This window comes from Bacillus sp. RCC_6_1, assembly GCF_041360755.1.
Taxonomy (GTDB): domain Bacteria; phylum Bacillota; class Bacilli; order Bacillales; family Bacillaceae_G; genus Bacillus_A; species Bacillus_A cereus.
In genome coordinates, this window is the sequence record NZ_JBFUPV010000013.1 from 1 (window position 1) to 57,671 (window position 57,671).

Below are 57,671 nucleotides of genomic sequence, written 5' to 3' on the forward strand. Positions count from 1 at the left end.
GTCCCCTGTGCAATACAGAGTTCAATCCTTAGTAGCTGCTTAATATATTTGTCTAATTTTTTGGGTTCAGTTCATTTATCAGTGGTCTTTTATTGAGAAAAAATATATATGCATAAAAGCATATTTTATCCTACCCATTATCGTATACAATATTAACTGTAACAAAACTGATTACAACTAATAAGGAGGCTTTTTCTATTATGAAAAAAATGATTTTAGCAGGTGCATTAACTTTAGCAGGAATTACTGGAGCTACTGCGTTTATTCCTGAAACAAAAGTCGCTGCTGCCGCTCAAGAACAAAGCTTTACAAAATTTTATTCTTTGCAAACTGGAGGTAGTTCTGAACAAGAACCTATTTTCCTTCAAAAAGGACAAGAACTAACAATTCATCCTAACAGCAAAACTCCTAGTTACAGTGTTTATGACTCAAATCATAACCTAATTGGACGTTATTCTGATGGTTACGGCCGAATTTTCACTGCAAAAACAGATGGAAATATGTATGTTCAATTTCATGCACCTTACGTTTACTATAGTCCTGTTAGTTTTTCTGTTACTTATACTATTCAATAAAAAAGAGGTCCTTTATAGGGCCCCTTTTATTTCTCTTGCCAATTCACTTTTACGAATCCATCTTTCACTTTTAATCCGCTTATATTCAATGCATACTCTTCATTTGCTTTTAAAGTAACTGTAAAACTACCTTTTTTCGATTCACAAATTTCCTTTAACTCTTTTATACCTTCTCCTCGTCTTTCATACACGCTAAAGCATAAGTTCCCTCGTTTTGCATCTGTCTCATAAGAAAATGTCACTTCTGTGTCCTTCTCATACTGAAGTTCAATATCTTTACCGGCAATATCCCATGATGAGAATTTCGCCTCGTAACTTGTCTCCCCTTGCTTCTCATTTTCTAAATATATATCCCCTGCTTTCCACGCGTCATCTAACGTTTGTGCAAAAGCAAAACCACTAAGTAATACAAACATTGTACTTGCCAATATCGCAACTAATGTTACTTTCTGTTTTTTAACAAAGTTCATCTTATATTCTCCTTCAACTTTCTTTTTACTTCTTCTTACCATATATAACAAAAAACCGATAAAAAATGGAAATATAACCGCTAAGACACTCCATCCTTTACTCATTTGATGTGCTTTAGCATCTGTATATACCCATGATGCAACACATATTAAAAGTGCTATAAAAGCTAAAAACATCGTCACTCCAGCTACTTCAAATAGTACAAACGAATTAGCGAGCTCTTTCATGTAATTTATACTCCTTCTTTAAAAATGACTGTATTACAACATATATCGGAATGTATACATGCATCATAATCACAATGGCTATCAACATAGGAATTTTATAATCCAAATGTGTGACAAATTGTTCTATAACAATTGTTAACAAAACAATCCAAATGGTGTGAATACAAATCATCCATTTCCTCTCTAACTTCTGAGCCTTTCGCACGCCCTGCTTCGTGTTATTTATTAGCTCTTCGCTTGGAGTTATCTCTTCTGCTAAGCTACTCTTTACCTTCTGTTCAAATTTATCTTCTGTCATAAACGAACCCCTCCAAATGTTCTCGCATTTGCTTCTTCGCATAATTAAGGCGATATTTCACTGTACCAATCGGTATATTTAATATTTCGCTCATTTCTTTATAAGAGTATTGTTCATAATAGTAGAGTACGAGCACGGTTTTATATTTTTCATTCAATAGCTGTATAACTTCCCGTATCATTTCCGCTTCCACTTTTTGAATAAATTCTTCTGATATATTCACATCATCTGCGAAATCTATTTCTCCACCATCTTCTTTATGAAATAAATCTAAGACGCGATCTTTCCATCTTTTCTTCTTGCGGTAAAAGTCATAAAATGTACGAACGCAAATTGTAGTAATCCACTTTTTATAATTATCCACATAAAAAAGTTGGTGCCTTGATGAAAAAACCTTTATCCACGTCTCTTGAAAAATATCTTCCGCATCTTCTTTCGTTTTCGCTAACTTATAGCATAAAGAATATATTTGCTGCTTATATATATCAATTAATTCTTCTATCTTTTCTTCCATCATAAGCCTCCTGTCATTTATATAAGACGACGCAAATTCCCCTTTTGTTTGATAAATTTTTTTATTATCTCCACATAAAAAGGCAATCACAACATCGTGTGATTGCCTTTTATTTAAAAACGAAAGTCCTATTCTAAACGAGCCGCTTCCGCTTTTCTTCATTACATTTTTTCTGGTGCAGATACTCCTACGATTGCTAATGCATTTTGAAGTGTAGTGCGTACTGCTTTCATTAACTCGTAACGAGCTTTACTTAATTCTAAGTTATCTTGGTTTAATACTTTTTCTGCATTGTAGAAGCTGTGTAATGTTGCTGCTAATTCAAATGCATAGTTTGTAATACGGTGTGGCAGACGTTTTTGTGCTGCATCCGCAACTACAGCTGGGAATTCACCAAGTTTTTTCAGTAACTCTACTTCTTTCTCAGAAGTAACAAGTTTATAGTTCACATCTCCATCTACAGCTAATCCTAATTCTTCGCCTTGACGAAGGATACTACATACGCGAGCATGAGCATATTGTGCATAGTATACTGGGTTTTCATTAGATTTTGATACAGCTAAGTCCATATCGAAGTCTAAATGAGAATCACCGCTACGCATTGCGAAGAAGTAACGCATTGCGTCCACGCCTACTTCTTCCATAAGCTCACGAAGTGTAACTGCTTTACCCGTACGCTTACTCATCTTCATTTTTTCACCATTTTGGTATAGTTGTACCATTTGGATGATTTCTACTTCAAGCGTGTCTTTATCGTAACCAAGTGCTTGAATAGCAGCCTTCATACGAGGAATGTAACCGTGGTGGTCAGCACCCCAAATGTTGATTAACTTATCAAAACCACGCTCTAATTTATCACGGTGATACGCGATATCTGGCGTTAAGTATGTGTAAGAACCGTCGTTTTTAATTAATACACGATTTTTGTCATCGCCGTAAGTCATTGAACGGAACCAAGTTGCGCCGTCTTCTTCAAAGATCTCTTCACGCTCTTTTAATACAGCAAGAGCTTGATCGATTTTTCCGTTTTTGTATAGTGATGTTTCTGAGAACCATACATCAAATTTAACACGGAAGCTTTCTAAGTCTTTTTGAAGTTTTGCTAATTCATATTTTAAACCGTATTCACGATAGAATTCATAACTTTCTTTTTCATCAGCTTTCGCATAACGATCGCCGAATTCTTCAGCTAAACGTTTACCGATTCCAATGATATCCGCACCATGATAACCGTCTTCTGGCATTTCTTTATCTAAGCCTAAAGCTTGCATGTAACGAGCTTCAACAGAAAGAGCTAAGTTATGAATTTGGTTACCAGCATCATTAATGTAGTACTCACGAGATACATCGTAGCCTGCTTTTGCTAATAAGTTACATAAAGTGTCACCTACTGCCGCACCACGTGCATGTCCTAAGTGAAGGTCACCTGTTGGATTCGCAGATACGAACTCAACTTGTACTTTTTCACCTTTACCAGTATTCGTTTCACCGTAAGCTTCACCAGCGTTTACGATTGTTGGAATTAAATCTGTTAAGTAGCTATTATCCATATAGAAGTTAATAAAACCAGGACCAGCGATTTCGATTTTTTCAATAGAAGCTTTTGCTTTATCGAAGTTTGCAACTAGTTCTTCTGCAATCATACGAGGTGCTTTTTTCGCAACGCGTGCAAGTTGCATTGCCATATTTGTAGAGAAGTCACCATTTGTTTTATCTTTTGGAGATTCTAATACAACGTTTGGAATCTGTTCTTCTGTCGCTAATTCTGCCTTTAATACAGCAGCCTGAATTTCTTCTTTAATCAATCCTTTTACTTGTTCTAAGGAATTCATTATTTTGCCTCCTTCAAATTAATTGTAATAGTATATCTGCCAGCTTCTTGTTCACTTAGAAGCAATGCGTAAGTTAAGAAGAGTTGTCCTTTTTTCTTTTCATCCGACCATTTAAAAAGAACGTTATCAGTCTTTGTTTGCAATGCAAACGTACCAAGTTCACTCGTATACGTACCAGTTGTCCATTCACCTTTCACATGCGTCTGACGCATAGAAACAGCACCTGAACGCATAATGAGAACTTGTTCATCTTGAATTTTAATAATTGTTTTCACTTCGCCTTGTTCGTTCGGCTCCTGGAATGTTACATATGTACCTTGACCTTTTACATAGTATTGACCATTTGCTTCAAAAGCAACGGTTTCCTTCCTCGCCCCTTCACGGATTTCTGTTACGAAATGAACGTGTACCGGCAAGCCTGCAAGTTGTTTCTCCACGTCTTGCACACCTTTCAAATGTTATAGATATTAAATACTACTTATAATAAATCACTTTTCCTATCATATCAAAAAAAGACTCTGTCTGTCTGCTGAAAAATCAGGAAAACTCCATTTCAAAAAATAATTCACTTCTACTTTATTTTATATGATAAAATATTTTTTAAATCTAAATATTCTTTCAATTAAAGAGGTGAATATAGTGCTACCAACAAAGTTAAAAAAGGGTGATGAAATACGAGTGATTTCACCATCGTGTAGTTTAAGTATTGTTTCAAATGAAAATAGAAAACTTGCTATAAAAAGATTAACTGACATGGGCTTTCAAGTTACATTCTCAAAATATGCTGATGAGATAGATCGATTTGCTTCCTCCTCTATTTCTTCCCGCATTCAAGACCTCCATGAAGCATTTGGAGACCCTAATGTAAAAGCTATTTTGACTACACTTGGCGGATACAACTCAAATGGTTTATTGAAACATCTCGATTATGATTTAATTCGTGAAAACCCGAAATTTTTCTGTGGTTATTCTGATATTACTGCCTTAAATAATGCAATTTACGCAAAAACAGGGCTTGTTACATATTCAGGACCCCATTTCTCTTCGTTTGGAATGGAGAAAGGGCTCGGGTATACAACCGATTACTTTTTAAAGTGCTTAACTTCTAATGAGCCTATTGAAGTCCTGCCATCTGAAACATGGAGCGATGATTCTTGGTATATAGATCAGGAAAATCGAGAATTTATTAAAAATGAAGGATACGTTTCAATTCAGGAAGGAGAAGCTACGGGAGATATTATCGGTGGCAATATGAGCACATTTAACTTACTGCAAGGCACACCATATATGCCAAATTTAAAGCACAAAATTTTATTTATTGAAGAAGATAGTTTAACTGGAACATCTACTCTTAAAACTTTTGATCGTTATTTACATTCCCTTATGCAGCAGCAAGATTTTGAATACATAAAGGGAATCATTATAGGAAAGATGCAAAAAGGTGCAGAATGTACGATAGAAGACATTCAAGAAATGATTGCTTCAAAACCTGAACTTGCACATATTCCTATCATTGCAAACGCAAGTTTCGGGCATACAACCCCGATTTTCACTTTCCCAATTGGTGGACGTGCAAAAATTATTTCTAACAAGGAAAAAACATCTATCACTATTTTAACCCACTAAAAAGGAGCGAATGAGTCGCTCCTTTTATGGTTTTTCTATTTTTTCCAACGCTTTTTGTGGAATAGATTCTTTCGGGATTTCAGCCCATCCTTTTCCTTGCATACCTTTTGCATAAATTTTTATAAACGCCCCCGTATGCAATTCACGGTTCATCATTCTTTTAATGATCTGTAACTTTCCGTCTTCTGTATACCCTTTAAAAGTATACAAGTATTCTCCGTCTTTTTTCTCACCTTTATCTATAACCGCATAATAATCTTGTATTTCTTTATTTGAAAAGAAGTTGTCTACAAAAGCATGTACACCTTCTGTTTTTGTGTTCAAATAATACGCTGTTCCACCTAGAATAATGGCGAATATAGCTAAAACTTTAATTACCAATTTCATACATGAACCTCCTGTTTGCACTTCTTTCTCACTAGTATTATATCTATACTTGTATTATACGGAAAAGAGCATACTATACTCTATCTAAAAGTCTTACACTTTCCTTACATTATTGTAAGGGATTTTTTCTTACAGCAAGTTCCCAAGAAAAAATTTTTCCGTTTCATACACTTTTATATTATTATTGAATGATACGAATTTTTATTACAAAAATCAAAGGAGACAGTTTTCAAATGGCTATCTTGCAAGGTTTAGCACTATTACTTGTTGTACTTTGTCTATTTACACTTTTTAGTTACCGTGCGCCTTATGGAATGAAGGCGATGGGTGCTTTAGCTAATGCAGCAATCGCAAGTTTTCTTATTGAAGCATTTCACCGTTATATAGGTGGAGAAATGTTTCATAATGACTTTTTACAATCAGTAGGAGAAGCTTCCGGTAGTATGAGCGGTGTCGCAGCAGCGATTTTAGTCGCATTAGCAATCGGTGTTTCCCCCGTATACGCTGTTTTAATTGGTATCGCTACTAGTGGATTCGGTATTTTACCAGGATTTTTCGCTGGATACGTTTGTGCTTTCGTCGTGAAATTTCTCGAAAAGAAATTACCAGCTGGCGTGGAATTTTTAGCAATCCTATTTATCGCTGCACCAATCTCACGCGGAATGGCAATGCTTATGGATCCGCTTGTTAACGCAACACTCGGTAAAATCGGTTCTATGATTTCAGTTGCAACTACAGAAAGCCCTATCATTATGGGTATTATGCTTGGTGGATTAATAACAGTTATTTCTACCTCTCCACTAAGTTCTATGGCACTAACTGCAATGCTTGGATTAACAGGTTTACCTATGGCAATTGGTAGTCTTGCCGTTGCGGCCTCAGCCCCGATGAACTTTATTTTCTTTAAACGATTAAAAATTTGTTCAAAGAAAGATACAATTGCTGTAGCAATCGAACCTTTAACACAAGCCGATGTTGTCTCAGCAAATCCAATTCCAATCTATATGACAAATTTCGTTGGCGGTGCACTTGCCGGTATTATTACATCGCTATTCCAGCTTGTTAATAATGCACCAGGAACAGCATCACCAATTCCAGGTCTTCTTGTCCTATTCGGATTTAATGACGTTATAAAAGTAACGATCGCTGCCGTACTATGTGGAATCGTTACCACTATTGTCGGATACATTGGATCTATTGTGTTCCGTAAATATCCAATCCGCTCTGCTGATGAAATTCGCGGAGTTACTTCGGAAGAGAAGGTTGCATAAGAAAAAGAGCTATTCCCATCGTTTGAGAATAGCTTTTTTTGTGTTGCGTAACGGTAAATGAAATTATATCGGCGATTTTTTTAATATATCGGCGCAACTCGAATTATATCAGCGATTTTTTTAATATATCGACTTACCGACACATAACGACAAAATAAGAGCCCTCTAATCATATAGAGGGCTCTTATTTTATCTAGCTGCAGCGGCTAGAATCTCCAGCCATTTCACACTCTCGGTCGAGCGTTCCAATGACCTGCGATTCTGAGCGAGCTGCCTCCGCTTTTATTACTATCCAGTTACGCCTCCTAGACCCTTGCGTCTAAGAACCTTCCCTGCCAAAAGGTAAAAAGCACCTTTTGCAGGAAAGAACCTTAGTCACCGGGTCTAAACAGTCGGCTTCACTTTTACTTTATCTAGCTGCAGTGGCTAGAATGATCGGTGGCTTCGCTTCTTCCTTCGAGGCAAAAAGCGCCTCTACGTCTGAAACTCCATCCCCCTCACATTCTGAGCGAGCCGCTTCCGCTTTTATTTCACCCAACCGAGCAGCATTTCCCGCACGAATTTGCTTGCTGCGACTGGTGTTTGATCACTATGGTCGTAGACTGGAGCTACTTCTACTAAGTCTGCTCCAACTACATTTATATTTGAATTTGCAATTGCTACGATGGAATCTAATAATTCTTTAGATGTGATACCGCCAGCTTCTAATGTTCCTGTTCCTGGAGCGTGAGCTGGGTCTAATACATCAATGTCGATTGTGACATAGACTGGGCGGCCAGCAAGTTTCGGTAATACTTCTTTTAACGGTTCTAATACGTCAAATTTGTATAAGTTCATACCTACTTCTTTCGCCCATTCAAATTCTTCCTTCATTCCAGAACGAATTCCGAAAGAATATACGTTTTCCGGACCAATTAAATCACACACTTTACGAATTGGTGTAGAGTGGGATAAAGGCTCCCCTTCATACGATTCACGTAAATCAGTATGAGCATCCATATGGATGATTGCTAAATCCGGATATTTTTTTGCCATTGCCTTAAAAATTGGCCAAGACACTAGGTGCTCACCGCCGAGACCTAGTGGAAACTTATCGGCATCTAAAAGTTTTGATACATACTCTTCAATCATGTCTAAGCTGCGTTGTGCGTTTCCGAATGGTAATGGGATATCACCCGCATCAAAATATTTTACCTCTTCTAGTTCACGATCTAAATACGGGCTATATTCTTCAAGACCGATTGATACTTCACGAATACGTGCAGGGCCAAAACGAGATCCCGGACGGTAACTTACTGTCCAATCCATAGGCATCCCATAAATAACTACCTTTGACTCTTCAAAACTTGGATGACTTTTAATAAATACTTTACCTGAATAAGCTTCATCAAAACGCATATTCTTTTCCTCCTTATGTGGAACTTAAGGTATCCCAACCTTTCACTATTTCTCAAATTTGGAGCGAATTGCTCCTCTTTCTCGATTTACCGGGTCTTCTTTTTAACAACAAGAAGACGATTTTCTCTACAGAAGTGTAAGTAGCTAGCATGTTCAAGTCTTCTGGACAAACACCTTAAATGAGCTACTTACACTTTATTTGTTTGATACAATTCTCTTACTTAATTAAATCCCCAACAAATTTCGGTAATGCGAATGCTGCATTGTGTAATTCTTTTGTGTAGTATTTCGTTTCGATTTCGTGGAAACGCTCTTCACTTACTTCTAATGGATCATGTTTTTTAGATCCAATTGTGAACGTCCAAAGACCACTTGGGTAAGTTGGAATGTTTGCTGTGTATAAACGAGTAATTGGGAAGATCTCTTTTACGTCTTTAAACACAGTTGTAATTAGTTCTGGTGTAAACCAAGGGTTGTCCGTTTGTGCAACGAAAATACCATCTTCTTTTAACGCTTTTGAAATTCCAGCGTAGAAGCCTTTTGTAAATAGGTTTACTGCTGGTCCTACTGGCTCAGTAGAATCTACCATAATTACATCGTATTCATTTTCGCTTTCTGCGATATGTAGGAAACCGTCTCCTACTTTTACTTCTACACGCTCATTATCTAATGCGCCTGCAATTGATGGTAAGTATTGTTTAGAGTACTCAATTACTTTTCCATCGATTTCAACAAGAGTTGCTTTCTTTACACTTGGGTGTTTTAACACTTCACGAATAACACCACCATCACCGCCACCAACAACTAATACGTTTTCAGGGTTTGGATGTGTAAATAAGGGTACGTGTGCTACCATTTCGTGATAAACGAACTCATCTTTTTCTGTTGTCATAACCATGCCATCTAAAATAAGCATGTTTCCGAACTCTTCCGTTTCGACCATATCAAGTTTTTGGAATTCTGTTTGCTCCGTATGTAATGTGCGGTTAATACGCGCCGTAATCCCAAAATGTTTTGTTTGTTTTTCAGTGAACCATAGTTCCATCGTACAATCACGCCTTTCAATGCAAATTTATAATAGGGACATCATTAATGTCCCCTAACAAAAATAAAACAAAACATCCAAAATGTATAGTTAAAAGTACAAAAATACCGAAAATATATTTTAGTCAGAGGGTTCTAACATATGTGCGGAAAGGGTTTGCACCGCAAAAGGAAAGAAAACCCTTTCTTAAGAAAGGGCTTTTGTCTCTATTTCTACTGGTTTACGAATTGGAATTAGGATCATAATACAACCAACTAACACAACAATTCCACCTACTAAAAACGGACTTTGTGGTGAAACAGTATGACCGATAATTCCTGATAAAATTGGAGCAATCGCACCACCTAACCAACGAACAAAGTTATAAACACCTGACGTAACAGATCTTTCATAAGGTGAAATATCCATTACATAACTTGTATATAATGCATTGTTTAAGCCAGATGCCAATCCTGATAAAACGATAAGAGTAATTTGTAACCACATAATTTTCACAAAGAATAGTGCAATTAAGAAAATCGCAAATACGAGTAAACTACCCTTTAATAATGTTTTTGGTTCATATTTCCCTTCTAGCTTATGTGCTAAAATTGCAGAACCGTAAGCTAACGCGAGCCCCCATCCGCAAAATACAAAGCCTAATTGAATAGCTGATAAATGCATAATAAGTGGTGAATATGCTAACACAACGAAAAATCCGTAGTAGTATAACATTCCTGAAATCGCACCTTGCATAAACGGTTTATACTTCACCAGGTTAAGTAATTCTCCTACCCCAGCAGCCTTACGCTTCACTTTTCGCTCCGGTTCTTTTACAAAAAAGAATACTAAAATAAATGCTAAGAAAATTAAAATACTTGTCGCGAAAAACGGATAACGCCAAGAATGACCACCTAATATCCCGCCTAATAATGGTCCGCCAGCCATGCCTAAACCGATAGCTGCTTCGTATAATCCTACTGCTTCATGAACTTCTTTACTTAATGCTATTAATAGCGTCATTGCTGTAGCAAAAAACATCGCATTTCCTAATCCCCATCCAGCGCGGAAAAGAGATAATTGAGCAATCGTTTGCGATATACCGCATATAAACGCAAATACAGTCACAATCGCAAGACCGATTGTCATCATCCGTTTATCACCAAATCTCGATGCAAATATACCAGCTGGTAACATCATGATTGCCATCGTTAAAATATAAGCGGTAAATAACATTTCAACTTGCCAATGCGTTGCACCAATTTTCTCAGCAATAATTGGCAAAATTGGGTCAACTACCCCTATACCCGAAAAGGCAAGGAAGGTAGCCACCACTGTAATCAATCTCCCTAGTTTTTGTTTGCTCTCCATTTTGATTACTCTCCTTTTGTGTTCTCTAAAAATGTTACTGCACGATGTAAACTATCTTCTAGTTCTGCCTTTACACGTTGCATTTGCTCCATTTTTTCGTCTAGCGTTTCCACTTGTTTTTCAAGCATATCTTTAATTTCTTGAATCACTTCACGATCACGAGGGTTTTCGCTATTTCTTCTTTGCTCCATTCTTTCTTTTAACGATAAAAAATGCTGCATCTCTTGAAGCGTAATTCCTAACACTTCTTTCGCTTCCACAATTTTTTTAATTCTGGCGATATCCCCGTCTGTATACAGGCGAATGTTCCCCTCACTACGTTCAGGGGGATGAATTAAACCAATTTCCTCATAATAACGAAGTGTACGTTTTGTCAAACCAACTTGCTTTGTTACTTCATCAATTTTATACATGTTTATTCCTCCCTTCACTCGATTATTACATTTTACGTTAACGTTAACTTTTGTGCAACTGTTAGACTTTTGTAAATGTTTGTCATATTCAATTGTATTTTCCCTAAAGCAGTTTCATAATGAAAGAAAAGAGATAATAAGGAGAATTTCACATGAGTAAACCACTTATTTTCGCTCACCGCGGAGTAAAAGGAACACATCCCGAAAATACGATGATTGCCTTCCAAGAAGCAGAACGCATTGGCGCTCACGGAATTGAACTCGATGTCCACTTATCAAAAGATGGTGAACTTGTCGTAATTCACGATGAAACCGTCGATCGTACAACAAATGGCGTTGGACTTGTTTCGGAAAAAACGGTAGAGGAACTACAATCATTGGACGCTGGTAGCTATAAAGACCCTTCTTTCCATGAAGCAAAAATCCCAACGTTGCGTGAGGTTTTCATTTGGCTTTCCACAACGAACTTACAACTAAATATTGAATTAAAGACAGATGTTATTCATTACCCAAATATTGAGGAAAAAGCTGTTGCACTTGTGCGTGAATATCATCTTTCTAATCAAATTGTATTTTCATCATTTAACCATGACTCTGTTTCATTATTAGCAGAAATTGCTCCTGAAATCCCAAGAGCAATTTTATATGATACACCACTTTCTGATCCAATTGCCGAAGCAAAACATAGAGAAGCAAATGGATTACATCCAAACTTCCAGTTATTAACGAAAGAATTTGTGCAGTTAGCACAAGAGCAAGGGTATGTTTTCCGTCCATATACAATTAATGAATACAAAGATTTACAAACTATGATTGATTATGGTGTAGATGTCATCATTACTGATTGGCCAGCACGTGCCTTTGAGCTCCTTTCTTAATGGAAGGGGCTTTTTTATTTTCGAAATTTCATTGTTTAAAATAAATGAAAACCCTCAATACTAATACAATAACGCTTGTATTAATGAGGGGCTGAAAAAAGATGGATCAAACTATGAATCCAAAACTTAAAAAATATAAACGTCTTTTCTTCACCGCAATGTTTTCTTGCGTCCTTTTCTTCGTTTTTTCTTTTTTTGTTATTATTATAGTTGCAAAAATTATGGGACCTCCTCCTGTTGCGGTCCCGCAAACAAGCGTCTTTTACGCAAATGATGACACTGTTATAGGACAAAGTAATGAAATGCAAAAACGTTACAATGTATCTCTTAATGAAATTTCACCTTATGTAAAAGAGGCGACACTATCTATTGAAGATCAACGATTCTACAAACATCATGGCTTTGATATGAAACGTATTGCTGGTGCCATTGTTGCCGATTTAAAAGCGATGGCAAAAGTCCAAGGTGCTAGTACGATTACACAACAGTATGCTCGTAACCTTTACTTAGATCATGATAAAACGTGGAAACGTAAACTATTAGAAGCAATGTACACAATTCGCCTTGAGGTGAATTATAATAAAAATCATATTTTAGAAGGATATTTAAATACAATTTATTACGGACATGGCGCTTATGGCATCGAAGCTGCATCCCGTCTATATTTCGATAAAACGGCAAAAGAGTTAACATTAGCAGAAGCTAGTATGCTCGCAGGTATCCCGAAAGGGCCAAGTGTCTATTCTCCCTTTTTGAAAGAGGATCGTGCGAAAGGACGACAAGCTCTCATATTAGATGAAATGGTAGAACAAGGATATATTACGAAGCAACAAGCAGCCTTAGCGAAGAAAGAGCCACTAACTTTTGCCTCATTAGATACGAAAAAAGTAGCAGAGGTCGCACCATATTTCCAAGATGCTGTACAAGCTTCGCTCCTTCGTGATGTTGGATTAGACGAACAAGCTTTACAACGGGGTGGCTTGCGAATTTATACAACGCTAGACCCTAAACTACAAGCTGTAGCAGAACAAGCTGTAAAAGATCACATACCTGACACAACAAACATACAAACTGCTCTCGTCTCTATGAATCCAAAGACAGGTGAAGTGGCTGCTCTTGTTGGTGGAACTGATTATACTACGAGTCAATTTAACAGGGCTACACAAGCCATTCGTCAGCCTGGTTCTACATTTAAGCCATTTCTATATTATGCGGCATTAGAACGAGGATTCACGCCTGCTACGCGCTTAAAAAGCGAATATACTGTATTCACCTTAGGTGACGGCGTTTCAAAGTATAAACCGAAGAACTATAAAGATTATTATGCAGATGATTTCGTAACGATGGCACAAGCTCTCGCAGTCTCTGATAACATATATGCTGTGAAAACGAATTTGTTTTTAGGCGATGACGCGCTTGCAAAAACAGCGAAACAATTTGGAATTAAAAGTGCATTAAAAGATGTGCCTTCTCTAGCTCTCGGTACGTCACCAGTAAAACCAATTGAAATGGTTAACGCTTATAGCATGTTCGCAAACGGTGGAAAAGAAGTAAAACCTACTTTCATTCGCCGCATTATGGATCATGAAGGAAATATATTATACGATGCTCATTTAGAGAGTAAACAAGTTCTCGACAAGAGCAAAGCGTTTGTAATGGAAGAAATGATGACTGGTATGTTTAATAAGAAACTAAGCAGCTATGCTGCTGTAACTGGTCAATCGATGTTATCCAAACTATCAAGAACATATGCCGGCAAATCTGGTTCTACTGAAACGGATAGTTGGATGATCGGATTTACTCCGCAAATCGTAACTGGTGTGTGGGTCGGATATGATCAACCTAAATCTATTTCAAACGTAGCAGAACAAGGATATGCGAAGAAAATATGGACTGATACGATGGAGAAAGGGTTAGAGGGACAACCAAAAAAAGAATTTAAACAACCAAGTGACGTCGTAGCGGTTAATATCAATCCAGAGAACGGTAAAATTGCTACAAAAAATTGTCCTATTTCTGTGAAAATGTATTTCGCTAAAGGTACCGAACCGACTGAATATTGTATGGATCACGTCGATGATAAAGAAGAATTTGAAAAAACGACTGAAGAAAAGAAAAAAACAAGTTGGTGGAAAAAATATCTTCCTTGGTAAAAAAAATAGCTGACGGGCATCCGTCAGCTATTTTTTATTCACTTAATAATGCACGGCGCAATTCTTCACTAGATTCGTTCCAAATCGCTTCATTATGTTCTTTCAAGAACGTACCAAGTACCTTTTTAGATGATTCATCCATATGGTCAACCATAATGTGACGCTTCAATGATTTATCCATTTTATTTACGTGCTCTGGAAGTGATTTATATCCGCGGCGAATTTCACGGTCTACTGTCATTTCACAAGCTGTTACACCTGCATAATACGCACCTGTCGCAGTTCTTTCAATCGTTACCCAAACAAGCCAAAATGGTTTTCCGTTTGGAACTTCATCTTTATTTGTTAAAAACTTAATACCTTTTTCTACTGTACTACGCGCGTGCATCGCACCAATATCAACGAATGCAGTTTTCTCTAGTACATCAACAAATACAGGTGAAATGTTTTCTAAGCTTAATGCCCCAACACCAAATCCACCATGTCCATCTGTTGAATCATTTTTCACGATATTAAAACCGATTTTTTTCTTTTTCTCTGTCATATGTAAAATCCTCCTCACTTAAAAATTATAAAAGGCCAAAAATAGGCGCAATGATGCTATCTAAAAATACAAATACATGCGGAATAACTACCTGGAAAATAGGTTGAATTGTGTAATTACTAAGCGGTGTAATAACGAGAATTAATAACGCAATTGCCCCGTATTTTTCATACTGTGTCATTTTCGCGCGAATATTTGCTGGCGCTAAATCTTCCACAACTCGATACCCATCAAGTGGCGGGATCGGTAATAAGTTAAATACAAGTAAAACGATATTCAGCATAATAAAAATCTGGAAAAATTGAGCTAACGTATCTGCTACTGCAGATGGAATTGAGTATAATACACCAAATTTTACTAAGCTATACCAAATAATTAAACCAATTGCGCTTAAAATTAAGTTACTAATCGGCCCTGCAATTGAAACTAATATACCTGCAAGACGCGGTCTTTTAAAGTTATATGGGTTAACAGGAACCGGTCTTGCCCAACCGAATCCAAGAATTAATACTGCAATCAAACCTATAGGATCTAAGTGTGCCATCGGTGATAACGTTAAACGGCCTTGTCTCTTTGCTGTATCGTCTCCAAATTTATATGCTACATATGCATGTGCAAATTCATGAACTGATAATGCGATAATAATGGCCATTGCTACCAAAGGAATTTGGTGCAACGGGTATCTAAATAACTGATCCATGCTTCATCTCCTCTTCCATATGTCAAAAAAAGAAATTATTTGTTTTTTCGATTGTTCTTCCCCATAATCCGCTATAATAAGAGTGTAACTTACATAAAAGGAGCGATTGTACATGCCATACGTAACAGTGAAAATGCTAGAAGGACGCACAGAAGAACAAAAGAAAGCTCTTGCTGAGAAAGTAACAGCAGCAGTAAGCGAAACAACTGGTGCTCCTGAAGAAAACATCGTTGTTTTCATCGAAGAAATGTCTAAAAACCATTATGCAGTTGGCGGAAAACGCTTAAGTGACAAATAATTTCAAGTTTTTTCATAAGAAGCAGCCATTAGCTGCTTCTTATTTCTTTCCTTCTAACAACTCAATAATTCTCTCTTTATATTTTCCTTTTCTTCCATCTTCATAGATTAAATCATGTGGATAGAATAGCTTTTGATCCGTTCTTTTCTTACCTGTAATCGCCTCAACAATGTCCGACTCACGTGAAAGCTCTCTAAGCTCTCCGTTTGGCATAAGAAGTAGGATTGGTAGACGCTCTTCTTCTTCTCCTGCACGATAAAAGTCATACGGTAAGTCTGATGTTGAATCAACTACTAAATAATACTCCGGATCAAGTCCAATCTTTTTAAATAAACTACTTAATTCCATCCAATTATCTAAACCGTGTTTATCTGTAAACTCTACATATTTAAATAGATTTCGATTCATAAAACGGCGGCATAAATCGCTTAAAATTGAATCTTCTTCTTCCTGCCATACTTGGAAGTAGTAATACATAACGTTCTCGTCTAACTTTAAATAATCCTCTACTGTTACTTCTTCTTCAAATAAAGAATAGAAATGAACAGGATGATTTTTAAATGTATAATACTTCTCGTGCAGTGATTTCGCACGGTGTAAAATCTTCGTTAAAATAACTTCTGCACTTCGCGTTACCGGGTGGAAATATACTTGCCAATACATTTGATAACGACTCATAATGTAATGCTCAACAGCATGCATACCACTATTTTTAATGACTACTTGATTCCCATACGGACGCATTACACGCAGTATACGTTCCATATCGAAGTTTCCGTACTTTACGCCTGTAAAATAAGCATCTCTTAATAAATAATCCATACGATCCGCATCAATTTGGCTGGAAATCATACTAATCGCTAATTTATTAGTAGATGTTTTTGCAATTACATCTGCTACCTTTTGTGGAAACTCCTTATCAACACGACTTAATACATCATTAATCTCCGTATCGCCTACGATAATCTTTTGCGTAAATTTCTCATGATCTAATGAAAATACTTTTTCAAACGAGTGAGAAAATGGGCCGTGACCGACATCATGAAGTAATGCCGCACATAAACATAACAATCTATCTTCAGCATTCCAATTTGGTCTGCCATCAAACACATCATCAATCATACGACGAATAATTTCGTATACACCTAACGAATGAGTAAAGCGACTATGCTCTGCACCGTGAAATGTAAAAAATGTCGTTCCAAGCTGCTTAATACGGCGCAAGCGTTGAAATTCTTTCGTTCCGATTAAATCCCAAATAACACGATCACGCACGTGCACATATTTATGTACTGGGTCTTTAAACACTTTTGTTTCGCTGAGTTTGTCGTTTAAATATACCACTTTCCGACATCCCCCTTTCTTTACTACATTCTTACTTTATATTATAAACGAAATGAGAAACAGAAAGAAATGAAAGACTGTATTAATTCCCTTTATAAAAAGAAAAAATCACCTTTACCGAAGTAAAAGTGATTTCCTTTATACATTATTTACCTAAAACGAATTCAGCAACTTCGTCTAAGATCATATCTTTCCCTAGTGGGAAGTAACCTTTGTTTAAGTCTTCATTTTTAATTGTAAATACGTGGTTATTTTTAACAGCGTTCATGTTTTTCCAAATTGATTCTTCTTGGAATTCTTTTAAGCGCTGAGAACCGTCACCAGTTGTAAATACGAATAAGTAATCTGGGTTGTAATCGATTAAAGCTTCTTTTTGTACTTGTACTAACGGTTTATCAGTTGGTGTACCTTTAACTGCTGGTAGTTTTAAATCATTAAAGATTACGCTACCGTAACCGTAATCACCATATACGCGGAAAGCATTTGGATATGCAGCCATTTTCATAAATGTTGCTTCACCAGTTTTAGCGACGATTTTGTCATGTAATTTGCTTGCTTTTTCATCATACTTTTTGAACCATTCTTTTGTTTCTTTTTCTTTACCGAAGATTTGACCTACTTCTTCGAATTTTGGACGCCATTGATCTAATGGAGTGTTTAACATAACTGTTGGTGCAATTTTAGATAATTGATCATAAATCTTTTCTTGACGATTATTTACAAGAATTAAATCTGGTTTTGCAGCAGCTACTGCTTCAATGTTAATTTTATCGCCCCAAGCAGAACCAACTGGTTTAACGTCTTTTAGTTTCTTTTCAATATGTGCATCAATTTTTTCTTGAGATGTATTAGCAGTAATAACCGGTTTCATACCGAAAATTAATAATTCTTCTGTTGAACCACTAAGGTCAGCAATTTTCTTTGGGTTTGCAGGAATTTTAATTTCCCCTTTTGCATGTTTTACAGTGCGCTCTTCAGTCTTTGCATCTGCTTTCTTTTCTTCTTCTTTGTTAGAACAAGCTGCAAATAGTACAGAAGTCACAACTAGTACCATTGCTAATAGTGCCATTTTAAAATTCTTCATGTTCCCACTCCTTCTAGCTGTATTTATCTTATAAGTTACAATGAACTATAAGAAACAAATATAACAATTAATTAATATATATTTATTAATTGTTGTTAACAACCCATTCTAACGGGCGTTCAACTTCCCATTCTTATATAAGAAGCTCAACGTCCATTAGAATTCCCCCTCTTTACGAGGGGGTTCTACTTATGCTTTTTTACGCAATTGATTACTAATCATCGCTAAATCATATGTTAAACAAATTGGCTTACAGTTTACTGGACATGGAACGATTTGAGCTTCAATCTCAAATACGTTACGAAGTGTTTCACTTGTCATAACTTCATCTGGCGTTCCTTGTTTCATTAACTTACCTGCTTTTAATGCAATCATATGATCAGAGAAACGAGAAGCGTGGTTTAAGTCATGGATAACCATAACAATCGTTCTACCTTCTTCTTCATTTAACTTTTTCAATAAGTTTAATACTTCTAATTGATGAGCCATATCTAAGTACGTTGTTGGTTCATCCAATACAAGTAATTCTGTTCCTTGTGCAAGAGCCATTGCGATCCAAACACGTTGACGTTGGCCACCTGATAGCGCTTCTGCTGGACGATTCGCAAATTCTTTCATTCCTGTCACTTCAAGTGCCCAGTTAATGTAGCGATAATCCTCTTCTTTCAACGTGCCAAACCCTTTTTGATGAGGGAATCTTCCATATGACACAAGCTCAAATACAGTAAGACCCGTTGGCACTTCTGCAGTTTGTGGTAAAATCGCCATTTTCTTTGCAATTTCTTTCGTTGGCTGTTTCTCAATTGCTTTTCCGTCGAGATAAACAGTACCTTGCTTTGCCTTCAAAATACGAGACGCCGTTTTTAATAATGTGGACTTCCCACAACCATTTGGTCCAATAATTGTTGTAATTTTCCCTTCCGGAATTTCAACTGTTAACCCGTCAATAATTAAACCTTCATTATAGCCAACAGATACCGCATCCACCGCTAAAGTTGCCATACGAAAAGCCTCCCTTTATTTTGTCCTCATAAGTAAATAAATGAAATATGGTGCACCAATTACAGAAATAACAAGACCGACTGGTATTTCTGAAGTTGTTAATACACTTCTTGAAATTACGTCTGCGAATAAAAGTAAAAACGTTCCTATTAGCGCAGCGGTGGGCAACATAATTTGATGTTTACCACCAACAAGGCGCCTTGCTAAATGCGGGGCCATTAAACCGATAAAGCCAATTCCGCCCGCAACAGCAACAGATGCACCTGCTAAACAAACTGCAATAAATAATAATTTACGTCTTTCTTTTTCTACGTTTACACCAAGGCCAACTGCTGTAGAATCGCCTAGGTTCATTACATTTAATATGTGTGCTTTACTTATAGCAAGCGGTAAGAAAATAACCATCCATGGAAGTACACTTAATACGAATTTCCAATCTGTACCCCATAGACTTCCCGCCAGCCAAATCGTAGCAAAACGAAAATCGTTAGATGTCATCTTCATAGAGAAAATTAAACTAACAGCTCCAAATCCAGCTGCAACGGCAATACCGACAAGTATTAATCGAGTCGATGAAACGCCGTCTTTCCATGCTAGTAAATAAATAATTACCGCTGCTAATATCGCTCCAACTAGTGCAAAGAATGGAAGAATGAATACAGATAAAAATGTACCAGTCCCTACTTTCCCGAAGAAGAAGTAGACGAATATAACAACTGTTAATCCCGCTCCAGCATTAATACCTATAATACCTGGATCAGCAAGCGGATTTCGTGATAAACCTTGCAAAATCGCACCTGACATAGCTAAAGCAGATCCGACTAGTATAGCAATTACCATACGCGGCATACGGAATTCAAATAAAATAACAGACTGATCTTCAGCCCCTAGTCCAACCAATGACTTTAATACGTCCATTGGCGGGATTTTAAAAGTTCCTGTATTTAAACTAATAAGAAATATAGAAACGATTAGTCCTACTAAAATCGTTAATATAGAAATGTTCTTTTTTGTTAAGACACTCGTCCTCACATCTTTCCTCTCCCTTCATTACGTGCTAAGTAGAGGAAGAATGGAACCCCAATTAGCGCTGTAATTGCTCCAATTGGCGTTTCAAATGGCGGGTTAATAACGCGAGATAACATATCTGCACATTCAATTAACAGCCCGCCTAAGACCGCAGAACATGGAATAACCCATCTATAGTCCGAGCCTACAAGAAAACGAGTCATATGCGGAATTACAAGACCAACAAATCCAACTGATCCTGCCATGGAAACTGCGGAACCCGTTAAAACAAGAACAAGTACTGTTCCGATAAATTTAATTAATGTCGTATTTTGACCAAGTCCAATTGCAATTTCTTCACCGAAGCTCAAAATTGTAATATATCTCGACATCATAATTGCGATAAAAAGACAAACAAGGCCAATTGGCACTAACATATTAATACTTTGCCATTTCACTCCAGCAACTCCGCCTGCATTCCACATGCTTACCTCTTGGGCAAGATTGAAATACAATGCGATTCCAGATGAAATCGCCCCTAATAAAGCACTAATAGCTGCACCTGCTAAAGCTAATTTCACAGGTGTTAATCCACCTGGTGAAGAAGACCCAATTCCATATACAATGCTTGCACCAAACGCAGCTCCAATAAAAGATGCGATAACAAACATTAAATAAGGTGAATTAGGAAAAAATGCATACATAATTGCAATTCCAAATACAGCCCCATCTGTAATCCCCATTAACGATGGCGAAGCAAGTGGATTTCGCGTCATACCTTGCATAATTGCTCCTGATACCGCTAAAAAGGCACCTGCAACTACGCCCCCTATTGCTCTAGGCATGCGAAGCTCTTGAATTACATTATGATGTGTAATAGATCCATCAAACTGAAATACAGCTTGCCATACAGTCTTTAAACTAATATCTGCAGCCCCAAAAGAAATAGAAACTGCCATGCTTAAAGCTAACAAAACTGTACCCGCTACTAAAATAATAGAAGCGATAAGCGGTCTGCTCTTAATCTCTTTAACATTCTCTTCTTGCTGTTCTATACTGCTTGCGCTCGCTTCCATCCCTCAACCATCCTAACTAACAACATATATTTATTGAAATGAAATTTATTCTCAAATAGTAATAAAAAAATTAGGTGAATTGTTATTTTCCTGATAATGATTCTCAGAATCAGACACTTCTATTCTACCTATCGCTTTAAAAGACTGTCAACCATTATTTTGAAATATAAATTTATACAAATTGGAATTTTAATACAAAAGTTGTGTCTATCCTTTAGAAAACGTTCGTCCATACAAGAGTACTTTCGCAGAATAAATTATTCCTCTTATGGGCATAAAAAAGAAGAGTAATCTTTTCACTCTTCTTTTTCTTACTTATTTAACTTTGCTTCAATTTTTGCGATTAACTCATCTTCTGTTGGAGCCGCAACTGGACGGTTATTTACAAATGCGAATGATTTTTTACGACCAGGACCACAGTAAGACTGACATCCAACTTCAATCGTTGCACATGAATCTACTTTTTTTAACTTCGGAACTAACGTTTTAACGTTCGTTGCCTGACAGTCATCGCACACGCGAAACTCGTTTCCCATTATATAACACTTCCTCTATTTTAAACTTTTCTCAAGTACGTTTAAAAATAAACACTAAATGGTATTTTACCGCTCTTTGAAGCTCGTTGCAAGTTTCCCTACAAAGCCTATTCTCTACATAATGCTACATATTTTATATGCTCTCCTACAGAAGCGCTCACCATTCATGGGAAAATTTTTACCTTTCATCGAAATCTACCATATTTTTAAAAGCTTTGTATAAAAGTTTATTTTTTTGCCCATTATAAAAATAGGAAGTTCATAAAAAGAAAGGGAGTTGAATCTATGAAAGTAAGACAAGATGCTTGGACAGATGAGGATGATTTATTACTTGCTGAAACGGTACTTCGTCATGTTAGAGAAGGAAGTACGCAATTAAATGCATTTGAGGAAGTAGGGGATCAGTTAAATCGTACATCTGCTGCTTGTGGTTTCCGCTGGAATGCTGTTGTTCGCTATAGCTATGAACAAGCTCTTCAACTAGCAAAAAAACATCGTAAAGATAAAATGCGTGCTGCAAGCGGTGAACAAGCGAAAAAACGTTTACTTTATACACCACCAGCTTCAGATTCGATAACTGATTATGAAGAATTAGTACAAGAAGAATCAATCGTACAATATAAAGAAGCTATTCCATATCAAGAATCTACTGCTCCTGCTGCAAGAAGCTCTATGACAATGCAAGATGTTATTTATTTTTTACAAACAGTCGGATCTTCAAATATAAAAGTGACAGCTCTTGAAAACGAGAATACGAGATTGAAACAAGAAATTAAAGCACAAATCCTTCGGAATGAGGAACTAGAAAAGAAACTAGAAAAATTAGAAAAGCAATCTCATACTGTACAAGAAGATTACGAAACACTTATGAACATTATGAACCGAGCTCGTAAATTGGCAGTCATGGATGACGAAGAACGTTCTCAAACATCTTTCCGAATGGACCGAAACGGTAATTTAGAAAAAATTGCAGAATAAAAAGGATGCATGTAATGCATCCTTTTTATTATTTCACCTATAAGCTCCCCCTTTATATGTGAGAAAACTCCATTCTTCATTTTTTGCTATAATAGAGATTGTCATTTTAAAGATAAGGGGTTAGTTATATGAGCAATTCCCGTTCCATTTTATCTCAGCCAGAGTGGCGCATTGTAGATCAATCTAGTTTAGGACCAACATTCCATGCACTTCAGTCATTCGCAATGGATGACACATTATGCACAAGCATTGGAAATGGCAAGTCAGCGGCAACAATGCGTTCATGGGTTCATCACAATACAATTGTCCTTGGCATTCAAGATTCACGCCTTCCGCATTTAGAAGAAGGTATTTCTTTTTTAAAACAAAACAACTTCAATGTTATTGTCCGTAATTCTGGCGGGCTTGCGGTCGTGCTTGATGAAGGTGTTTTAAACGTATCACTTTTATTCCAAGAAACAGAAAAAGGTATCGATATTGACCTTGGATACGATACAATGTGGCATTTGATTAAGGAGATGTTAAAGGATTACGACGTTACTATCGAGGCAAAAGAAATTGTCGGCTCTTACTGTCCTGGTAGTTATGACTTAAGTATTCGCGATCAAAAATTCGCTGGTATTTCACAACGTCGTATTCGCGGAGGTGTCGCTGTCCAAATCTATCTCTGCGCTACCGGAAGTGGCTCTGAGCGTGCCGCACTCGTTCGTGATTTCTACAACCTAGCAATTCAAGGGGAAGAAACACGCTTTACGTACCCTGAAATTGTACCAAGTACGATGGCCTCACTCTCAGAATTACTTGGTGAAACCATTACAGTACAAGATTTAATGATGCGTCTTTTAAAAACATTGCAGCAATTCGCTCCAAAGTTAACACCATCTCAATTAACAATAGATGAGATTCCTTTATATGAGACGAATTTACAACGTATTATTGATCGTAATAATAAAGCACTTGGTTTAGAAAAATAAAGACCGTCGCTATAATAGCGACGGTCTTTATTTCAATTCATTATAGAATTAAAGTGCTTGAGCTGCTGTAATTAAAGCTAACTTGTACACTTCTTCCTCGTTACATCCACGAGATAGGTCATTTACAGGCATGTTTAAGCCTTGTAAGATTGGTCCTACTGCTTCGAAGTTACCTAAACGTTGAGCGATTTTGTAGCCGATATTACCAGCTTCTAAGCTTGGGAATACGAATACGTTAGCATCACCTTTAATTGTAGAACCTGGAGCTTTTTTCTCAGCTACAGATGGTACGAATGCAGCATCGAATTGGAATTCTCCATCTAAAGTTAACTCAGGAGCCATTTCTTTTGCAATGCGAGTTGCTTCTACAACTTTTTCTGTTTCTGGAGATTTCGCAGAACCTTTTGTAGAGAAGCTTAACATAGCAACGCGTGGATCAATGCCGAATAACTCAGCAGTTTTCGCACTTTCGATACCGATTTCAGCTAAATCTTGGCTGTTTGGTGCAATGTTAATTGCGCAATCAGCGAATACATATTTCTCTTCTTCACGTACCATGATGAATACGCCAGAAGTTTTTGTAACGCCTGGTTTTGTTTTAATAATTTGAAGTGCTGGACGAACTGTATCAGCTGTAGAGTGAGCTGCACCACTTACTAGACCGTGTGCTTTGCCCATGTATACAAGCATTGTACCGAAGTAGTTTTCGTCTTTAAGGATTTTGCGAGCGTCTTCTTCAGTTGCTTTACCTTTACGGCGTTCAACGAAAGATGCTACCATTGCATCCATTTCTTCGTATGTAGCTGGGTCGTAAATATCAACGCCTGCTAATGTTAAATTCATGCTAGCAGCTTTTGCGCTAATTTCTTCTCTATTACCAACTAAGATTGGTTTTACTAACTCTTCTTTTGCTAAACGCTCTGCAGCGCCTAAAATTCTTTCATCAGTTCCTTCAGGAAGTACGATAGAAATGCCTTTTCCTTGAACTTTTTCTTTTACTGTTGTAAATAAGTTGCTCACGAATAAACCCTCCTACATATGTTAAAAAAACTCTATCTTTAAGAATACTGCTTTTCTTCTATATTTTAAACTTATAGCTCCCAAAAAATAGATAAAATAAAAATGATTATATTTTCATAAAATTCAGCCGTTAAATTCACCTTGCTTAAACACTTAAATGTGACAATTTTATGCGCCAAGGTTTTACATAGATGATTTTAAAACTATATATGCTATAGTTAACGTGTAAAACTATCATTAACTGAGGTGAATAGAATGAGTGAAGCAACAACAACGTTAGATGGCTGGTATTGTTTACATGATTTACGTTCTATTGATTGGGCTGCATGGAAAACATTATCTAGCGACGAACGCGGACAAGCAGTGTCTGAATTTTTAAATGTCGTTGAAAAATGGAACGAAGTAGCTACTGCGAAAAAAGGTAGTCACGCAATGTATACAGTTGTTGGCCAAAAAGCTGATATTATGCTTATGATTTTACGTCCAACAATGGAAGAGTTAAATGAAATTGAGACAGAATTGAATAAAACAACTTTAGCTGAATATATGGTTCCTGCATATTCTTACGTATCTGTTGTTGAATTAAGCAACTATCTTCCAGCTGATGAGGATCCATACCAAAACCCGCAAATTTTAGCTCGCTTATATCCTGAATTGCCGAAAGCAAATCATATTTGCTTCTATCCAATGGATAAGCGTCGCCAAGGTGATGACAACTGGTACATGCTTCCTATGGAAGAGCGTAAAAAAATGATGTACAGTCATAGTAAAATTGGCCGTCAATACGCAGGTAAAGTACGCCAAGTGATTTCAGGATCTGTTGGATTCGACGATTTCGAATGGGGCGTAACATTATTCGCTGACGATGTTCTTCAATTTAAAAAACTTATATATGAAATGCGCTTCGATGAAGTAAGTGCTCGTTATGGTGAATTTGGAACATTCTTCGTTGGAAACATTTTACCAGACGAAAAAGTAGAGAAATTTTTACACATATAAATGGTGAAAAGGAACGAAATTCGTTCCTTTTTTTATTCTTCTCTATATTTATCCTCAAAAATCCCCTTTTTTCTGCACTTTTGAAGAAAAACCGACATTTTTTCAAATTTATTGTAAAATTGTAACCTTTTTATATGTAAAGATATGCTAAAATGATACGAGCTATATGCTAAATAACGATGCGAAGGTGATAATCTATATGAAAAAAATTTTGTCTATTTTACTATTGCTTGTATTGTCAATTTCTTCCTTAGGAGTAACAACATCCCATGCGGAAGAAAAAATACATATTGAGGCAGCCGCTGCACTTTTATTTGATGCAGATACAGGAAAAATACTTCACGAGCAAAATCCAGATGAATTGCTAGCTATTGCTAGTATGTCGAAATTAATTGTTGTTTACGCTGTTTTAGAAGCAATTAAAGAAGGAAAAATCACATGGGATACGAAAGTAAATATTTCTGATTACGCTTATGAAGTCTCTCGTAATAATGAATTCTCTAATGTACCGTTCGAAAAAGGACGTCAATATACTGTAAAAGAATTATATCATTCTATTGTTATATTCTCTGCAAATGGATCTAGTATCGCTTTAGCAGAACTTCTTGCAGGAAGTGAGAAAAACTTCTTAAATCTTGCAAATGAACATGCTAAAAAGCTAGGATTAAAGAAATATAAATTTGTAAACGCTACGGGCTTAAATAACGCTGACTTAAAAGGAAAACATCCTGAGGGTACTGATCCAAATGCAGAAAACTCTATGTCAGCTCGTGATATGGGTATGCTTTCAAAAGCAATGATTACAAAGTATCCAGAAATGCTAGAGGATACAAAACAAAGATTTAGAAACTTCCCAGACAATCACCCAAAACCAATTCGTATGGAAAACTGGAATTGGATGTTACCAGGAGCTGCTTTCGCTTATGAAGGTACTGATGGTTTAAAAACTGGAAGTTCTGATACAGCTGGATACGGATTTACTATTACTGCTAAACGTGGTGATGTACGTCTTATCTCGGTTATTATTAAAACAAAATCAATGGATGAACGTTTCACAGAATCTCGTGAATTAATCGAATATGGATTTAATAACTTTGAAAAACAAAAACTAAAAGTTAATAAGAACAATACAATCTCTGTAGTAAAAGGGAAAGAAGACCAAGTAACTGTTGCACCCGAAAAAGAAATAACAGTAATTGCGAAAAAAGGTAGCAAAGAACCTTATAAAATTGGGACTGAATTAGATAAATCTCTTGCTGAAGATGGACATTTAGTTGCTCCTATTAAGAAAGATGCCAAAGTAGGCTCAATTACTTTAGAATCAACTGATAAATATGGTTTCTTAGACGGTAGTAAAAGTATGAAAGTTACTGCAAAAACGACAGAGGAAGTTGAAAAAGCAAATTGGTTTGTGTTAACAATGCGCTCTATTGGTGATTTCTTCTCAAACTTATGGTCTAAAGTTTTTTAATAAAAAAGCTGGCTCACGCTAGCTTTTTTTATTTTCCGCTCTCAATGTAAAACTTCGTTTGGTTGTCATATCTGAGCCCTTTTCCTCATACGTATGAACTAGTAATTGTTACACACTTCATCTAGAGATAAACCTCTTTCCAAAAGGTATTCCAAAAAGAGAGGTGACACATAATGGGAGTTATTGCTTATAACGAAGAAGATGTAAAGTTGTTAGCTAGACTGATGCGTGCTGAAGCCGAAGGAGAAGGACAACAAGGAATGTTAATGGTCGGAAACGTTGGGGTAAATCGTGTCCGCGGAAATTGTTTAGACTTTAAAAGCATTCGTAATTTACGTCAAATGGTTTATCAAAACCCCGGCGGTTTTGAAGCAACGCAAAAAGGATACTTTTATCAACGGGCACGTGAACAAGATATTGCCCTAGCGAGACGGACCATTCAAGGGCAACGTTTTTGGCCTGCCAACTTTGCCTTATGGTTCTTTAGACCTGAAGGGGCATGTCCACCAACTTGGTATAACCAACAAAACTCTGGTCGCTTTAAAAAGCACTGCTTCTTCCAGCCATCTGCTGGAGACTGCCCTAGCGTATATTAAGGAATAAAAATGAGGAGGGATTTTTGAATGGCACAGCAACAAAATCCGTACTATGGAACAGGTTTTTATCAACCATCTGGAACTTATGTACAACCGCAACAAATGACTCAACAACAGCAGCAAGCGATGCAACAACAAACAGCTCAAGCTGCGCAAGCTCAATATGCAATTTCTCAAGGCATGTTACCTCTAGAGCAATCCTATATTGAAAATATCCTTCGTTTAAACAAAGGTAAGCAAGCTACGGTTGTAATGACTTATGAACGTGGCAGTTCCCTTGGTACACAATCTTATACAGGTATTATTGAAGCAGCTGGCCGTGACCATATTGTTATTAGTGAACCACAATCAGGAAAACGCTATTTACTACTAATGATCTACTTAGATTACGTAGAGTTTCCAGAAGAAATTACGTATTTACCTAGTCAACAAGCAACTTATACTCCAAGACCATAAAAAAAGCTGGCAAATGCCAGCTTTTGTTTTTTTATAATCCTTTTACAACTGCAGTCCCTACTAGAATCCACGCCACAATAAACGCTACACCACCAAGAGGTGTAATTGGACCAAAGAACTTAATGCCTGTCGTACTTAATGCATACAAACTACCTGAGAACATAATAATTCCAGCTACCATTAGCCAACCAGCAGTAGTTAAAAGTGATGATTGAACCTTATCCATCAATAAAGCAACTACGAATAGTCCACCTGCATGAAACATTTGATATGTAACGCCTGTTTTCCAAACTTCTAACATTTTTGCAGAAATTTTATTTTCTAAACCGTGTGCTCCAAAGGCCCCTAACGCAACAGATAGCCCCGCTGCAATACAACCTAGTAAAAAGAAAATTTTCATCTTAATTCCCCTTTTTTACCTTTATCATAAGCAATTTTTGCATATAAGCCAAACGATTTATCTTCTAAAAATCAAATAAAGAATTACCGTTTGCATCACTTTCTTTTATATATACTGGCTCCCCAGAAACAGGTGCAATTGGTTGCATAGTTGTTACTGGTTGTGATCCAATTACTTGCGATTGAATTTTCGGTTCTCTATATGTAGATGTTTCAACTTGTTCATCTAATAATAAGTCACATAAAGCACGCACAACTAATAAATGTTCTTTTGACTTTTGTCCTTCACTACTTTTTGCCTTCGCAATTTCATTCGCCATTTTATTTAAAATCTTGTCGCTAGATATTTGCATTCCTTATCACCTCGTACTTTGTAATTCTTTCTCGAATTGTCCCAATTTTTCTACTGAACCAAATACTATTATCATATCACGTTCTTTCAATTTTTCCTGCCCTGCCGGATTATGTATAATATTCCCATTTCTTGAAATCGCTAATATTGTTACATCAAACTGATTCCTTACATTACTCTCTAGTAACGATTTACCAACTAATATTGAATCTTTTCCAACTAGAATTTCTTCAATGACAAATGACTGTTCTACTCCATACAACACTGTATCAATATAATGAACGGTTAATGGATTTGCAATACCTTTTGCGATATGAATACCCGCCATACTAGATGGATTAATAACCTTATTTGCACCAGCACGCCTTAATTTCTCTTCAGTTTCTGGCTTTTCAGATCTCGCCACAATTTTAATCGTATCGTTTAACCCTCTTGCTGTTAATGTAATAAATACATTTTCGGCATCATTTGCAACAATAGCAACTAAACCAGCTGCTTTTAAAATTCCGGCATTATGTAATACTTGATCTTCCGTTGCATCTCCATGTACAAATAAAAGCTTTTCCTGCTCCAATATACTTTCATCTTTATCAACAACGACAAATGGAATATTCTTTTCTTGCAATTCATGTACAACTTGAAGCCCCACTCTACCGCAACCACATACTATAATATGATTTTTCAACTGCGCTATTTGTTTATCCATCTTCTTCCTCCGTACTGCATGAAATAAATTCCCTTCAATAATCATAGCTGCCACTACCCCAATTGCATACGTAACAATACCTACGCCAACAGGAATAATAAGAAGCGCAAATACTTTCCCCGTTTGCGTTACAGGAACGGCATCTCCGTATCCAACAGTCAATACAGTAATCATTGTCATCCAAAATGCTTGAAACAAACTAATCTCTTCAATCGTCATAAATCCTATCGTTCCTAGAATTACAACAAAAGTCATACATATAACTGCTATCCATAATTGCTTACGTGCATTCATACTGTGTTTCAACTCTTTTCTCTATCTACAATCTTTGCCAGTGGAAATAAAATACGTATATACTAGATACGGAATCTATGAAAGAGGTTGATATAATGAAGACATTTCTTTCCGCCTTACAATGGGCACTATTTATTTTAGCTGGAAGCCTTATTGTACCAATTAGTGTCGCAACTAGTTATGGTCTTAATGGCGCTGAAGCCATCGCATTTGTACAAAGAACATTATTTGTTCTAGGTTTTGCTGGTCTCTTGCAAGCTATATTTGGGCATAAACTTCCTATTCAAGAAGGTCCTGCTGGCCTTTGGTGGGGAATTTTCTCCCTTTACGCAAGTTTAGGCGTCGTACTATTTGGATCAAATAATGAGACACTTAAAGTTCTTCAATATGCTTTCTTATTAAGTGGTATTATTTGTATTATTCTTAGCGTTTTTGGACTTATTGATAAACTCGTTCGCTATTTTACACCGACAGTCATTGGAACGTATTTATTTCTTCTTGTCGCGCAGCTTAGTGGCTCCTTCTTAAAGGGAATGTTTGGCCTTGATGGAAAACATACAGAAGTACAACCTAACGTATTTATTCTTTCACTCATTGTTATTTTACTATCCTTTTTCATCATGAAGCTACCTATTATTGGACAATATTCCGTTCTTTTCAGTATCGTATGCGGCTGGATATTATTCGCATGCTTCGGATTATCTAATCCAATAACACCAGTGACAGACATAATCCGTTTTCCATCCTTATTTGTTTTCGGAATGCCTCGTGTTGAATGGAACATGGTAATTACGGTCATTTTCGTTACGCTCTTACTTCTAACAAATATGTTAGCAAGTATTCGCGTTGTACAAAAGGTTGTCTCTAAATATGAAGAAAACGCTGCATCAGATCGTTTTAAACAAGCTGGCATTATAACAGGAATCAACCAATTGCTAGGCGGCCTATTTTCAGCTATTGGGCCTGTCGCTATTTCTGGATCAGCAGGTTTTATTGCAACGACTAATATTTATAAACGTCTCCCGTTTATATTAGGGTCAAGCTTTATTATTGTCGTTAGTATATTTCCAAAGATTACTTCATTCTTTGCAGCAATCCCTGTTGCAGTTGGTTATGCCGCTATTTATCCTGTATTCGCAAGCATGATTGGCCTCGCCTTTCGAGAATACGAAACTGTCCAGGATAAAGAACGATTATTTAAAGTAGCCGGTCTTTCAATCTTTACGGGAGTCGGAGTTATGTTTGTTCCAGCAGGAGCATATTCCACACTTCCACCATTTCTAGCATCGTTTTTAAGTAATGGTCTCGTTCTTGGATCTGTAATGGCAATCTTGCTAGAAATACTATTTTCTCGTTCCACAGCAAAACAAATATCTTAAATTGGAAAACTTCCATTATTGCACTCTACCTTTAGAGTTGTTACGATAAAATCAAACTTTAATCATTGGGGTTTTATTCATCCCCAATGATTATTAACCAATATTATGAGCAACACACTCATAATAATTTATCTACTTCTTTTCAAAGAGGTTTGATGTCTTACTATTATTCCTCAATCTCTTCATGAACATGTATTTTGATTTCAATTAAAGAAAGGAATTTTCTATATGACTTATAAAATGATTGTTTTAGATTTAGATGATACTTTATTACGTGATGACCATACTATTTCACCTCGTACGAAAGAAGCGTTAATGACTGCACAAGAGCAAGGCGTAAAGGTTGTACTTGCTTCTGGACGTCCAACGTTCGGTATGCGCAATGTAGCGAAAGAACTTCGTTTAGAAGAATACGGCAGTTTCATTTTATCTTTTAATGGTGCAAAAATTATTAACTGTAAAACAAACGAAGAAATCTTTAGTAGTACACTATCTCCTGAAATCGTTCACAACCTATTTGAAATTAGTCAAACTGAAGATGTATGGATTCATACTTATATGGGCGATGATATCGTAACGGAAGAAAATAATCCTTATACTGAAATTGAGGGCGATATTACTGGTATGCCAATTGTTGTAGTAGATGACTTTAAAGCTGCAGTTAAAGAGCCCGTAGTAAAAGTATTAATGAATAAAGAAGCTGAACGCCTTGTTAAAGTTGAAAAAAAACTACAAAAACAGCTAGAAGGCCAATTAAGCGTGATGCGTTCGAAACCATTCTTCTTAGAATTTACTGAAGCTGGTGTTACAAAAGGAACGAGCTTAAACAAACTGATCCAAAAGCTTGGCATTAAGCGTGAAGAAGTTATCGCAATGGGCGATAGCTATAACGACCAAGCGATGATTGAATTTGCTGGTCTTGGCGTTGCAATGGGCAATGCACCTGATGATATTAAAGAAATTGCAAACTACGTAACAGATACAAATATGAACGATGGTGTTGCAAAAGTTGTAGAGAAATTCGTTTTAAAAACGGATGTACTTGTTTAATATTTTCATTCACAAAACCTATTTGAAGTCAAATACTTCAAATAGGTTTTTATTTAAATTCTCATGCTTTTGTGACTATATTTTGAACTTTGCACTATTCTCGTAGTGTAAACTTTCTTTTTGTATATAATGAAACAAAATAGACTATTTTATTTTGAAAAAGAATACAAATTTACCATATACAAGCATACGTTAAAGGAGGCTACTTTATGTTATCTACACCAATCGGACGATTAAGAGCAATTGGACTAGTTGAGGGTATTTCTTTCCTATTACTATTATTTGTAGCAATGCCATTGAAATATTTCGCAGGATTTGCAACAGCTGTTAAAATTACAGGCATGGCTCATGGTGTTCTATTTATTCTATTCATCTTTGCAGTAATTCAAGTAACAATCGTACACCGTAAATCAATTTTATGGGCACTTGGAGCATTTGTTTCATCAGTTATCCCATTTGGCACTTTTGTACTAGATGCAAAATTAAAGAACGAGCAACAATAATAATAAAAAGGTAGTTAACGACTGTTAACTACCTTTTTATTATTATAAATTTGGAATTTCCCAATCAATTTCTCTTTCGCCCATATTAGCTAAAATCGTATTTACTTTAGAATATGGCTTACTACCAAAGAAACCACGTCTTGCCGATAATGGGCTTGGATGTACAGATTCGATAATATGATGATTCGGATTCGTAATTAACTTCTTCTTCGCCTGCGCATGGCGCCCCCACAATATGAAAATAACTGGCTTTTCACGTTCATTCAACAGTTCAATTACACGATCTGTAAAGTGCTCCCATCCTTTTCCCTTATGAGAATTTGCTTCGCCTTGACGAACTGTTAATACGGTATTTAGTAATAATACTCCTTGTTCCGCCCATTTTACTAAATAACCGTTATTCGGGATTTCATAACCATATTCATCTCGAAGTTCTTTATACATATTTAACAATGACGGTGGTGTTTTAACACCAGGTTGCACAGAAAAGCTTAAACCATGCGCTTGATTCGGTCCATGATATGGATCTTGTCCTAAAATAACAACCTTTGTATTTTCATAACTTGTATACTGAAGAGCGTTAAAAATATCTTCTACCTTCGGATAAACAACATGCGTGCTGTATTCTTCTGTCAAAAAACTGGATAGAGTAAGATAATACTCTTTCTCGAATTCTGGTGCCAATAGTGGCTCCCAATCATTCTTTAAAACATTTTCCATACTGTCACTTCCTGTCTAATTAATTCACCATATCCTGTCTTGTAAATACTACGAACGAAATAACAAGAGAAACAACTGCCCAAACAGTTAAATTCATCAAAGAAAATCCCATCGATAAACCTTGTAATGCAGGTAATTTTCCTGATAAATAATCCGTTAATGATAGATTCACACTAAAAATATATTTGGCACCTTCCCAAGATGTTGCGAACGAGCTTAAAATACCGCCTGCAATTAATGCAGCTAGCATAACGCCCATACCAGCTGGTGTATTACGAATTAAAACAGAGACCATAAATGATATAGTTCCGACAACGATAGCAACAAACCAGGCTAGTCCATACGCCATTAAGATGTATTGCCACTGCGGAATAAGATGCACAAAGTTCGTATTTAACGTTTCCTTATCAATGACGAATCCTGTTAAAACAGGTAAATTCCATCCCGAGTACCCAAATACAAGCCCTGATAATATGTAAGCAAACAAACCTACAAGAAACAGTATGAGCGAAATGAAAAATAACATCGTCACGTATTTACTAAGGAGTATTTTCCAGCGCCGAATCGGCCGCGTAAGTAACATCTTCATCGTCCCATCACTTCGTTCTCCTGAAACGATATCAATGGCGACAATCATTACAAGAAGCGGAATAAATAATGTAATTCCTTGTTCAATAAATGCTCTGACAAAAGTCGGTGCACCCGGTGCCATCGGATTAATATCATGATCTAAATAATATTGTTGTTGCTCAACTCTTACCTTTAACCAATCACGCCATTCTTCTGGCAACCTAGAATTGTTCAACCGGTTCTGAGAATCAACAATTTGCTGTTGCAATGAAACCTTCCAATCAGTTGTACCGAGTCTTTTTTGTGTCGTTTCTATTTCACGATACTGCGCATACACAAAAAGCGGGATCAAGATTGCTAAAATAAGCATGACAACAAAAATACGTTTCTTGCGGTAAATCTTTTCTGATTCATTTAAAACTAGATTCGCAAATTCACGCATGCTGCTCACCCCTTGTGAGTTCAATAAATAAATCTTCTAGCGTAAATACAAGCTCCTTAACGCTATGTACATCTATTTCATTTTCGACAAAGTGTTTATTCCAACTACTTATAGATGCAATATCCATGCGGCATAGTAATCGCTCGCCTTCTACACTCACTTCCCTTACTTCTTCGGCCGCTTCTAGCATATCTTTCGCCTTAGAAATCGGTGTAACAATCCATTCTACACGATCACTTGCTGTTTTAATTAATTCTTCAACCTTGGCAACTGTTATCATCTTTCCTTTATGAATAATAGCAACGCGATCGCATATCATTTGCACTTCACTTAGCAAGTGACTTGAAATAAACACGCTCATATTTTCTTCTTTTACAAGCTTATGTATAAATTCCCTAAGTTCTCTAATCCCTGCTGGATCTAAACCATTCGTTGGCTCATCTAATATGAGCAATTTCGGATTCCCAAGGAGCGCCTGCGCAATTCCAAGGCGTTGTTTCATACCAAGTGAGTACGTTTTTACCTTGTCATGAATTCTTTCATCTAAATGAACCATTTCAGCAATTTCAATAATACGTTCATCTGATATATCACCTAACATACGAGCAAATTGCTTTAAATTTTCCCATCCCGTTAAATATGTATACAACTCTGGGTTTTCAACGATACTCCCAATTTGACGCATCGCTTCTCTGAAATTTTCCTTAATCGAATAACCACCAATAGAAATCGTACCTTCTGTCGCCTTAATCAATCCGACTAACATTCGAATGGTAGTCGTCTTTCCAGCACCATTTGGTCCTAAGAATCCGAACACTTCTCCTTGCTTTACATCAAAGGAAATATTCTCTACAAGAGTCTTCTTTCCAATTACCTTCTTCAAATCTCGTACGGAAAGTATCGTCGTCATTTTACCCCTCCTTGTTCTAGTTTTAATTTACTTACAACATTTTGAACTAAACGTTCTGCCATATACGTATAACCTACTTCGTTCGGATGAAAATGATCAGAGTATAATAAATCTTTCCCACGGTTTTGGAATAAATCAAATGTCGGTGTAATATACACATTTTTATCGTTTAGCGCTAACTTCTCTAAAGATGCATTCCAGTCCACAACAATGTTTGAAGACCCTTTTAAATCTTCTACATCTTCAAAAGGATTGTATAAACCAAGCCAAAAAATCGGACTATCTGTATTTAATTTACGAATTTCTTCTATAATTTTCTTTGCTTCATTTTGAAACGTTTCTGTGTCAGGACGATACGTCTCTAAATCTATTTTCCCAAGCGATTCCCAGCCTGGGAACAAATCATTCCCACCAATCGTTAACACGATTACATCTGCTTGCTTAATTGAATATTGAGCGCCATTACTTTCAATTTGTTTTAATAAATCGGGCATTTTTGCACCACTAACTGCTAAATTTGTTAATGCAATTTTTTGCTTATAATCTTTTTGTAAATCCTCTTTCATTCGCCCAACATAGCCAATTCCTTCTTTATCACCAACGCCACGCGTTAATGAATCACCTAAACTAACGATTTGTAACGTTCCCGTTTTCTTTTTCTCTTTTGCCACTACATCGGTCTTTTTAATTAAATTTGAAGCTTTCGGATTTAATACATCATTTACACCTGAAACAAAGCCATATGCAAATAAACAGAAAGATGCAATTGTAATGAGTAGAATTACTTTTACTACTTTTGATCTCATATCAAAACCCCTTTTAGCCCTCATAGATTGTCCATAATTATACCAAACGAAATTTTGAAAAGCGATTTTCACACCTTCTCAATTACGTCGTTTCTCTATTTACTAACTCTGGTAATAACTCTATATGCTTCACATCTAATTTCTCTTCATTAATCTTTTCATATAATAATTCAAACGCTTTTACTCCAACGTTTTTACTAGAATGCGAAATCGTCGTTATACCCAATATATCTGCCACCTCTTGATCATCACACCCGATAATCGTAATATCCTCTGGAATACGAATTCCTTGTTTTTTTGCTTCTGTAACCATCCCCGCTGCAATATGGTTACAAGATACAAGGAACGCCGTCGGTTTTACTGACATATGAGCCCATTCTCTAATTACATTGCGTCCATCTTCCACTGTAAAACAACCCTCAAATTTCCAGGTCTCTAACGGTGTTACGATACTCTGTTGAAGCGAATCTTCATATGCCTTCTTTCGTCTTTGGCTATTAACACTATTACTTCTTCCAATACAATATCCAATATGTGTATGACCGGCATCTATTAAGCTTTTCATCCCAAGTGAAAATACTTTGTAGTAATCGATATGGACACTTGAAATGTATTTTGAATCTATTTCTTCACACATAACAATCGGGCCGAATTTTGTATATTCTTCAAGCTTCTCCTTACTATTTGCCCGAGAACAAATAATAACCCCATCAAGCTTTTTCATTTTTAACATATTTAAAATTTCTAGTTCTCTTTCTTCGCTATAATTCGTCTGGCAAAGCATCATATTATAATTATTCTTTGCTGTCTCTTTTGATATCCCCTCGATAATAGCGCTATAATATTGATCATTTACGTGTGGCAATAAAACGCCAATTACATTCGTTTTTCCTTTCACTAAATGAATTGCATTCACATTTTGCGTGTAATTTAATTCTTCTATAATCGCTAAAATTTCTTTTCGTTTCTGTTCATTTACGTACGGATGATTATTTAGTACACGTGAAACAGTTGAAACAGATACTCCAGCAAGTTCAGCAATCTTTCTTATATTTGTCATCTCATTTTCCCCTTCTCACAAAAATTCTCCCTTGACCTGGTAAGCTTTCCACAATATATCCTTTCCTAGCAAATACATTTAGAAAGGATATACAACTATGCTTCGATTCAAATTAGAATATATATTTTTCATTGGCGGTTTACTCATTCTTGCCATCGGTATTAATATGATGACGACAATTACTTCCTTTGGACTTAGCCCTTATGATTCCTTCTTTATTGCACTATATCAAAATTTTGGCATAAGTATTGGTTTTTGGATTTTCATGATTAACTTTGCTTTTACACTTACCGTACTCTTTTGGAATAAAAAACAAATTACAAGCGGTACAATTGTAACGATGGTTCTTATTTCTCTTTTTGTTGATTGGATTGGTTCCATTACAACTATTATGGACGCTATCCGCTCTCTTCCAAAATATATAACACTTATTTGCGGAAATCTATTCGTTGGAGCTGGAATTGGTCTTTACGTCTCTACAAACCTTTGCGCAGCGCCTCAAGAAGCTTTCGTTTTAACGGTTGCTGAGAAGAAAAAATGGACGTTTAGAAGAACAGAGATTTCATTAGCCTTTTTATTTTTAACGTTAAGCTTTTTATTAGACGGACCTATCTATTTTGGAACAATCATCTTATCCTTTACAACAGGCTGGATTATCCAAGCATTTATTCAAGTTGGTACGCAGATTTTAAATAGAAAAGAGCCTATTAAGCAAGCTGCTTAATAGGCTCTTTCTGTTTTATGGTAAGGATACTACTTAGCATCCCCTTCAATTCGATAGTTCGCTTTCAAACAATCTATTTCTTCATACCCTTGCAACGTATGTAGAATATAATCATAATCAGCAAGAGACGCACGATGCGTTACAATTACAATTTCAGCCTTTCCTTTCTCTTCAAGCGGCATTTGAATAATTTTCTCAAAGCTAACTCCGCGCTCAGAGAACAATGAAGTAATTTTTGCAAATACACCAATTTCGTCTTTTACATGCAGTCTTAAAAACTTTTTCACGACAATTTCGTCTGGCTCTTTTAATACTTTTTGATATTGTGGGACTACAGCACTATTTCCTGTTACCCCTAATCTAATATTTTGCATTACAGCAACTAAATCCGAAACAACAGCTGTCGCTGTTGGTAAACTTCCTGCGCCTGGTCCATAAAACATCGTTTCCCCAACTGCTTCACCGTACACATACACAGCGTTATATTCATTTTGTACTGCCGCAAGAGGATGTGTATTTGGAAGTAAAGTTGGTTCAACTGTAACCTCCAATTTTTCACCATCTCGTTTTGCAAGACCGATTAATTTAATTGTATAACCTAAGCTCTTACTATATTCAATATCTTCCTCTGTAATAGAGGTAATCCCTTTTACTTTCACGTCTCCAAGCTCTACATTTGTAGAGAAACCGAGAGTAGCTAAAATCGTCATTTTTCTTGCTGCATCTAAACCTTCTACATCTGATGTTGGATCTGCTTCTGCAAATCCAAGTTGTTGGGCTTCTTTTAACACGTCGTTATATGCTCTCCCTTCGTCTGACATTTTCGTCAAAATAAAATTTGTCGTTCCATTTACAATTCCCATTACTTTCGTAATAAGATCTGAGGAAAGTCCTTCTACGATACTGCGTAAAATTGGAATTCCCCCTGCCACACTCGCCTCATAGAATAAATCAGCCTTATTATCTTTTGCTGTCGCTAATAATTCAGCTCCATGTAATGCCATTAAATCTTTATTTGCAGTTACAACATGCTTTCCGCTTTTTAAAGCTTGTAAAATATATGATTTTGCATCATCAATGCCACCCATCACTTCAATGACAACATCAATATTTGGATTATCTAAAATTTCATTTGCATCTTGTGTTAATAGAGTAGAAGGTACCTCTACCTCTCTCTCTTTCTCAATGTTTTGCACTAATACTTTCGTTACCTTCACTGGACAACCTACTTGGTGTATGAGTCGTTCTTGATGATCCGTAATAATACGAACCACACCACTGCCAACTGTCCCAAGACCTAATAACCCAACTTGAATTTCTTTCATAGTACTGTCCACCCCTCAAAAATTGTGTTTAGATGAAATTATATGAGTAAAAAATCTGAAAAACAATGTATTTTGAACATTCGGAAAAATACAGGTTAATCTTTACAAGGAAAACGTTGCCACGTGTTACACAATCTTTCTTTACAATATATAAGGGGTTTCTTGATACACGTAATAATTCAACCAATTAGAAAACAATAAATTACCATGACTCCTCCACCTAACAAGCGGCTTTTCATCTGGATTATTATGTTTAAAATAGTTTTTTGGCACATCAATATTTAATCCCTTGTCACGATCTCGTTCGTATTCTTGTTTTAACGTCTCACAACTATATTCGCTATGTCCAAGGGCAAACACTTGCCTTCCTTCTGGCCCAATAACAAGGTGAACACCTGCTTCTTCAGAGTTTGCTAACAATGTTAAGTCTTTCACTCCTCTAATATCATTCTCTCGTACTTCTGTATGACGAGAATGCGGAGCAAAAAACAATTCATCAAATCCTTGTAACAATTTCACATGTTGCTCGCAAACTTCATGTTCAAATACACCGAACATTTTTTCCTTAAGGGGATACTTTGGAACACCATAATGATAGTACAAGCCAGCCTGTGCTCCCCAGCAAATATGGAGCGTAGATGTTACATTCGTTTTTGAATACTCCATAATATGTTTAAGCTCTTCCCAATAATCTACCTCTTCAAAAGCAAGGGTCTCCACTGGCGCTCCTGTAATAATGAGCCCATCAAACTTTTCATTTTCAATATCACGAAACGTTTTATAAAAGCTTGTTAAATGTTCTTGCGTTACATTACGAGATAGATGTGATTCCATATGAAGCAAATGAACATCTAATTGTAACGGTGTGTTTCCAATTAAGCGAAGTAATTGTGCCTCTGTGTCTTGCTTCGTTGGCATTAAATTTAATATAGCAATTTTCAAAGCGCGTATATCTTGTGTTTCCGCTCGCTCCTTCGTCATTACAAAAATATTTTCTTTTTGTAACACTTTGCGAGCCGGTAAATCTTTATCAATTATGATCGGCATGTGTTTTGCCCCCAACTAGAGCTGCTTCCAAATCTGCAATAATATCAGAAACATCTTCTATACCAACTGATAAACGAATTAAATCAGATGTAACACCAGCTAAACGCTGATCTTCAGCATTTAATTGTCTATGCGTCGTACTAGCAGGATGTATAACGCAAGTTCGTGCATCAGCTACGTGTGTTACAAGAGTTGCTAGTTTTACATTTGCGATAAATTCTTTTGCTGCTTCTAATCCGCCTTTAATACCGAAAGTTAAAACACCACTAGCACCTTTTTTCAAGTACTGTTGTGCCAATGAGTAATTTTCATTACTATCTAAGCCCGGATAATTCACCCATTCAATACGTTCATGATTAGCAAGCCACTTAGCAACTGCAAGAGCATTTTCACTATGACGTTCCATTCGTAAATGCAATGTTTCTAAGCCAATATTGCTAATATATGCATTGAATGGGCTCATACAATTTCCATAATCTCTTAATAGCTGAACACGTGCTTTCACAATATACGCTGCTGCACCAAAGTTTTGAACGTAACTTACACCGTGATAACTTGGATCTGGTTCAACAAGTTCAGGATACTTTCCATTTGTCCAATCAAAGTTTCCACCGTCAATTACAATACCGCCTAAGGAGCTCGCATGCCCATCGATATACTTCGTCGTAGAATGAACAATAATATTTGCCCCATGTTCAAACGCCTGGCATAAATAAGGAGTTGCTAATGTATTATCAACGATAAAAGGTACCTCTAATTCTTTAGCAGCAGCTGAAAATTCTTTAAAATTTAAAACATTCATCGCTGGATTTCCTAACGATTCTGCATAGATAAGTTTCGTCTTGTCATTAGCAAGCGCCGTAATTTCATCTGCCGTTAAATTTGGATTAAAGAACGTAACATCAATGCCCAGTTTACGCAAACTCACTCCAAATAAATTAAACGTTCCCCCGTAAACCGTTGAAGAACAAAGTAAATGATCCCCACTACTACAAATATTTAAAACTGCGAGCATAATAGCTGCTTGCCCAGAAGCCGTTGCAACAGCTCCTACACCGCCTTCTAAATCTGATAACTTCTGCTCAAATGCGGCTAGAGTAGGGTTTCCAATACGTGTATAAATATATCCTTCTGCCTCTAAGTTAAATAGGGCTGCTAAATCATCTGAAGTATCGTATTTATATGTTGTACTTTGATAAAGTGGTAAAACACGTGGTTCACCATTTTTTGGCGTATAGCCACCTTGCACACAAATTGTTCCTTTTCCCCATGATTCTCCCATCTCTCATTCTCCTTTCTTTTATACAAAATAAAAAACTGCCCCTTTCCTGAAAACAAGAAAGGAGCAGTTTGAAAACACGCTCTAAAGGCTCTTTCTTATCTCTCAGGATTACTACCTGCAGGATTTGGCACAATTCCGTTATACGGCTGTTGCCAAGGTTTCATCGGGCCTGTCCCTCCACCTTTTCTTGATAAGACTATGCAATTACCGTTGATTTTATAGCAATAATTTCCTAATGTCAAACAGTTTTTCTGAATGTTCTAAAATAAATGTTAACAGTTTCATATAAAGCAACAAAAGAAATATATTCTAGTCTATTTCAAAAAAGACCTTTAAAAACCTCAAATCAGTCTATAAAATTAAATAAGTAATTTAACCTATAAATTCAAATTCCCCTAAAGTTAGCCTATATGTTGAATAGGCCATCTTCTCAAAAAGATACTATATATATTCAATCCATTTTTCACTAGTATATTTCACTTTTTTACCTACTAAGATTTACATAACGGAGGTATAACATGACAAATAAAAAAGATATGCAGTACATACTTGCTCTATATGGCATTCTTCTAGGATCTATAGTAGGAGCTACAGTCTGGTTATTTTTAGTCACAATAAATATTGGAATCCACTTTATTTGGGGATACTTGCCTGAAGTTCTCTCTTTTCCCTCTTATTACACCCTTTGCGTAACAATAATTGGCGGGGTCCTTGTTGGTCTATCACAAAAACATTTCGGTACATACCCACGCCTTATGCCTGAAGTGATGGCTGAATATAAAAAAACTGGTCGAATCGAATATCGCTTTGTCCATCAGGCTACTTTAACAGCGATTATTGTTTTAATTTTCGGTGCTAGTCTTGGTCCAGAAGCCGCACTAGTTGGAATTATAGGCGGACTGTGCACATGGGTAGGGGATCGCTTTAAATTTGCCTTAAAGGGTATGAATGAGCTAACCGAGATCGGAATTGGAGCTACTTTAAGTGTCATTTTTAACGCACCATTATTCGGTTATTTAGCACCAAATGAAAATGAGGGGGAACAAATTGCTGCTTTTTCTAAAGGAAAAAAGGCGATTGTATACTTAGCTACTACTTTCGCAGGTTTTTCTGTTTATTTACTACTGAGTAAACTCGATAATCGTGGATCCTTTATTGTTGATTTCGGGGAAGGTGCACTTTCTTTCAATGAATGGATCGCATTTCTTCCACTTGCTAGTATCGGTGCTATAGTTGGTTTCTTTTATTTCAAGTTAGAATTCACATTAGAGAAGTTAATTCACCCTTTTAGGGAATACAAACTGACACTCGGAATTATCGGTGGTATTTTATTAGGAATTGCGGGAACTTTTCTTCCGTACACATTATTTTCAGGGGAACATCAATTAAAAGAATTAGTTGTTGAATGGAGCCATTTATCTTTTTGGATACTACTTCTTTCAGGGATTTTAAAGTTGTGCATTACTGCCGTTTGTTTGAACACAGGGTGGCGAGGTGGACATATCTTCCCAATTATATTTTCCGGGTCAAGTATCGGATACGCTGTAGCATCTATTCTTCCTATAGATCCAGTAGCATCTGTTGCCATCGTAACGACAGCAATTTCAAGCTATGCGTTACGAAAGCCAATAGCTATAACATTACTATTACTTATGTTTTTCCCGCTTAATTTACTATTGCCCATGCTTGGTGCAGCTGCTATCGGGAATGCCTTTCCGCTGCCAAAACATAACGAAAATAAAAATTAATAAAAATAGGCAGTGGGGATGAAAGCTCCACTGCCTATTTTTTTATTACACATGCTGCTTTAATAACGCTTCTAACTCCTCAAAATTATGCACTTCATATGTCGGTATAATCCCACTATCATTTAATTTCCTTTCTGGATTAAACCAACAAGTATCAATTCCCGCTACATATCCACCTTTCATATCCGCGCTTAATGAATCTCCAATAATCAGCCCTTCTTCAGGTGCAAAGTTAGGAATCCGTTCAAAAACATAATCAAAATACTCTTTCATCGGCTTTTGAAAACCTGTATCTTCCGAAACAAAAACATCTTTAAACAATGAATGTAACCCTGCATTACGCAAACGTTTATCTTGCGTCTTAGAAACACCATTTGTCACTATATACAACTCATACTCCCCTTGAATTTGATTTATAAATTTAAACGCACCTTGCATGAGTTGATTTCCTTCTTCTAAGTAGTTACGGTAATTATTTTCGAATAATATTCCGTCTACTTCTTCTCCATACTCTTTAAACAACAGAGAGAATCGTGTATTTACAACTTCATTGCGTGATAGTTCACCTTTTTCAAAAGCATCCCAAAGACCTTTATTTATTTTTTTATAACGAGCCTCTATCTCGTCTGTTAAAGGGATTCCCTTCTCTTCAAAAAGCACCCGTAAAGCCACTTTTTCAGCCTTTTGGAAATCTAATAATGTATCATCTACATCAAATAGCAATGTTTTATATTTTTTCATAAACTCATCACACTCTCTTTTCCACAAAAACAAATTTACATAAATCGTATCATTCCTTCTTGTAAAGATAATAGGAGATATCTCATACTATACATAGGGGTGAAAATATGAAAATCAGCAAAAATAAGGAAGAAATTTATCAATACATGCAAATCCATCAATTCCATACCCTATTTTCATTTCATGTCTTGCCATATGTAGAGCTACATTCTTTTCAAACGAAAGAGATGATATGTAGCGAAGGAAATACTCTCCCTTATCTCTATTACTTAATTTCTGGGAAGGCAAAAATATATATGAGTCATAAAAACGGGAAGGTTTCATTAATTAATTTTATTCAAGCACCATCTTTTATCGGGGAATTAGGATTAATAGGAGTAGAAAATATTACTAAGTCCGTTGAAGTACTAGAAGATTGTGTGTGTTTGGCACTTCCTCTTAAAGATTGTCAGCAACTTTTATTACAAGATGCAACGTTTTTACAGCACTTATGTAAATTTATTGGAGAAAAGACAATTACTCGCACTGAAAATTACGCAAAAAACTATAGTTATCCTTTTGAAAATCGATTAGCTGCTTTTATTTTATTAACAGAGCAAAATAATTGTTATATAGAAAAGCATACCGAGGCCTCGGAATATTTAAATGTCAGCTACCGTCATCTTTTATATGTATTAAATCAGTTTTGCCAACAAAATTATTTAAGAAAAGAAGGCCGAACATATTATATACAAGATCGAAATACATTAGAAAAACTTGCTGATGAACTAAAAATATAAAAAAACAGCATTAACGTTTACATGTTAATGCTGTTTTTTCGAGTGACGATTATACTTTTAATTAAAATTTACTTGCTACTTTAGCTGCTTCTTCAAGACCTGCAGCAATGATTTCTTCTGCTTTATCTGGGAATTGGTTATGCCCTTCAATAACTACTGTTTCCATGTTTGTTGCGCCGAAGAAGCCCATCATACTTGCTACATATTTAACAGCCATTTCTACCTCAGCTGCTGGACCTTCTGAATATACGCCGCCTCTTGCATTTAATAATGCAATCTTCTTATCTCCGATTAGGCCAACTGGACCCTCTGGCGTATATTTGAACGTTTTACCAGCACGGTTTAAATAATCAATATATGTGTGCAATACTGCTGGAATCGTTAAGTTCCATAATGGGAAGCCGAAAACAACTTTATCAGCTTCTAGGAATTGATTTAAATACTTATCAGCAACTGCTACTGCTTTTGCCTCTTCTTCTGTTAAATCAAATCCTTTACCTACCTTGAATGTACCATTAATCATATCTACGCCTACATATGGTAATTCTTCTTTATATAAATCAAGTTCTACTACTGTATCATTTGGGTGTGCTTCTTTATAGTTTGCTAAAAATGCCTCATATAATTTTACACTAACTGCTTGTTCCGCTGGACGGTTATTTGCTTTAACGAATAAAACTGTTGCCATTATTTATTCCTCCTAGTACTCACTCTTATGTTGTTATATGCTTTCAAAAAAGGTATCCCTTGTAATTGTTGTTTTGTTGCTTACAAACATATTTTATCTTTATATAATGACAATTTCGTCCTCACATAGACGTATTTTTCCATAAAAAAAGTCCACCTTCCAAAGGCGAACTTGGTCTTACGACTTTCGTCTTATACAATTCCATTTTTCACTGCATATAATGCCGCTTGCGTACGATCAGATAAATTCAACTTACTCAAAATGCTACTTACATGCGCCTTAACCGTCTTTTCTGTAATAACTAAAACAGATGCAACTTCCTTATTGCTCATCCCTTTCGCTAATAGCTGCAATACTTCATTTTCTCTCGCTGTTAGCACATCCACTTGAATAGAAGGTTCTTCTTCCTTTTCTTCTACAGGTAATGTTTGAGAGAGAAGAGCATTTGCTATATCCGGATGTAATTGAATATTACCTTTATATGCGCTTCGAATAGCCTCAACAAGCTGATCTGGTTCTACATCTTTTAAAATATACCCACTTGCTCCAGCCCTTAATGCAGGTAACACATGCGCCTGATCAGAAAAGCTAGTTAATACAATTACTTTCACATTTGGATACTCTTTTTTAATATATGCCGTCGCCTCAACACCATCCATTTCAGGCATGTATAAATCCATTAATATAACATCGGGAGTTGTTTCTCCTACTTTCACTAACGCTTCTTTCCCATTATTCGCTTCTCCAACTAACTCTAAATCTTCCTGTGTACTTAAGAAAAATGCTAATCCTTTTAAAACGACTGTATGATCATCAACTAACAATACTTTTATTTTCACAAACTTCCCTCATTTTCACATCATAATGGTACATTTACTTTTACGCTCGTTCGTTTATTACTACTTACAATTTTAATTGTTCCACCAACTAATTCTACTCTTTCACGCATCGTAATCATACCTAGTGATTTCTTTTCTTTTATATTCTTTTCCACAAATCCCTTTCCTTGATCAACTATTTCTAATGATACATTTTTCTCATTCACTGTAAAATAAATCGTCGCTTCTTTTATACCTGCATGCTTACTTACATTGTTCAGTGCTTCTTGGCCTATGCGCCACAAAGCTTCTTCTACTACACGAGGTAAATCACGAACACCCGTAACTTGCTCCCTAATTTTCAGTCCCAAATTTTCACCGTACTGCTTTAGAGCTGGCAATAATCCTTTTTCTAATCCCGCCGGACGAAGCTGCCAAATTAATGTCCTCATTTCTTTCAAAGCTCCTTGCGCAAGTTCACGCATCTCATGCAAAGATTGATCTACCTTTTCATTTTTACCTTTTAAAACTGCCTCGGCGCCTTTTGTCATGAAGGTTAATGAAAATAATTTTTGCGAAACAGAATCATGTAAATCTCTTGCTAACCGATTTCTTTCTTCCATTCGCACAAGTTCACGGCGCTGCTCATTTAGCCTCAAATTCTCTATTATTAACGAAACATGGTTCGATAATGCTTGAATTACGTCTATTGTATTAGCATCAAACTCTCCATTATTCAGGCTAACACATAAAACACCAAATATATGGTTTTGAATATGTATTGGTGTAGCAATAACAGCTCGATTTAGATGTACATTATGTCCTATTTGATGTTTTATTAGAACTGGTTCATCTTGTTCTAACGCCCTCTTGGCCGCCTCTTTTATATCCTCTTTTAACTCTTCCTGAACGTAAGACGCTCGCAGAGATAATTCTTTTTCCTCCCTAATAAAAAGCGCTACTTGATTCCATTGAAATACTTCACCTACGTGATTTACCACTTTTTCAGGTAGTACATTAAACTTATGAATCGTTTTTAAATCTTGAATGAAACGCTCTAATTTCACATAATAATGTGCTCTTCTCTTTTCATTTTCATATAATTTTGTTCGCTTTAAAGCCGTACCAATTTGGAAGGCAACCGATTGGAGTAATACTAATTCTTCTTCTGAAAAATGTGTTTTACCCGGACTTGCAACATTTAACAACCCAAATTTTTCTCCCCCAGCTTTTAAAGGAACCGTAGCATGATGAAGAATGCCCTCCGTATCCCCCCAATTATATTCAATTGCATTATTAATTCTTTTACATTCAATAATATTAACGGCTCTCTCTAATTTTCCATCTACAAAACCTCGTAAACACCAACATTCACCTTCGCACATCGGGCGTTTATTTTCATATGTAAGTGCCTCTGGTAATTGATAATCAATTAACTTCGTATACTTCCCATTTTCATCCGCAAGAAAAATCCATCCTGTCGTTAAACCTGTTACACTTAGTAATTTCTCTAGGACAGCTTGCAATACATGATATGTATCATTTGATGTATTTAATGTTTCTGCAATTTCCTTTAATATAACTAATTCATTTGTACGATTATCTCGAAACATACTCAGTCTCCTGCATACAAGATTTTAAATAGCTCTTAAAATAAATCATCTACTTTTCACTTTGTACTTATTCGTAACATTGATATAATGGTGAGAACATAGTTTTCATTATATCACTCGAGGGGGCTTTCATAATGACATTAAATAAAGCACTTACTATCGCTGGTTCTGACACAAGTGGCGGTGCTGGTATACAAGCAGATTTAAAAACATTCCAAGAACTGGGCGTATACGGAATGACATCTCTTACAACAATCGTAACGATGGATCCACATAACGGTTGGGCACATAACGTATTTCCAATCCCAGCTTCTACATTAAAACCACAATTAGAAACAACAATTGAAGGTGTTGGCGTAGACGCTTTAAAAACAGGTATGCTTGGATCAGTAGAAATTATTGAAATGGTTGCAGAAACAATCGAAAAGCACAATTTCAAAAATGTAGTAGTTGACCCTGTTATGGTATGTAAAGGTGCTGATGAAGCATTACATCCTGAAACGAATGATTGCTTACGTGACGTTCTTGTTCCAAAGGCATTAGTTGTAACACCAAACTTATTTGAAGCTTACCAATTAAGTGGCGTAAAGATTAATTCTCTTGAAGACATGAAAGAAGCAGCGAAAAAGATCCATGCTTTAGGTGCGAAATACGTCCTAATTAAAGGCGGTAGCAAACTTGGTACGGAAACTGCAATCGACGTCCTATATGATGGAGAAACATTCGACCTTCTAGAATCAGAAAAAATTGATACGACAAATACACACGGCGCAGGTTGCACATATTCTGCTGCAATTACAGCAGAACTTGCAAAAGGAAAACCTGTGAAAGAAGCAGTAAAAACTGCTAAAGAATTCATCACAGCTGCTATTCGTTACTCATTCAAAATTAACGAATACGTAGGTCCAACTCACCATGGTGCATATCGTAAATTTGTTGTATCAAAAGAACTTGTCTAATATATAAATAAAAAACACTCACAAAGTTCATACATTGCCTCTGTGAGTGTTTTTTATAAGCTTTATGTCTTCTGGTCATCTTATCTTTAAGATACAGAGCTGACCTTATTTCTACCATTTCGTTTCGAGTAGTATAACGCATCATCTGCCGCTTGAATAAATTGCTCCGGTGATCCTTCATATTCTGAAACCCCCACCGAAACTGTAATTTTTATTTTCGTTTCATCTAACAATTGAAATGAGTGACTTTCAACAGCTGTACGAATTTGCTCGCCCGTAAGAATTCCGTAAGCTAATCCCTTATTCGGTATCAAAAGCGCAAACTCCTCTCCACCCTTTCGAAAAGCCAAATCTGGAAATTGTGAAGTTTCTCGTAAAATACATCCTACTTGTTTTAGCACTTCGTCCCCTGCAGGATGCCCGTACGTATCATTTACATACTTAAAGTGGTCAATATCTATAAGTAGTAAACAAAACGAATCATTTTTCATGTTCTTATTACTAATATGACGATTCATCTCTAAATCAAACTGTCTTACGTTTCCTAAACCTGTCAATGCATCTATCGTTGCGTATTGTTTCATCTTTTGAAATAACTCATTGGATTGTAAAACATAATTTGCACTTATGAATGTTATGTAACCTGTAATAATACTAGAAATTAAATATAATCCCACTATGTGGATCTCTTTAATTAACCATATATATAACGCTGGGATTAGAATAGATAAAATATATGTGTGTAACCATACCCACTTTCCCCCTAAAGAAAGCTTCATGCGCGAAATAAAGATACTCCCTATTCCTATCGCAATGATTGTATAAAAAGCCACTTGAGAAGCTAATGAATAATCCATAAACAACAGCCTAGTTACTAAAATCATACCAATTGTTATGGTACTCGCTATCGGTCCTCCAATAATAACAGCTAGAATAACAGCTAAGTAGCGTAAATCCAATAGAATGGTACCAACACGAACACTGAAATACATTAATACTATACCTAGTATCCCAGTAAAAATGCCTACTACACATTTCTGCCCAAAAGAGAATCCTTCTTTTAACGGCTTATCCCTTAAAAGCTGACCTCCAATAAAAATAAAGGAAAGAATAATTGTTGTATTTACAAATAAGTCCCTTAACATAAAATAATCTCCCTACTTTTCCATCTATCCCCTTCCTCACCTTATTGTATACGAAATACCTTTAATTCCCAAATATTTTGTTTATTTTTGCTGTTCCACGTGAAACAGCAAAAAAATAAAAAGGGCGAAAACTCGCCCTTTTTCATTAACAACAGCGTGATATTTTTCCACCCTTTGCATTAAATCTTGCTTCTTGTGCCTCAGCAAAAAATTGCTTTTGACATACAACCTCTTCTTCAGGATGATGCTTTTTCATATGCTCCACATATACTTCATAACTTGGTACCCCAACGAGCAAACTAATAAAGCGTTTTCTTTCACCCCATACTTGCCACAACTTTTTAAGCATAGTTCCTCGACTCACTTTCATCTCTAGGAATATATGGTGCCTCTTTTAACGGCATTGGCTTATTTCTTAATACTTGGATCCAAATTCGAAGTGCTGAAATTAACACAGCGATTACAACTATCATAAAAATTCCGCAAAGCGCTGCATCGATATAATCATTGAAAATAATTTGCTTCATTTGAGCAACATTTTTTGCTGGCGCTAACACTTTTCCCTCATCTAATGCTCCCTGAAATACCTTTGCATGCGATAGAAATCCAATTTTAGGATTTTCATGAAATAGCTTTTGATATCCCGCCGTCATCGTTACAATCAGCAACCCGACAGTTGGAATAAGTGTTACCCAAACGTACGCCTTTTTTCTCATTTTGAACAAAATTGTCGTTCCAAGTAATAATGCAATACCTGCTAGCATTTGATTTGCAATACCGAAAAGTGGCCATAATGTATTAATTCCACCGAGCGGATCTATTACCCCTTGGTATAAGAAATATCCCCACCCTAATACACATAATGTTGTAGCGATTACATTCGCTAATGTAGAATCCGTTTTCCCAAATGGCTTATATACATGCCCTAAAATATCTTGAATCATAAATCGGCCGACACGCGTTCCGGCATCAATTGTTGTTAAAATGAATAGAGCTTCAAAGAGAATCGCAAAATGATACCAAAATGCCATCATGGCCGTTCCACCTATTACTTGTGAGAAAATATATGCCATACCTATCGCTAATGTTGGCGCACCACCTGTACGTGATAAAATTGTTTGCTCTCCAACATTTACAGCGAGATCTTTTAGTTCATTTGGTGTAATAGCAAATCCCCATGAGGAAATAACTTGAGCTGCCTGCGAAACATCTGTACCGATAAGTGCTGCGGGACTATTAATTGCAAAATACGTTCCCGGTGTTAATACACAAGCCGCAATCATCGCCATCGCTGCTACAAACGACTCCATTAACATTGCTCCATAACCGATTGGCTGTGCGTGTCCCTCTTGCTCGATCATCTTCGGCGTCGTACCTGATGAAACGAGAGCATGGAATCCAGACACTGCACCACAAGCAATAGTAATAAATAAGAACGGGAATAAGTTTCCAGAAAACACAGGACCAGTTCCATCAATAAATTTCGAAACTGCTGGCATTTGTAAATCTGGTGCTACAATTAAGATACCGATTGCTAACCCTACAATTGTTCCGACTTTTAAAAATGTACTTAAATAATCACGTGGTGCTAAAAGCATCCAAACTGGTAATGCCGATGCGATAAATCCATATACAATAAGCATAATAGCAATTGTTTCACCACTAAATGTGAACATACTTGCAAGTGTTGGATTTTCTGCTACATACTGTCCTCCAACAAGAGATAAAATAAGTAGGATAATACCAATTACTGATCCTTCTCCAACACGACCAGGCCTAATATAGCGCATATAAACTCCCATTAAAATAGCGATAGGAATCGTTGCTGCTATCGTAAACATTCCCCAAGGACTTCCGATTAGTGCCTTTACTACGACTAACGCTAATACTGCTAATAAAATAATCATAATTCCTAAAATACCTATCATTGCAATTAGTCCTGTAACAGGTCCAATCTCATCCTTAATCATTTCTCCTAACGATTTACCATTACGTCTCATCGAAGCAAATAAAATGACAAAATCTTGGACAGCCCCCGCAACAACTACCCCAACAATAATCCAAATGGTTCCTGGTAAATATCCCATTTGTGCTGCTAAAATCGGTCCTACTAAAGGTCCCGCCCCAGCAATCGCTGCAAAGTGATGTCCAAACAATACCCACTTATTTGTTGGAACATAGTCTTTCCCATCGTTTAATGTATGGGCTGGTGTTTGCCGATTATCATCTAAATTAAAAACCTTTCTCGCTATAAATCTACTATAAAAGCGATAAGCAACTGCATATACACATACGGCAGCTACTAAGAGCCATACAGCATTAATGGTTTCACCTTGTGATAAAGCTACTACCCCAAAAGCACCTGCTCCTACTGCTGTAATAATGCCCCAAAGTAAGATCGATTTCAATGTCTTCACATACAATTCCCCCAATACTATTTCTTAGTGGAGATTGTACTAAATTTTCTGAATATTTAACTTGAATCCTCCCTATCATGAAGGATTTTTAGTTTATCATGTTAAAATACTCTCATTACCTACTATAATTCAATGTTATTTCGAAGGCGTTTTACATAATTACGACTGACTGGAATCGGTTGCTCATCATACCTATCTAAATACAAATTATACGTGCCATTATAATAAGGTTTCAGTTCTTTTACATATGACATATTAATTAAATAGCTTTTATGTACACGTAAAAAATCATATGCATTTAGCTTATTTTCTAATTCCTGAAGTGTATATGTTGAAATATACTGATTATTCGTTGTGTAAATTGAAACAGTTTTATTTTCTTTATTTTTACTTACATATACAATATCTTCTGGGAGAATATATCGTATACCCTCTTGACTTTCTATCGGTAGTTTCCGCAAATAACTCTTTGCTTTCTCACCTTGTTCTTTACCTATTTTATATAAAAGAAATTGTAAATCTTCTTCACGAAATGGTCGCAATAAATAATAAAATGCTTGGAAACGAAAAGCTGTAATAGATTCTTCTATGTTTTCACCTACAAAAATAAATTTTGTATAGCAATTTATTTCTCGTAATAAACTTGCATATTCAAAACCAGTACCATCTAGTAATTTGGAACTTAAAAAAACAAAGTCTGGTATATGTTTTTTCATCATAAATAAAGATTCTGTTCCTGTCTTTGCTTCAAAACATTCTACATTTCTCATATTTTCAGTGAAATTTTCAGCTAACTCTCTTCTCTCTTCTGCCTCTTCCATAATCAGTAAAATTTTCATTTCTTCAACCACCTAATTCTTTGTCCATATGTCCTGTTGTATACATTCGCTTTTATAAGAAATAATCCCTTTTTCTTACTATACCATTATTTATCTAAAAAAACAGAAAAAAGGAAACCACTTCGGTTTCCTCTCCCCTTTTATCCCGCACTAACTGCCTATAAAGATCCGAGTAGTGTAGGATAATAAACGGTCAGGGATACGTTTAAATTTTCACTTTATACTAATTCTCGTTGCTTCGTTTCCTGTCCAAGTATTATTACAGCGAATACACCAATTAAAATTGATCCACAAAAAATCGTAAATATTAATGATAGTGACGCTTCTGAGGCAACTAAATATCCCACTAATAGTGGCCCAAGAATACCACCAATACGACCAAATGCCGCTGCCATTCCTGCACCTGTACCACGAATAACCGTTGGATACTGCTCAGGTGTATAGGCGTATAATGCTCCCCAAGCACCTAAGTTAAAGAAGGATAGTAACATACCTGCCACGATTAATACTGTTAATGAATCCGCAACCCCAAACAAATAAGCACTGCAAGCTGTCCCGATTAAATACGTAACCAAAACAAATTTACGACCGAGACGTTCAATAAACCAAGCAGCTGTGAAATATCCTGGAAGTTGAGCTAATGTCATAATAAGTACGTATTGGAAACTTTTTATTAAACTAAATCCTTTTAGCACCATTACACTCGGTAACCAAAGGAACATTCCATAATAGGAAAAAACAACACAAAACCATAGAATCCATAGCATAATTGTTGCTTTACGATATTCCCCAGACCAAACTGATTTTATATTTTCAATAACAGATGGCCTTTTTTCAACTTTTTGGAACCTTGGGGAATCCGGTAAATTCCATCTTAAATATAAAGCATATAATGCTGGAACTGCACTCAATACCATCGCAACTTCCCAACCATATTTAGGAATAACAAAATACGAGATAAGAGCTGCAATTAGCCATCCACCTGCCCAAAAACTTTCTAATAACACAACAATTTTCCCACGTTCATGCGCTTCAACACTCTCTGATACTAGTGTAGAGGCAACCGGAAGCTCTCCGCCAAGCCCCATACCAATTAAAAAGCGTAAAACGAGAAACATCGCAAGTGTTGTTGTTAATGCAGTTAAACCACTACCGATAGAAAATAATAATAATGTAATAATAAAGACTGATTTTCGCCCTATTTTATCTGATAGTATCCCAAAAATAAGCGCTCCTACTGCCATACCGATTGAGTTAATACTGCCTATCCAGCCCATTTCTTGCGTACTTAATCCCCAATCCTTTTGCAAGGCTACCATTACAAATGAAAGCATTCCAACATCCATTGCATCAAATAGCCATCCAAGCCCAGCTATACCTAGTAGTTTGCGCTTCGAAATTTCTTTAACCTTGCCCACTAGAAGTCCTCCTCACACAGGTGTCTTTACACATCATTTTACATGTGTGAATTGTATAAGTAAAATACTTTTGTGTAAAAAATTCTCCTTCATCATTCCCAAAAAGTAAAACGTCTATCCCGATTGGTGAGAGCTAATAATCTGTGGGGATGCCTCACTGATTAAAGTTTCAATTTATTAAAAATGAACAAATAAAAAAAGCAGCGATATTTCGCTACTTTTTCGAACGCATTACTTCTTTTAAAAATTCCGCTAATACTAACTGACGACGCCAGCGTGTTGGATTACTGCATAATCTATAAAACCACTCTAAATGAATTGCTTGAATCCATTTTGGTGCACGTTTTACCTCTCCAGCCCATACGTCTAAACTTCCACCTACTCCAACAGCCATTTTCGTTTCTAAACGATGCTTATTGTTTTGTATAAAGTTCTCTTGTCTCGGGAAACCAAGTGCAACAAGTAATAAATCTGGTTTTGCTTCTTGAATGCGAGAAATAATATTCTCTTCGTCTTCTTGTTTAAAATAACCATCTTGTATACCGGCGATGGATACAGCTGAATATGTCTTTGTTAAATGATCTGCTGCAGCTTGTACAACATGCGGCTTTGCACCTAATAAGAAAACAGATACCGGCTTACTATCTTCTGATAACTTCGCAAGTAAATTACACATTAAATCAAAACCTGCTACACGTTCTTTTAAAGGTGTACCAAGCATCCCGCTTGCCTTTACAACCCCAATACCATCAGGTGTAATTAAATCTGTATTCAATAATGTTTGATAGAACTTTTCATCCTTTTTTGCGCACATAACAATTTCAGGGTTTGCTGTTACTACCTGAAACGTATGAGTTCGCTCCGCTTCTAGTTGTTCTTTTAAATATTGGACCGTTTCATCCATTGTCATTGTAGAAAAAGGAACCCCTAGAATATCAACTGTTTGTACTGCCATAGTTAACTATCCTCTCTATCATTACAAGTTTTTCGCTATTAATTGCTTATATGTTTCCTTTGTATCTTCATATAGTTTTTGAAGTGAGAAGTTCATAGTAGCATGCTCATAAATATGTTTACCCATTGCTGCTAACTCTCCAGTTTTCCACTTATCATACGCTTCTTCTAAAGCTAATGCTAATGCCTTTCCATCACCTGTTGGTACAATCCATCCGTAAGTTTCATCTACGATTAATGGTTCAATTTCTCCAGCCCTAGTCACAATTGATGGTACGCGTTGATTTGCCGCTTCTAATAAAACTAGTGGGAACCCTTCACTATGGGAAGTTAATAAATTTACATGTGACGACGCAAATAATTGTTTTACATCTTGACGATGTCCTAAAAACTCTACTTTATCGTTAATCCCTTTTTCAGTAGCTAATGACTTTAGATTTTCTTCTAATGGGCCATCGCCAACTAATAATACTTTAATTTTCTCTAATTTTGTTTGTTGTAACGCATCGAATAAAACTTCATGTCCTTTGACAGGATGTAATCGTGCTACTTGGATTGCCGTAAATACATCTTCATCAATATTGAACATTTCTTTTTTATTATAGCCTTCTGCTTTTTCCTTATCGTATTCAATTCCATTATAAATAACATGCATCTTTTCATTTGAAATACCTAATGCTGCCAGGCTTTTTTTCAATCTATTTGTTACAACGAAAAATAAGTCTATATTTTTTAAGGCTTTCAAATTTAATTTCGTAAAAATCCAACCTTTTAAGCCCTGTTTAGTAAAGTCTTGAAATGGATCACTATGAATAGTCGTTACCCATTTTGCCTTTATTCTCTTTTTCATTAAAGAAACATAGAAATTAGCCCTAGGGCCATGTGTATGAACTACATCAAATTTTTCTTTATTAATAAATTCACTTATATTCTTTAAAATGGATAAATCATAGCGCGATTTTTGTGAAAACACATGGACTTTTATCCCTAACTCCCTTGCTTCCTTCGCAACAATTCCATCTTCAAATACTGCTAATTCTACTTCACCAGTTGGAAACTGATCGAGAAGTGAAATAATATGTGTTTTCCCTCCCCCATCTTCTGCTCCTGCATTCATATGCAATATTTTCATATTTTTTCCTCCTTTAAATCCTCGCTACGTTTCCATCTATTTTTATTTTACTGTACTAAAAAATAAAAGCTAACAAAAGTTAGCTTTTATTTTTATCATTCAATTTCTAGGTCTACTATTAGATAAGCTAACACCACTACAAAGTAAATCCCAACTCCTGGTGCTGTTAAAATATGTCCTGCAATATAAGCAATACCTAACGCTAACAATAAGCTTGCTGAAATCATTCCATATTTTATATTAAATATGTCCTTAAATCTCGTAGCAAATGCTAGTAGAATTCTTAGCCCGTAATAAATAAATGGAATCATTAGTAATACAAAGCCA

The 57,671-nt window shown here is 36.2% G+C and carries 61 protein-coding genes and 1 riboswitch (1 of these 62 running past the window's edge); of the genes, 19 read left to right on the top strand and 42 right to left on the bottom strand.

From position 1 onward, the window contains the following. Positions 1 to 200: 200 nt before the first annotated feature. On the top strand, positions 201 to 575 hold the full coding sequence (locus AB6801_RS25065; protein ID WP_000738221.1) for a hypothetical protein: 375 nt from the start codon (positions 201 to 203) through the stop codon (positions 573 to 575). Positions 576 to 601: 26 nt separating this feature from the next. On the opposite strand, the gene AB6801_RS25070 is transcribed toward AB6801_RS25065, so the two are convergent. The 5 genes from AB6801_RS25070 to AB6801_RS25090 form a co-directional block, all read right to left on the bottom strand. After that, the gene (locus tag AB6801_RS25070) at positions 602 to 1,273 is read right to left on the bottom strand and encodes a hypothetical protein (RefSeq protein WP_000660957.1); all 672 of its coding nucleotides are present in this window, start codon (positions 1,271 to 1,273) and stop codon (positions 602 to 604) included. Further along, positions 1,257 to 1,571: a hypothetical protein gene (locus tag AB6801_RS25075; RefSeq protein ID WP_000133821.1), complete on the bottom strand. Its 315-nt coding sequence runs from the start codon at positions 1,569 to 1,571 to the stop codon at positions 1,257 to 1,259. The genes AB6801_RS25070 and AB6801_RS25075 overlap by 17 nt, the downstream gene beginning before the upstream one ends. Next, positions 1,558 to 2,085 (bottom strand): RNA polymerase sigma factor, encoded by a 528-nt coding sequence (locus AB6801_RS25080; protein WP_000391478.1) that lies wholly within the window; start codon positions 2,083 to 2,085, stop codon positions 1,558 to 1,560. The genes AB6801_RS25075 and AB6801_RS25080 overlap by 14 nt, the downstream gene beginning before the upstream one ends. 161 nt (positions 2,086 to 2,246) lie before the next feature. Next, positions 2,247 to 3,917, bottom strand: a complete 1,671-nt coding sequence (gene argS, locus AB6801_RS25085) for an arginine--tRNA ligase (protein ID WP_001086446.1) — start codon at positions 3,915 to 3,917, stop codon at positions 2,247 to 2,249. Next, positions 3,917 to 4,354 (bottom strand): YwiB family protein, encoded by a 438-nt coding sequence (locus tag AB6801_RS25090; protein WP_000414867.1) that lies wholly within the window; start codon positions 4,352 to 4,354, stop codon positions 3,917 to 3,919. Before AB6801_RS25090 ends, argS begins: the two co-directional genes overlap by 1 nt. A gap of 202 nt (positions 4,355 to 4,556) precedes the next feature. Here AB6801_RS25090 and AB6801_RS25095 point away from each other — a divergent pair, with 202 nt between their 5' ends. Continuing rightward, positions 4,557 to 5,543 carry a S66 family peptidase gene (locus AB6801_RS25095; protein ID WP_097999221.1) on the top strand — a complete coding sequence of 329 codons (987 nt, stop codon included), beginning with the start codon at positions 4,557 to 4,559 and terminating at the stop codon, positions 5,541 to 5,543. A 24-nt stretch (positions 5,544 to 5,567) separates the two neighbouring features. Here the strand turns inward: AB6801_RS25095 and AB6801_RS25100 are convergent, their stop codons facing one another. Then, positions 5,568 to 5,930 (bottom strand): YxeA family protein, encoded by a 363-nt coding sequence (locus AB6801_RS25100; protein ID WP_000779915.1) that lies wholly within the window; start codon positions 5,928 to 5,930, stop codon positions 5,568 to 5,570. Positions 5,931 to 6,163: 233 nt separating this feature from the next. Between AB6801_RS25100 and AB6801_RS25105 the strand changes: the two genes are divergently transcribed. Next, positions 6,164 to 7,201 carry a PTS sugar transporter subunit IIC gene (locus AB6801_RS25105; RefSeq protein ID WP_000996328.1) on the top strand — a complete coding sequence of 346 codons (1,038 nt, stop codon included), beginning with the start codon at positions 6,164 to 6,166 and terminating at the stop codon, positions 7,199 to 7,201. Positions 7,202 to 7,726: 525 nt separating this feature from the next. Here the strand turns inward: AB6801_RS25105 and speB are convergent. The 4 genes from speB to AB6801_RS25125 form a co-directional block, all read right to left on the bottom strand. Continuing rightward, positions 7,727 to 8,599: an agmatinase gene (speB, locus tag AB6801_RS25110; protein WP_001209831.1), complete on the bottom strand. Its 873-nt coding sequence runs from the start codon at positions 8,597 to 8,599 to the stop codon at positions 7,727 to 7,729. A gap of 217 nt (positions 8,600 to 8,816) precedes the next feature. After that, complete coding sequence (gene speE, locus AB6801_RS25115) at positions 8,817 to 9,644, bottom strand: polyamine aminopropyltransferase (RefSeq protein WP_000424696.1); 828 nt, start codon at positions 9,642 to 9,644, stop codon at positions 8,817 to 8,819. 186 nt (positions 9,645 to 9,830) lie between these two features. Further along, positions 9,831 to 10,994: an MFS transporter gene (locus tag AB6801_RS25120; RefSeq protein ID WP_000444233.1), complete on the bottom strand. Its 1,164-nt coding sequence runs from the start codon at positions 10,992 to 10,994 to the stop codon at positions 9,831 to 9,833. 5 nt (positions 10,995 to 10,999) lie between these two features. Then, the gene (locus AB6801_RS25125) at positions 11,000 to 11,407 is read right to left on the bottom strand and encodes a MerR family transcriptional regulator (protein WP_000276578.1); all 408 of its coding nucleotides are present in this window, start codon (positions 11,405 to 11,407) and stop codon (positions 11,000 to 11,002) included. A 152-nt stretch (positions 11,408 to 11,559) separates the two neighbouring features. Here AB6801_RS25125 and AB6801_RS25130 point away from each other — a divergent pair, with 152 nt between their 5' ends. Both AB6801_RS25130 and AB6801_RS25135 read left to right on the top strand, forming a co-directional pair. Then, positions 11,560 to 12,285, top strand: coding sequence for a glycerophosphodiester phosphodiesterase (locus tag AB6801_RS25130; RefSeq protein ID WP_000042788.1), 726 nt, complete (start codon positions 11,560 to 11,562; stop codon positions 12,283 to 12,285). A 101-nt stretch (positions 12,286 to 12,386) separates the two neighbouring features. Beyond that, positions 12,387 to 14,438: a transglycosylase domain-containing protein gene (locus AB6801_RS25135; protein WP_000372967.1), complete on the top strand. Its 2,052-nt coding sequence runs from the start codon at positions 12,387 to 12,389 to the stop codon at positions 14,436 to 14,438. A gap of 34 nt (positions 14,439 to 14,472) precedes the next feature. Here AB6801_RS25135 and AB6801_RS25140 read toward each other — a convergent pair whose 3' ends face one another. Together AB6801_RS25140 and AB6801_RS25145 are read right to left on the bottom strand one after the other, a co-directional pair. Next, positions 14,473 to 14,982, bottom strand: a complete 510-nt coding sequence (locus AB6801_RS25140) for a YwhD family protein (protein ID WP_000136678.1) — start codon at positions 14,980 to 14,982, stop codon at positions 14,473 to 14,475. A gap of 25 nt (positions 14,983 to 15,007) precedes the next feature. After that, positions 15,008 to 15,682 carry a site-2 protease family protein gene (locus tag AB6801_RS25145; protein WP_000372455.1) on the bottom strand — a complete coding sequence of 225 codons (675 nt, stop codon included), beginning with the start codon at positions 15,680 to 15,682 and terminating at the stop codon, positions 15,008 to 15,010. Between the two features lie 112 nt (positions 15,683 to 15,794). Between AB6801_RS25145 and AB6801_RS25150 the strand changes: the two genes are divergently transcribed. Next, positions 15,795 to 15,980 (top strand): 2-hydroxymuconate tautomerase, encoded by a 186-nt coding sequence (locus tag AB6801_RS25150; RefSeq protein WP_001147171.1) that lies wholly within the window; start codon positions 15,795 to 15,797, stop codon positions 15,978 to 15,980. Positions 15,981 to 16,019: 39 nt separating this feature from the next. Here AB6801_RS25150 and AB6801_RS25155 read toward each other — a convergent pair whose 3' ends face one another. The 6 genes from AB6801_RS25155 to AB6801_RS25180 all read right to left on the bottom strand — a co-directional run bounded on the left by AB6801_RS25155 (position 16,020) and on the right by AB6801_RS25180 (position 22,030). Further along, positions 16,020 to 17,324 (bottom strand): HD domain-containing protein, encoded by a 1,305-nt coding sequence (locus AB6801_RS25155; RefSeq protein WP_000262731.1) that lies wholly within the window; start codon positions 17,322 to 17,324, stop codon positions 16,020 to 16,022. Positions 17,325 to 17,469: 145 nt separating this feature from the next. After that, positions 17,470 to 18,408 carry an ABC transporter substrate-binding protein gene (locus AB6801_RS25160; protein ID WP_000787724.1) on the bottom strand — a complete coding sequence of 313 codons (939 nt, stop codon included), beginning with the start codon at positions 18,406 to 18,408 and terminating at the stop codon, positions 17,470 to 17,472. Between the two features lie 189 nt (positions 18,409 to 18,597). Then, on the bottom strand, positions 18,598 to 19,410 hold the full coding sequence (locus AB6801_RS25165) for an ABC transporter ATP-binding protein (RefSeq protein ID WP_000212068.1): 813 nt from the start codon (positions 19,408 to 19,410) through the stop codon (positions 18,598 to 18,600). 15 nt (positions 19,411 to 19,425) lie between these two features. Beyond that, a complete protein-coding gene (locus tag AB6801_RS25170) occupies positions 19,426 to 20,442 on the bottom strand; it encodes a FecCD family ABC transporter permease (protein WP_001260757.1) in 1,017 nt (338 codons plus the stop codon). Then, positions 20,439 to 21,494: a FecCD family ABC transporter permease gene (locus tag AB6801_RS25175; RefSeq protein WP_000388296.1), complete on the bottom strand. Its 1,056-nt coding sequence runs from the start codon at positions 21,492 to 21,494 to the stop codon at positions 20,439 to 20,441. Before AB6801_RS25175 ends, AB6801_RS25170 begins: the two co-directional genes overlap by 4 nt. Before the next feature lie 311 nt (positions 21,495 to 21,805). Further along, positions 21,806 to 22,030 carry a YuzB family protein gene (locus AB6801_RS25180; protein WP_000526078.1) on the bottom strand — a complete coding sequence of 75 codons (225 nt, stop codon included), beginning with the start codon at positions 22,028 to 22,030 and terminating at the stop codon, positions 21,806 to 21,808. A 285-nt stretch (positions 22,031 to 22,315) separates the two neighbouring features. Between AB6801_RS25180 and AB6801_RS25185 the strand changes: the two genes are divergently transcribed. Next, complete coding sequence (locus tag AB6801_RS25185) at positions 22,316 to 23,008, top strand: RsfA family transcriptional regulator (protein WP_000868358.1); 693 nt, start codon at positions 22,316 to 22,318, stop codon at positions 23,006 to 23,008. A gap of 128 nt (positions 23,009 to 23,136) precedes the next feature. Then, positions 23,137 to 23,982, top strand: coding sequence for an octanoyl-[GcvH]:protein N-octanoyltransferase (lipL, locus tag AB6801_RS25190; RefSeq protein WP_000071949.1), 846 nt, complete (start codon positions 23,137 to 23,139; stop codon positions 23,980 to 23,982). 48 nt (positions 23,983 to 24,030) lie between these two features. Here the strand turns inward: lipL and pta are convergent, their stop codons facing one another. Then, the gene (pta, locus tag AB6801_RS25195) at positions 24,031 to 25,002 is read right to left on the bottom strand and encodes a phosphate acetyltransferase (protein ID WP_000067225.1); all 972 of its coding nucleotides are present in this window, start codon (positions 25,000 to 25,002) and stop codon (positions 24,031 to 24,033) included. Positions 25,003 to 25,257: 255 nt separating this feature from the next. Here pta and hemQ point away from each other — a divergent pair, with 255 nt between their 5' ends. The 4 genes from hemQ (at position 25,258) to gerQ (ending at position 28,524) form a co-directional block, all read left to right on the top strand. Beyond that, complete coding sequence (gene hemQ, locus AB6801_RS25200) at positions 25,258 to 26,001, top strand: hydrogen peroxide-dependent heme synthase (RefSeq protein WP_001287595.1); 744 nt, start codon at positions 25,258 to 25,260, stop codon at positions 25,999 to 26,001. 199 nt (positions 26,002 to 26,200) lie between these two features. Next, positions 26,201 to 27,472, top strand: coding sequence for a serine hydrolase (locus AB6801_RS25205; RefSeq protein WP_000722867.1), 1,272 nt, complete (start codon positions 26,201 to 26,203; stop codon positions 27,470 to 27,472). A gap of 173 nt (positions 27,473 to 27,645) precedes the next feature. After that, positions 27,646 to 28,068 carry a cell wall hydrolase CwlJ gene (gene cwlJ / locus AB6801_RS25210; protein ID WP_000538167.1) on the top strand — a complete coding sequence of 141 codons (423 nt, stop codon included), beginning with the start codon at positions 27,646 to 27,648 and terminating at the stop codon, positions 28,066 to 28,068. A 27-nt stretch (positions 28,069 to 28,095) separates the two neighbouring features. Next, entirely contained in the window at positions 28,096 to 28,524 is a 429-nt protein-coding gene (gene gerQ / locus AB6801_RS25215; protein ID WP_000068652.1) for a spore coat protein GerQ, read from the top strand. 31 nt (positions 28,525 to 28,555) lie between these two features. On the opposite strand, the gene AB6801_RS25220 is transcribed toward gerQ, so the two are convergent. From AB6801_RS25220 to AB6801_RS25230, 3 genes are all read right to left on the bottom strand, one after another. Further along, complete coding sequence (locus AB6801_RS25220) at positions 28,556 to 28,924, bottom strand: DUF423 domain-containing protein (RefSeq protein ID WP_000688315.1); 369 nt, start codon at positions 28,922 to 28,924, stop codon at positions 28,556 to 28,558. Positions 28,925 to 28,988: 64 nt separating this feature from the next. Beyond that, the gene (locus AB6801_RS25225; RefSeq protein ID WP_001167349.1) at positions 28,989 to 29,276 is read right to left on the bottom strand and encodes a YwdI family protein; all 288 of its coding nucleotides are present in this window, start codon (positions 29,274 to 29,276) and stop codon (positions 28,989 to 28,991) included. Between the two features lie 6 nt (positions 29,277 to 29,282). Continuing rightward, complete coding sequence (locus tag AB6801_RS25230) at positions 29,283 to 30,275, bottom strand: potassium channel family protein (protein ID WP_000993988.1); 993 nt, start codon at positions 30,273 to 30,275, stop codon at positions 29,283 to 29,285. A 95-nt stretch (positions 30,276 to 30,370) separates the two neighbouring features. Between AB6801_RS25230 and AB6801_RS25235 the strand changes: the two genes are divergently transcribed. The 3 genes from AB6801_RS25235 (at position 30,371) to AB6801_RS25245 (ending at position 33,207) form a co-directional block, all read left to right on the top strand. Beyond that, a complete protein-coding gene (locus tag AB6801_RS25235) occupies positions 30,371 to 31,654 on the top strand; it encodes a purine/pyrimidine permease (RefSeq protein WP_000847044.1) in 1,284 nt (427 codons plus the stop codon). A gap of 228 nt (positions 31,655 to 31,882) precedes the next feature. Continuing rightward, entirely contained in the window at positions 31,883 to 32,704 is an 822-nt protein-coding gene (locus AB6801_RS25240) for a Cof-type HAD-IIB family hydrolase (RefSeq protein ID WP_000221399.1), read from the top strand. Positions 32,705 to 32,913: 209 nt separating this feature from the next. Further along, complete coding sequence (locus tag AB6801_RS25245; protein ID WP_000953396.1) at positions 32,914 to 33,207, top strand: DUF3817 domain-containing protein; 294 nt, start codon at positions 32,914 to 32,916, stop codon at positions 33,205 to 33,207. 42 nt (positions 33,208 to 33,249) lie between these two features. On the opposite strand, the gene AB6801_RS25250 is transcribed toward AB6801_RS25245, so the two are convergent. The 5 genes from AB6801_RS25250 to AB6801_RS25270 are packed head-to-tail and all read right to left on the bottom strand — an operon-like array spanning position 33,250 to position 37,715. After that, complete coding sequence (locus AB6801_RS25250) at positions 33,250 to 33,927, bottom strand: uracil-DNA glycosylase (RefSeq protein ID WP_000432520.1); 678 nt, start codon at positions 33,925 to 33,927, stop codon at positions 33,250 to 33,252. Between the two features lie 19 nt (positions 33,928 to 33,946). Next, on the bottom strand, positions 33,947 to 34,939 hold the full coding sequence (locus tag AB6801_RS25255) for an ABC transporter permease subunit (RefSeq protein ID WP_001206477.1): 993 nt from the start codon (positions 34,937 to 34,939) through the stop codon (positions 33,947 to 33,949). Next, positions 34,932 to 35,849 (bottom strand): ABC transporter ATP-binding protein, encoded by a 918-nt coding sequence (locus AB6801_RS25260; RefSeq protein ID WP_000207720.1) that lies wholly within the window; start codon positions 35,847 to 35,849, stop codon positions 34,932 to 34,934. Before AB6801_RS25260 ends, AB6801_RS25255 begins: the two co-directional genes overlap by 8 nt. Then, positions 35,846 to 36,727: an SGNH/GDSL hydrolase family protein gene (locus AB6801_RS25265; RefSeq protein WP_002022849.1), complete on the bottom strand. Its 882-nt coding sequence runs from the start codon at positions 36,725 to 36,727 to the stop codon at positions 35,846 to 35,848. Before AB6801_RS25265 ends, AB6801_RS25260 begins: the two co-directional genes overlap by 4 nt. A 10-nt stretch (positions 36,728 to 36,737) precedes the next feature. Next, positions 36,738 to 37,715: a LacI family DNA-binding transcriptional regulator gene (locus tag AB6801_RS25270; RefSeq protein WP_000181969.1), complete on the bottom strand. Its 978-nt coding sequence runs from the start codon at positions 37,713 to 37,715 to the stop codon at positions 36,738 to 36,740. A gap of 97 nt (positions 37,716 to 37,812) precedes the next feature. Between AB6801_RS25270 and AB6801_RS25275 the strand changes: the two genes are divergently transcribed. After that, positions 37,813 to 38,439 carry a YczE/YyaS/YitT family protein gene (locus AB6801_RS25275; RefSeq protein ID WP_097999222.1) on the top strand — a complete coding sequence of 209 codons (627 nt, stop codon included), beginning with the start codon at positions 37,813 to 37,815 and terminating at the stop codon, positions 38,437 to 38,439. 29 nt (positions 38,440 to 38,468) lie between these two features. Here AB6801_RS25275 and AB6801_RS25280 read toward each other — a convergent pair whose 3' ends face one another. From AB6801_RS25280 to AB6801_RS25290, 3 genes are all read right to left on the bottom strand, one after another. Next, complete coding sequence (locus AB6801_RS25280; protein WP_000659109.1) at positions 38,469 to 39,764, bottom strand: homoserine dehydrogenase; 1,296 nt, start codon at positions 39,762 to 39,764, stop codon at positions 38,469 to 38,471. Positions 39,765 to 39,905: 141 nt separating this feature from the next. Then, a complete protein-coding gene (metA, locus tag AB6801_RS25285) occupies positions 39,906 to 40,811 on the bottom strand; it encodes a homoserine O-acetyltransferase MetA (RefSeq protein ID WP_001121538.1) in 906 nt (301 codons plus the stop codon). Further along, entirely contained in the window at positions 40,795 to 42,093 is a 1,299-nt protein-coding gene (locus AB6801_RS25290) for a bifunctional O-acetylhomoserine aminocarboxypropyltransferase/cysteine synthase (protein ID WP_000504780.1), read from the bottom strand. The genes metA and AB6801_RS25290 overlap by 17 nt, the downstream gene beginning before the upstream one ends. 92 nt (positions 42,094 to 42,185) lie before the next feature. Then, a riboswitch (SAM riboswitch) is annotated at positions 42,186 to 42,290 on the bottom strand. A gap of 321 nt (positions 42,291 to 42,611) precedes the next feature. Here AB6801_RS25290 and AB6801_RS25295 point away from each other — a divergent pair. Then, complete coding sequence (locus AB6801_RS25295; protein ID WP_000182464.1) at positions 42,612 to 43,841, top strand: chloride channel protein; 1,230 nt, start codon at positions 42,612 to 42,614, stop codon at positions 43,839 to 43,841. A 45-nt stretch (positions 43,842 to 43,886) separates the two neighbouring features. Here AB6801_RS25295 and AB6801_RS25300 read toward each other — a convergent pair whose 3' ends face one another. Beyond that, the gene (locus tag AB6801_RS25300; RefSeq protein ID WP_000760190.1) at positions 43,887 to 44,582 is read right to left on the bottom strand and encodes a YjjG family noncanonical pyrimidine nucleotidase; all 696 of its coding nucleotides are present in this window, start codon (positions 44,580 to 44,582) and stop codon (positions 43,887 to 43,889) included. A 107-nt stretch (positions 44,583 to 44,689) separates the two neighbouring features. Here AB6801_RS25300 and AB6801_RS25305 point away from each other — a divergent pair, with 107 nt between their 5' ends. Next, positions 44,690 to 45,361 carry a transcriptional regulator YeiL gene (locus AB6801_RS25305; RefSeq protein WP_000703332.1) on the top strand — a complete coding sequence of 224 codons (672 nt, stop codon included), beginning with the start codon at positions 44,690 to 44,692 and terminating at the stop codon, positions 45,359 to 45,361. 61 nt (positions 45,362 to 45,422) lie between these two features. Here the strand turns inward: AB6801_RS25305 and AB6801_RS25310 are convergent, their stop codons facing one another. From AB6801_RS25310 to AB6801_RS25320, 3 genes are all read right to left on the bottom strand, one after another. Continuing rightward, on the bottom strand, positions 45,423 to 46,049 hold the full coding sequence (locus AB6801_RS25310; RefSeq protein ID WP_000246735.1) for an FMN-dependent NADH-azoreductase: 627 nt from the start codon (positions 46,047 to 46,049) through the stop codon (positions 45,423 to 45,425). 191 nt (positions 46,050 to 46,240) lie between these two features. Further along, on the bottom strand, positions 46,241 to 46,888 hold the full coding sequence (locus AB6801_RS25315; protein WP_000695813.1) for a response regulator: 648 nt from the start codon (positions 46,886 to 46,888) through the stop codon (positions 46,241 to 46,243). A 20-nt stretch (positions 46,889 to 46,908) separates the two neighbouring features. Then, positions 46,909 to 48,480 (bottom strand): GAF domain-containing sensor histidine kinase, encoded by a 1,572-nt coding sequence (locus AB6801_RS25320; protein WP_000488129.1) that lies wholly within the window; start codon positions 48,478 to 48,480, stop codon positions 46,909 to 46,911. 134 nt (positions 48,481 to 48,614) lie between these two features. On the opposite strand from AB6801_RS25320, the gene pdxK reads away from it, so the two are divergent. After that, positions 48,615 to 49,439 carry a pyridoxine/pyridoxal/pyridoxamine kinase gene (gene pdxK, locus AB6801_RS25325; RefSeq protein WP_000174252.1) on the top strand — a complete coding sequence of 275 codons (825 nt, stop codon included), beginning with the start codon at positions 48,615 to 48,617 and terminating at the stop codon, positions 49,437 to 49,439. Between the two features lie 86 nt (positions 49,440 to 49,525). On the opposite strand, the gene AB6801_RS25330 is transcribed toward pdxK, so the two are convergent. The 8 genes from AB6801_RS25330 to AB6801_RS25365 form a co-directional block, all read right to left on the bottom strand. Continuing rightward, positions 49,526 to 50,584: a GGDEF domain-containing protein gene (locus AB6801_RS25330; protein WP_000942901.1), complete on the bottom strand. Its 1,059-nt coding sequence runs from the start codon at positions 50,582 to 50,584 to the stop codon at positions 49,526 to 49,528. A gap of 145 nt (positions 50,585 to 50,729) precedes the next feature. Beyond that, the gene (locus AB6801_RS25335; protein ID WP_000914504.1) at positions 50,730 to 50,933 is read right to left on the bottom strand and encodes a YbdD/YjiX family protein; all 204 of its coding nucleotides are present in this window, start codon (positions 50,931 to 50,933) and stop codon (positions 50,730 to 50,732) included. After that, positions 50,926 to 53,001: a carbon starvation protein CstA gene (gene cstA, locus AB6801_RS25340; protein WP_097999223.1), complete on the bottom strand. Its 2,076-nt coding sequence runs from the start codon at positions 52,999 to 53,001 to the stop codon at positions 50,926 to 50,928. Before cstA ends, AB6801_RS25335 begins: the two co-directional genes overlap by 8 nt. A gap of 122 nt (positions 53,002 to 53,123) precedes the next feature. Then, the gene (locus AB6801_RS25345; RefSeq protein ID WP_000698256.1) at positions 53,124 to 53,840 is read right to left on the bottom strand and encodes a LytR/AlgR family response regulator transcription factor; all 717 of its coding nucleotides are present in this window, start codon (positions 53,838 to 53,840) and stop codon (positions 53,124 to 53,126) included. A 218-nt stretch (positions 53,841 to 54,058) separates the two neighbouring features. Continuing rightward, the gene (locus AB6801_RS25350) at positions 54,059 to 55,258 is read right to left on the bottom strand and encodes an MFS transporter (protein ID WP_000521077.1); all 1,200 of its coding nucleotides are present in this window, start codon (positions 55,256 to 55,258) and stop codon (positions 54,059 to 54,061) included. 214 nt (positions 55,259 to 55,472) lie between these two features. Further along, on the bottom strand, positions 55,473 to 56,213 hold the full coding sequence (locus AB6801_RS25355) for a WecB/TagA/CpsF family glycosyltransferase (RefSeq protein ID WP_000290748.1): 741 nt from the start codon (positions 56,211 to 56,213) through the stop codon (positions 55,473 to 55,475). Positions 56,214 to 56,234: 21 nt separating this feature from the next. Beyond that, entirely contained in the window at positions 56,235 to 57,344 is a 1,110-nt protein-coding gene (locus AB6801_RS25360) for a glycosyltransferase family 4 protein (protein WP_000697464.1), read from the bottom strand. A 95-nt stretch (positions 57,345 to 57,439) separates the two neighbouring features. Next, positions 57,440 to 57,671: the final stretch of an O-antigen ligase family protein gene (locus tag AB6801_RS25365; RefSeq protein ID WP_000880749.1), read on the bottom strand. It continues 1,241 nt past the right edge of the window; 232 of the gene's 1,473 nt are visible here — the last part of the coding sequence; its start codon lies off the right edge, out of view; the stop codon is at positions 57,440 to 57,442.

Excerpts from the sequence above, each read along its gene's own strand:
- AB6801_RS25065 (WP_000738221.1), top strand. The coding sequence starts at position 201 with ATGAAAAAAATGATTTTAGCAGGTGCATTAACTTTAGCAGGAATTACT.
- AB6801_RS25070 (WP_000660957.1), bottom strand. The coding sequence starts at position 1,273 with ATGAAAGAGCTCGCTAATTCGTTTGTACTATTTGAAGTAGCTGGAGTG.
- AB6801_RS25075 (WP_000133821.1), bottom strand. The coding sequence starts at position 1,571 with ATGACAGAAGATAAATTTGAACAGAAGGTAAAGAGTAGCTTAGCAGAA.
- AB6801_RS25080 (WP_000391478.1), bottom strand. The coding sequence starts at position 2,085 with ATGGAAGAAAAGATAGAAGAATTAATTGATATATATAAGCAGCAAATA.
- argS (WP_001086446.1), bottom strand. The coding sequence starts at position 3,917 with ATGAATTCCTTAGAACAAGTAAAAGGATTGATTAAAGAAGAAATTCAG.
- AB6801_RS25100 (WP_000779915.1), bottom strand. The coding sequence starts at position 5,930 with ATGAAATTGGTAATTAAAGTTTTAGCTATATTCGCCATTATTCTAGGT.
- AB6801_RS25105 (WP_000996328.1), top strand. The coding sequence starts at position 6,164 with ATGGCTATCTTGCAAGGTTTAGCACTATTACTTGTTGTACTTTGTCTA.
- speB (WP_001209831.1), bottom strand. The coding sequence starts at position 8,599 with ATGCGTTTTGATGAAGCTTATTCAGGTAAAGTATTTATTAAAAGTCAT.
- speE (WP_000424696.1), bottom strand. The coding sequence starts at position 9,644 with ATGGAACTATGGTTCACTGAAAAACAAACAAAACATTTTGGGATTACG.
- AB6801_RS25120 (WP_000444233.1), bottom strand. The coding sequence starts at position 10,994 with ATGGAGAGCAAACAAAAACTAGGGAGATTGATTACAGTGGTGGCTACC.
- AB6801_RS25125 (WP_000276578.1), bottom strand. The coding sequence starts at position 11,407 with ATGTATAAAATTGATGAAGTAACAAAGCAAGTTGGTTTGACAAAACGT.
- AB6801_RS25130 (WP_000042788.1), top strand. The coding sequence starts at position 11,560 with ATGAGTAAACCACTTATTTTCGCTCACCGCGGAGTAAAAGGAACACAT.
- AB6801_RS25135 (WP_000372967.1), top strand. The coding sequence starts at position 12,387 with ATGGATCAAACTATGAATCCAAAACTTAAAAAATATAAACGTCTTTTC.
- AB6801_RS25140 (WP_000136678.1), bottom strand. The coding sequence starts at position 14,982 with ATGACAGAGAAAAAGAAAAAAATCGGTTTTAATATCGTGAAAAATGAT.
- AB6801_RS25145 (WP_000372455.1), bottom strand. The coding sequence starts at position 15,682 with ATGGATCAGTTATTTAGATACCCGTTGCACCAAATTCCTTTGGTAGCA.
- AB6801_RS25150 (WP_001147171.1), top strand. The coding sequence starts at position 15,795 with ATGCCATACGTAACAGTGAAAATGCTAGAAGGACGCACAGAAGAACAA.
- AB6801_RS25160 (WP_000787724.1), bottom strand. The coding sequence starts at position 18,408 with ATGAAGAATTTTAAAATGGCACTATTAGCAATGGTACTAGTTGTGACT.
- AB6801_RS25165 (WP_000212068.1), bottom strand. The coding sequence starts at position 19,410 with ATGGCAACTTTAGCGGTGGATGCGGTATCTGTTGGCTATAATGAAGGT.
- AB6801_RS25175 (WP_000388296.1), bottom strand. The coding sequence starts at position 21,494 with ATGGAAGCGAGCGCAAGCAGTATAGAACAGCAAGAAGAGAATGTTAAA.
- AB6801_RS25180 (WP_000526078.1), bottom strand. The coding sequence starts at position 22,030 with ATGGGAAACGAGTTTCGCGTGTGCGATGACTGTCAGGCAACGAACGTT.
- AB6801_RS25185 (WP_000868358.1), top strand. The coding sequence starts at position 22,316 with ATGAAAGTAAGACAAGATGCTTGGACAGATGAGGATGATTTATTACTT.
- lipL (WP_000071949.1), top strand. The coding sequence starts at position 23,137 with ATGAGCAATTCCCGTTCCATTTTATCTCAGCCAGAGTGGCGCATTGTA.
- hemQ (WP_001287595.1), top strand. The coding sequence starts at position 25,258 with ATGAGTGAAGCAACAACAACGTTAGATGGCTGGTATTGTTTACATGAT.
- AB6801_RS25205 (WP_000722867.1), top strand. The coding sequence starts at position 26,201 with ATGAAAAAAATTTTGTCTATTTTACTATTGCTTGTATTGTCAATTTCT.
- cwlJ (WP_000538167.1), top strand. The coding sequence starts at position 27,646 with ATGGGAGTTATTGCTTATAACGAAGAAGATGTAAAGTTGTTAGCTAGA.
- gerQ (WP_000068652.1), top strand. The coding sequence starts at position 28,096 with ATGGCACAGCAACAAAATCCGTACTATGGAACAGGTTTTTATCAACCA.
- AB6801_RS25220 (WP_000688315.1), bottom strand. The coding sequence starts at position 28,924 with ATGAAAATTTTCTTTTTACTAGGTTGTATTGCAGCGGGGCTATCTGTT.
- AB6801_RS25225 (WP_001167349.1), bottom strand. The coding sequence starts at position 29,276 with ATGCAAATATCTAGCGACAAGATTTTAAATAAAATGGCGAATGAAATT.
- AB6801_RS25230 (WP_000993988.1), bottom strand. The coding sequence starts at position 30,275 with ATGAATGCACGTAAGCAATTATGGATAGCAGTTATATGTATGACTTTT.
- AB6801_RS25235 (WP_000847044.1), top strand. The coding sequence starts at position 30,371 with ATGAAGACATTTCTTTCCGCCTTACAATGGGCACTATTTATTTTAGCT.
- AB6801_RS25240 (WP_000221399.1), top strand. The coding sequence starts at position 31,883 with ATGACTTATAAAATGATTGTTTTAGATTTAGATGATACTTTATTACGT.
- AB6801_RS25245 (WP_000953396.1), top strand. The coding sequence starts at position 32,914 with ATGTTATCTACACCAATCGGACGATTAAGAGCAATTGGACTAGTTGAG.
- AB6801_RS25250 (WP_000432520.1), bottom strand. The coding sequence starts at position 33,927 with ATGGAAAATGTTTTAAAGAATGATTGGGAGCCACTATTGGCACCAGAA.
- AB6801_RS25255 (WP_001206477.1), bottom strand. The coding sequence starts at position 34,939 with ATGCGTGAATTTGCGAATCTAGTTTTAAATGAATCAGAAAAGATTTAC.
- AB6801_RS25260 (WP_000207720.1), bottom strand. The coding sequence starts at position 35,849 with ATGACGACGATACTTTCCGTACGAGATTTGAAGAAGGTAATTGGAAAG.
- AB6801_RS25270 (WP_000181969.1), bottom strand. The coding sequence starts at position 37,715 with ATGACAAATATAAGAAAGATTGCTGAACTTGCTGGAGTATCTGTTTCA.
- AB6801_RS25275 (WP_097999222.1), top strand. The coding sequence starts at position 37,813 with ATGCTTCGATTCAAATTAGAATATATATTTTTCATTGGCGGTTTACTC.
- AB6801_RS25280 (WP_000659109.1), bottom strand. The coding sequence starts at position 39,764 with ATGAAAGAAATTCAAGTTGGGTTATTAGGTCTTGGGACAGTTGGCAGT.
- metA (WP_001121538.1), bottom strand. The coding sequence starts at position 40,811 with ATGCCGATCATAATTGATAAAGATTTACCGGCTCGCAAAGTGTTACAA.
- AB6801_RS25290 (WP_000504780.1), bottom strand. The coding sequence starts at position 42,093 with ATGGGAGAATCATGGGGAAAAGGAACAATTTGTGTGCAAGGTGGCTAT.
- AB6801_RS25295 (WP_000182464.1), top strand. The coding sequence starts at position 42,612 with ATGACAAATAAAAAAGATATGCAGTACATACTTGCTCTATATGGCATT.
- AB6801_RS25300 (WP_000760190.1), bottom strand. The coding sequence starts at position 44,582 with ATGAAAAAATATAAAACATTGCTATTTGATGTAGATGATACATTATTA.
- AB6801_RS25305 (WP_000703332.1), top strand. The coding sequence starts at position 44,690 with ATGAAAATCAGCAAAAATAAGGAAGAAATTTATCAATACATGCAAATC.
- AB6801_RS25310 (WP_000246735.1), bottom strand. The coding sequence starts at position 46,049 with ATGGCAACAGTTTTATTCGTTAAAGCAAATAACCGTCCAGCGGAACAA.
- AB6801_RS25320 (WP_000488129.1), bottom strand. The coding sequence starts at position 48,480 with ATGTTTCGAGATAATCGTACAAATGAATTAGTTATATTAAAGGAAATT.
- pdxK (WP_000174252.1), top strand. The coding sequence starts at position 48,615 with ATGACATTAAATAAAGCACTTACTATCGCTGGTTCTGACACAAGTGGC.
- AB6801_RS25330 (WP_000942901.1), bottom strand. The coding sequence starts at position 50,584 with ATGTTAAGGGACTTATTTGTAAATACAACAATTATTCTTTCCTTTATT.
- AB6801_RS25335 (WP_000914504.1), bottom strand. The coding sequence starts at position 50,933 with ATGCTTAAAAAGTTGTGGCAAGTATGGGGTGAAAGAAAACGCTTTATT.
- AB6801_RS25345 (WP_000698256.1), bottom strand. The coding sequence starts at position 53,840 with ATGAAAATTTTACTGATTATGGAAGAGGCAGAAGAGAGAAGAGAGTTA.
- AB6801_RS25355 (WP_000290748.1), bottom strand. The coding sequence starts at position 56,213 with ATGGCAGTACAAACAGTTGATATTCTAGGGGTTCCTTTTTCTACAATG.
- AB6801_RS25360 (WP_000697464.1), bottom strand. The coding sequence starts at position 57,344 with ATGAAAATATTGCATATGAATGCAGGAGCAGAAGATGGGGGAGGGAAA.